At 70.0% G+C, this 55,046-nt stretch carries 52 protein-coding genes (1 of these 52 running past the window's edge); 26 read left to right on the top strand and 26 right to left on the bottom strand.

Going from position 1 to position 55,046, the window contains the following annotated elements; translation table 11 throughout:
* Positions 1-256, top strand: the final stretch of a protein-coding gene (locus ACFOES_RS10610; RefSeq protein WP_377833248.1) for a LysR substrate-binding domain-containing protein. Its footprint begins 656 nt before the window's first position; only the last 256 of its 912 coding nucleotides appear in the window; its start codon lies beyond the left edge, outside the window; its stop codon occupies positions 254-256.
* 35 nt (positions 257-291) lie between these two features.
* Here ACFOES_RS10610 and ACFOES_RS10605 read toward each other — a convergent pair whose 3' ends face one another.
* From ACFOES_RS10605 to ACFOES_RS10585, 5 genes are all read right to left on the bottom strand, one after another.
* The gene (locus ACFOES_RS10605) at positions 292-1,365 is read right to left on the bottom strand and encodes an ornithine cyclodeaminase (protein ID WP_377833247.1); all 1,074 of its coding nucleotides are present in this window, start codon (positions 1,363-1,365) and stop codon (positions 292-294) included.
* A 96-nt stretch (positions 1,366-1,461) separates the two neighbouring features.
* On the bottom strand, positions 1,462-2,259 hold the full coding sequence (locus ACFOES_RS10600) for an N-formylglutamate amidohydrolase (protein ID WP_377833246.1): 798 nt from the start codon (positions 2,257-2,259) through the stop codon (positions 1,462-1,464).
* Positions 2,259-3,575, bottom strand: a complete 1,317-nt coding sequence (locus tag ACFOES_RS10595) for a glutamine synthetase (protein ID WP_377833245.1) — start codon at positions 3,573-3,575, stop codon at positions 2,259-2,261. Before ACFOES_RS10595 ends, ACFOES_RS10600 begins: the two co-directional genes overlap by 1 nt.
* A complete protein-coding gene (locus ACFOES_RS10590; protein ID WP_377833244.1) occupies positions 3,568-4,227 on the bottom strand; it encodes an isochorismatase family cysteine hydrolase in 660 nt (219 codons plus the stop codon). Before ACFOES_RS10590 ends, ACFOES_RS10595 begins: the two co-directional genes overlap by 8 nt.
* A gap of 25 nt (positions 4,228-4,252) precedes the next feature.
* Entirely contained in the window at positions 4,253-5,164 is a 912-nt protein-coding gene (locus tag ACFOES_RS10585) for a MurR/RpiR family transcriptional regulator (RefSeq protein WP_377833243.1), read from the bottom strand.
* 215 nt (positions 5,165-5,379) lie between these two features.
* Between ACFOES_RS10585 and ACFOES_RS10580 the strand changes: the two genes are divergently transcribed.
* The 4 genes from ACFOES_RS10580 to ACFOES_RS10565 all read left to right on the top strand — a co-directional run bounded on the left by ACFOES_RS10580 (position 5,380) and on the right by ACFOES_RS10565 (position 10,105).
* Entirely contained in the window at positions 5,380-7,173 is a 1,794-nt protein-coding gene (locus ACFOES_RS10580; RefSeq protein ID WP_377833242.1) for a branched-chain amino acid ABC transporter ATP-binding protein/permease, read from the top strand.
* 68 nt (positions 7,174-7,241) lie between these two features.
* Positions 7,242-8,402 (top strand): ABC transporter substrate-binding protein, encoded by a 1,161-nt coding sequence (locus ACFOES_RS10575; RefSeq protein WP_377833241.1) that lies wholly within the window; start codon positions 7,242-7,244, stop codon positions 8,400-8,402.
* 57 nt (positions 8,403-8,459) lie between these two features.
* Positions 8,460-9,182 carry an ABC transporter ATP-binding protein gene (locus ACFOES_RS10570; protein WP_377833240.1) on the top strand — a complete coding sequence of 241 codons (723 nt, stop codon included), beginning with the start codon at positions 8,460-8,462 and terminating at the stop codon, positions 9,180-9,182.
* A gap of 35 nt (positions 9,183-9,217) precedes the next feature.
* A complete protein-coding gene (locus tag ACFOES_RS10565; RefSeq protein ID WP_377833239.1) occupies positions 9,218-10,105 on the top strand; it encodes a branched-chain amino acid ABC transporter permease in 888 nt (295 codons plus the stop codon).
* 183 nt (positions 10,106-10,288) lie between these two features.
* On the opposite strand, the gene ACFOES_RS10560 is transcribed toward ACFOES_RS10565, so the two are convergent.
* Both ACFOES_RS10560 and ACFOES_RS10555 read right to left on the bottom strand, forming a co-directional pair.
* Entirely contained in the window at positions 10,289-10,414 is a 126-nt protein-coding gene (locus tag ACFOES_RS10560; protein WP_377833238.1) for a hypothetical protein, read from the bottom strand.
* A 34-nt stretch (positions 10,415-10,448) separates the two neighbouring features.
* A complete protein-coding gene (locus ACFOES_RS10555) occupies positions 10,449-11,345 on the bottom strand; it encodes a LysR family transcriptional regulator (protein ID WP_377833237.1) in 897 nt (298 codons plus the stop codon).
* Between the two features lie 103 nt (positions 11,346-11,448).
* Between ACFOES_RS10555 and ACFOES_RS10550 the strand changes: the two genes are divergently transcribed.
* The 6 genes from ACFOES_RS10550 (at position 11,449) to ACFOES_RS10525 (ending at position 15,281) form a co-directional block, all read left to right on the top strand.
* Complete coding sequence (locus tag ACFOES_RS10550) at positions 11,449-12,003, top strand: carboxymuconolactone decarboxylase family protein (protein WP_377833236.1); 555 nt, start codon at positions 11,449-11,451, stop codon at positions 12,001-12,003.
* A gap of 73 nt (positions 12,004-12,076) precedes the next feature.
* Positions 12,077-12,448, top strand: coding sequence for a DUF1348 family protein (locus tag ACFOES_RS10545; protein WP_377833235.1), 372 nt, complete (start codon positions 12,077-12,079; stop codon positions 12,446-12,448).
* A gap of 18 nt (positions 12,449-12,466) precedes the next feature.
* Positions 12,467-13,369 carry a pyridoxamine 5'-phosphate oxidase family protein gene (locus ACFOES_RS10540; RefSeq protein WP_377833234.1) on the top strand — a complete coding sequence of 301 codons (903 nt, stop codon included), beginning with the start codon at positions 12,467-12,469 and terminating at the stop codon, positions 13,367-13,369.
* A 255-nt stretch (positions 13,370-13,624) separates the two neighbouring features.
* Positions 13,625-14,002 carry a COG4315 family predicted lipoprotein gene (locus ACFOES_RS10535; protein ID WP_377833233.1) on the top strand — a complete coding sequence of 126 codons (378 nt, stop codon included), beginning with the start codon at positions 13,625-13,627 and terminating at the stop codon, positions 14,000-14,002.
* Between the two features lie 17 nt (positions 14,003-14,019).
* On the top strand, positions 14,020-14,523 hold the full coding sequence (locus tag ACFOES_RS10530; RefSeq protein WP_377833232.1) for a sigma-70 family RNA polymerase sigma factor: 504 nt from the start codon (positions 14,020-14,022) through the stop codon (positions 14,521-14,523).
* Positions 14,520-15,281, top strand: a complete 762-nt coding sequence (locus tag ACFOES_RS10525; protein WP_377833231.1) for an anti-sigma factor family protein — start codon at positions 14,520-14,522, stop codon at positions 15,279-15,281. Before ACFOES_RS10530 ends, ACFOES_RS10525 begins: the two co-directional genes overlap by 4 nt.
* A gap of 356 nt (positions 15,282-15,637) precedes the next feature.
* On the opposite strand, the gene ACFOES_RS10520 is transcribed toward ACFOES_RS10525, so the two are convergent.
* From ACFOES_RS10520 to ACFOES_RS10485, 8 genes are all read right to left on the bottom strand, one after another.
* Positions 15,638-18,712 (bottom strand): molybdopterin dinucleotide binding domain-containing protein, encoded by a 3,075-nt coding sequence (locus tag ACFOES_RS10520; protein ID WP_377833230.1) that lies wholly within the window; start codon positions 18,710-18,712, stop codon positions 15,638-15,640.
* 11 nt (positions 18,713-18,723) lie between these two features.
* Positions 18,724-19,863, bottom strand: a complete 1,140-nt coding sequence (nrfD, locus tag ACFOES_RS10515) for an NrfD/PsrC family molybdoenzyme membrane anchor subunit (protein WP_377833229.1) — start codon at positions 19,861-19,863, stop codon at positions 18,724-18,726.
* Positions 19,863-20,648 carry a sulfate reduction electron transfer complex DsrMKJOP subunit DsrO gene (gene dsrO, locus ACFOES_RS10510; RefSeq protein ID WP_377833228.1) on the bottom strand — a complete coding sequence of 262 codons (786 nt, stop codon included), beginning with the start codon at positions 20,646-20,648 and terminating at the stop codon, positions 19,863-19,865. The genes nrfD and dsrO overlap by 1 nt, the downstream gene beginning before the upstream one ends.
* A 107-nt stretch (positions 20,649-20,755) precedes the next feature.
* Positions 20,756-21,376: a response regulator transcription factor gene (locus tag ACFOES_RS10505; RefSeq protein ID WP_377833227.1), complete on the bottom strand. Its 621-nt coding sequence runs from the start codon at positions 21,374-21,376 to the stop codon at positions 20,756-20,758.
* Positions 21,373-23,139, bottom strand: coding sequence for a sensor histidine kinase (locus tag ACFOES_RS10500; protein WP_377833226.1), 1,767 nt, complete (start codon positions 23,137-23,139; stop codon positions 21,373-21,375). Before ACFOES_RS10500 ends, ACFOES_RS10505 begins: the two co-directional genes overlap by 4 nt.
* 307 nt (positions 23,140-23,446) lie before the next feature.
* On the bottom strand, positions 23,447-25,861 hold the full coding sequence (locus ACFOES_RS10495) for a xanthine dehydrogenase family protein molybdopterin-binding subunit (protein ID WP_377833225.1): 2,415 nt from the start codon (positions 25,859-25,861) through the stop codon (positions 23,447-23,449).
* Positions 25,854-26,909 (bottom strand): FAD binding domain-containing protein, encoded by a 1,056-nt coding sequence (locus ACFOES_RS10490; protein ID WP_377833224.1) that lies wholly within the window; start codon positions 26,907-26,909, stop codon positions 25,854-25,856. The genes ACFOES_RS10495 and ACFOES_RS10490 overlap by 8 nt, the downstream gene beginning before the upstream one ends.
* On the bottom strand, positions 26,906-27,400 hold the full coding sequence (locus ACFOES_RS10485; protein WP_377833222.1) for a (2Fe-2S)-binding protein: 495 nt from the start codon (positions 27,398-27,400) through the stop codon (positions 26,906-26,908). The genes ACFOES_RS10490 and ACFOES_RS10485 overlap by 4 nt, the downstream gene beginning before the upstream one ends.
* 191 nt (positions 27,401-27,591) lie before the next feature.
* On the opposite strand from ACFOES_RS10485, the gene ACFOES_RS10480 reads away from it, so the two are divergent.
* A complete protein-coding gene (locus ACFOES_RS10480) occupies positions 27,592-28,182 on the top strand; it encodes a TetR/AcrR family transcriptional regulator (RefSeq protein WP_377833221.1) in 591 nt (196 codons plus the stop codon).
* A 98-nt stretch (positions 28,183-28,280) separates the two neighbouring features.
* Here the strand turns inward: ACFOES_RS10480 and ACFOES_RS10475 are convergent, their stop codons facing one another.
* The 4 genes from ACFOES_RS10475 to ACFOES_RS10460 form a co-directional block, all read right to left on the bottom strand.
* The gene (locus tag ACFOES_RS10475; RefSeq protein ID WP_377833220.1) at positions 28,281-29,279 is read right to left on the bottom strand and encodes an Ldh family oxidoreductase; all 999 of its coding nucleotides are present in this window, start codon (positions 29,277-29,279) and stop codon (positions 28,281-28,283) included.
* 58 nt (positions 29,280-29,337) lie between these two features.
* Positions 29,338-30,051 (bottom strand): DUF3726 domain-containing protein, encoded by a 714-nt coding sequence (locus ACFOES_RS10470; protein ID WP_377833219.1) that lies wholly within the window; start codon positions 30,049-30,051, stop codon positions 29,338-29,340.
* The gene (locus ACFOES_RS10465) at positions 30,048-31,724 is read right to left on the bottom strand and encodes a hypothetical protein (protein ID WP_377833218.1); all 1,677 of its coding nucleotides are present in this window, start codon (positions 31,722-31,724) and stop codon (positions 30,048-30,050) included. The genes ACFOES_RS10470 and ACFOES_RS10465 overlap by 4 nt, the downstream gene beginning before the upstream one ends.
* Positions 31,725-31,794: 70 nt before the next feature.
* Positions 31,795-32,787: a membrane dipeptidase gene (locus tag ACFOES_RS10460; protein ID WP_377833217.1), complete on the bottom strand. Its 993-nt coding sequence runs from the start codon at positions 32,785-32,787 to the stop codon at positions 31,795-31,797.
* Positions 32,788-32,969: 182 nt separating this feature from the next.
* Between ACFOES_RS10460 and ACFOES_RS10455 the strand changes: the two genes are divergently transcribed.
* Complete coding sequence (locus tag ACFOES_RS10455) at positions 32,970-33,836, top strand: LysR family transcriptional regulator (RefSeq protein WP_377833216.1); 867 nt, start codon at positions 32,970-32,972, stop codon at positions 33,834-33,836.
* 63 nt (positions 33,837-33,899) lie between these two features.
* Here ACFOES_RS10455 and ACFOES_RS10450 read toward each other — a convergent pair whose 3' ends face one another.
* The gene (locus tag ACFOES_RS10450; protein ID WP_377833215.1) at positions 33,900-34,313 is read right to left on the bottom strand and encodes a MarR family winged helix-turn-helix transcriptional regulator; all 414 of its coding nucleotides are present in this window, start codon (positions 34,311-34,313) and stop codon (positions 33,900-33,902) included.
* A gap of 173 nt (positions 34,314-34,486) precedes the next feature.
* Here ACFOES_RS10450 and ACFOES_RS10445 point away from each other — a divergent pair, with 173 nt between their 5' ends.
* Positions 34,487-36,415: an FAD-dependent monooxygenase gene (locus ACFOES_RS10445; protein WP_377833214.1), complete on the top strand. Its 1,929-nt coding sequence runs from the start codon at positions 34,487-34,489 to the stop codon at positions 36,413-36,415.
* 270 nt (positions 36,416-36,685) lie between these two features.
* Here the strand turns inward: ACFOES_RS10445 and ACFOES_RS10440 are convergent, their stop codons facing one another.
* Entirely contained in the window at positions 36,686-37,147 is a 462-nt protein-coding gene (locus ACFOES_RS10440; protein ID WP_377833213.1) for a MarR family winged helix-turn-helix transcriptional regulator, read from the bottom strand.
* 14 nt (positions 37,148-37,161) lie between these two features.
* A complete protein-coding gene (locus ACFOES_RS10435; RefSeq protein WP_377833212.1) occupies positions 37,162-37,920 on the bottom strand; it encodes an SDR family NAD(P)-dependent oxidoreductase in 759 nt (252 codons plus the stop codon).
* Positions 37,921-38,148: 228 nt separating this feature from the next.
* Here ACFOES_RS10435 and ACFOES_RS10430 point away from each other — a divergent pair, with 228 nt between their 5' ends.
* The 7 genes from ACFOES_RS10430 (at position 38,149) to ACFOES_RS10400 (ending at position 45,987) form a co-directional block, all read left to right on the top strand.
* Positions 38,149-39,423, top strand: a complete 1,275-nt coding sequence (locus tag ACFOES_RS10430; RefSeq protein ID WP_377833211.1) for an ABC transporter substrate-binding protein — start codon at positions 38,149-38,151, stop codon at positions 39,421-39,423.
* 72 nt (positions 39,424-39,495) lie between these two features.
* Positions 39,496-40,209: an ABC transporter ATP-binding protein gene (locus ACFOES_RS10425; RefSeq protein ID WP_377833210.1), complete on the top strand. Its 714-nt coding sequence runs from the start codon at positions 39,496-39,498 to the stop codon at positions 40,207-40,209.
* On the top strand, positions 40,209-40,913 hold the full coding sequence (locus tag ACFOES_RS10420) for an ABC transporter ATP-binding protein (RefSeq protein WP_377833209.1): 705 nt from the start codon (positions 40,209-40,211) through the stop codon (positions 40,911-40,913). The genes ACFOES_RS10425 and ACFOES_RS10420 overlap by 1 nt, the downstream gene beginning before the upstream one ends.
* Positions 40,914-40,917: 4 nt before the next feature.
* Positions 40,918-41,781, top strand: coding sequence for a branched-chain amino acid ABC transporter permease (locus ACFOES_RS10415; RefSeq protein ID WP_377833208.1), 864 nt, complete (start codon positions 40,918-40,920; stop codon positions 41,779-41,781).
* 7 nt (positions 41,782-41,788) lie between these two features.
* Entirely contained in the window at positions 41,789-42,805 is a 1,017-nt protein-coding gene (locus tag ACFOES_RS10410) for a branched-chain amino acid ABC transporter permease (RefSeq protein ID WP_377833207.1), read from the top strand.
* The gene (locus ACFOES_RS10405; RefSeq protein WP_377833206.1) at positions 42,802-44,508 is read left to right on the top strand and encodes a thiamine pyrophosphate-requiring protein; all 1,707 of its coding nucleotides are present in this window, start codon (positions 42,802-42,804) and stop codon (positions 44,506-44,508) included. The genes ACFOES_RS10410 and ACFOES_RS10405 overlap by 4 nt, the downstream gene beginning before the upstream one ends.
* A gap of 30 nt (positions 44,509-44,538) precedes the next feature.
* Positions 44,539-45,987 (top strand): aldehyde dehydrogenase, encoded by a 1,449-nt coding sequence (locus ACFOES_RS10400; RefSeq protein ID WP_377833205.1) that lies wholly within the window; start codon positions 44,539-44,541, stop codon positions 45,985-45,987.
* A gap of 111 nt (positions 45,988-46,098) precedes the next feature.
* Here the strand turns inward: ACFOES_RS10400 and ACFOES_RS10395 are convergent, their stop codons facing one another.
* The 4 genes from ACFOES_RS10395 to ACFOES_RS10380 all read right to left on the bottom strand — a co-directional run bounded on the left by ACFOES_RS10395 (position 46,099) and on the right by ACFOES_RS10380 (position 49,615).
* Positions 46,099-47,160 carry a 4-oxalomesaconate tautomerase gene (locus ACFOES_RS10395; RefSeq protein ID WP_377833204.1) on the bottom strand — a complete coding sequence of 354 codons (1,062 nt, stop codon included), beginning with the start codon at positions 47,158-47,160 and terminating at the stop codon, positions 46,099-46,101.
* Positions 47,161-47,222: 62 nt separating this feature from the next.
* Positions 47,223-47,894, bottom strand: coding sequence for a 4-carboxy-4-hydroxy-2-oxoadipate aldolase/oxaloacetate decarboxylase (locus ACFOES_RS10390; RefSeq protein ID WP_377833203.1), 672 nt, complete (start codon positions 47,892-47,894; stop codon positions 47,223-47,225).
* Position 47,895: 1 nt separating this feature from the next.
* On the bottom strand, positions 47,896-48,864 hold the full coding sequence (locus ACFOES_RS10385; RefSeq protein ID WP_377833202.1) for a VOC family protein: 969 nt from the start codon (positions 48,862-48,864) through the stop codon (positions 47,896-47,898).
* A gap of 10 nt (positions 48,865-48,874) precedes the next feature.
* Positions 48,875-49,615, bottom strand: coding sequence for a PIG-L deacetylase family protein (locus ACFOES_RS10380; protein WP_377833201.1), 741 nt, complete (start codon positions 49,613-49,615; stop codon positions 48,875-48,877).
* 164 nt (positions 49,616-49,779) lie between these two features.
* On the opposite strand from ACFOES_RS10380, the gene ACFOES_RS10375 reads away from it, so the two are divergent.
* The 5 genes from ACFOES_RS10375 (at position 49,780) to ACFOES_RS10355 (ending at position 54,766) form a co-directional block, all read left to right on the top strand.
* A complete protein-coding gene (locus ACFOES_RS10375; RefSeq protein ID WP_377833200.1) occupies positions 49,780-50,661 on the top strand; it encodes an NAD(P)-dependent oxidoreductase in 882 nt (293 codons plus the stop codon).
* Positions 50,658-51,842, top strand: a complete 1,185-nt coding sequence (locus tag ACFOES_RS10370) for a LysR family transcriptional regulator (protein ID WP_377833199.1) — start codon at positions 50,658-50,660, stop codon at positions 51,840-51,842. The genes ACFOES_RS10375 and ACFOES_RS10370 overlap by 4 nt, the downstream gene beginning before the upstream one ends.
* A 116-nt stretch (positions 51,843-51,958) precedes the next feature.
* Positions 51,959-52,945, top strand: a complete 987-nt coding sequence (locus tag ACFOES_RS10365) for a TRAP transporter substrate-binding protein (RefSeq protein WP_377833198.1) — start codon at positions 51,959-51,961, stop codon at positions 52,943-52,945.
* A 23-nt stretch (positions 52,946-52,968) separates the two neighbouring features.
* Entirely contained in the window at positions 52,969-53,463 is a 495-nt protein-coding gene (locus ACFOES_RS10360) for a TRAP transporter small permease (protein WP_377833197.1), read from the top strand.
* A gap of 7 nt (positions 53,464-53,470) precedes the next feature.
* Positions 53,471-54,766, top strand: coding sequence for a TRAP transporter large permease (locus tag ACFOES_RS10355; protein WP_377833554.1), 1,296 nt, complete (start codon positions 53,471-53,473; stop codon positions 54,764-54,766).
* Positions 54,767-55,046 lie beyond the last annotated feature (280 nt).

Genomic DNA, 55,046 nt, shown 5'->3' with positions numbered 1-55,046 from the left:
GCTGTTCGATCAGTTCGCGACCATGGCCGAGGCCGCGGCGCAGGGGTTCGGCATCGCCCTGTTGCCGGAATTCCTGGCCGAGATCGAATTTTCTCGCGGCCGGCTGGTCGCGGCCTGGCCCGACTATCTCGAACTCGACGGCGCCTATTACCTTGCCACCCCCGCGTCGCGACCGGCCAGCCGGTCGCTCGAGCTGTTCATGCGCTGGATCGCCGGGATCGTCACCGGAACGGCGGAAACGGGCGCCGGGGCCTGACCCCGGCGCCCGTTCCCGGTGCAGCCTGCCCCGCGTCACGATGCCGGGCGCAGGGAGGCGGCGTTGTCCTGGACGCCGTCGCCCTCGCCCAGCAGGCCGAAGAGGTCGCGCGGGTCCTCGGGATCGACGAGGAAGTCGAGCTCTTCGAAATGCGGCGCATGGGCGAGCTGATCGCGCACGTAGCGCAGGGCCGCGAAATCCTCGACCGCGAAGCCGACGGAATCGAACAGCGTCACCTGCCGGGCATCGGTCCGGCCGGGCGCCTCGCCGCGCACCACCTGCCAGAGCTGGGTCACCGGGTGGTCTTCGGGCAGCTGCTGGATTTCGCCCTCGATCCAGGTCTGGGGCGGGTATTCGACGAAGATGCTGGAGCGCAGCAGGATATCGCGCTGCAGCTCGGTCTTGCCCGGGGAATCGCCGCCGACCGCGTTGATGTGCACGCCCTCGCCGATCATGTTGTCCGACAGGATGGTGGCGTTGCGGATATCGGCGGTGATCGTGGTGATGATCTCGGCGCCCTGGACCGCCTCCTCGGCGCTGCTGCACAGGGTGATGTCGAAGCCCCGCGGCGTCAGGTTGCGCGCGACCTTCTCCATCGCGCCGCGGTCGATGTCGTAAAGCCGTAGCCGGTCGATCCCGAGCAGCGCCTTGAAGGCCACCGCCTGGAAGTCGCATTGCGCGCCCGAGCCGATCAACGCCATGGTCCGCGCCCCCTTGGGCGCCAGCAGCCGGGCGGCGAAGGCCGAGTTCGCGGCCGTGCGCAGGGCCGTCAGCAGGGTCATTTCGGTCAGCAGGATCGGATAGCCGCTGGCGACGTCCGACAGGACACCGAAGGCGGTCACGGTCTGGCGCCCGACCTTGGTGTTCGACGGGTAGCCGCTGACGTATTTGCAGCCGTAGAGCTCGCCGTTGCTGGTCGGCATCAGCTCGATCACGCCTTCGGGGCTATGGGCGGGCACGCGCGGACGCTTGTCGAAGCCCTCCCAGTTGCGGAAGTCCTCTTCGATATAGCCGGCGAGTTCCTCCAGGAACCGTTCCAGGCCGATGTCGCGGACCAGGCGCTTCATGTTCGCCACGCTGACGAAGGGGATGGTGTTGAGGGCCGTCATGATGATCTCCGTATCTGGGGATGCAGGTGACCGTTCGCCCCGGGGCGTTCGGTCGGATGAGAGAGGATGCGAGAAGGAGCGGTGCCGCCGCCGGGATCAGGGCAGGACGCCGTGACCGGGCAGCAGCGGGCGCAGGCAATGGGCCAGCCGGTGGGTCCAGAGCGCGACGCCGGCGTGATCGGCGATCAGGTCGTTGCGCACCTCGATCAGCACCGCGGGCAGACCCCGGGCCTCGCCATGGAAGGGCACGGTGTAGTCGTCATGGTCGATCCGGTAGGGCTCGTTGTCGCCGATCGTCAACTCGGGGCCCTGCGCGCGCAGGCCGGCCATCAGCCCGGCGGCGAAGTCCCGGGCGCCGGCATAGAGAACGCCGACATCCCAGGGGCGGGCGACCTCGTGATAGACCGGGTTGAAGCTGTGGACGCCGACGACGAGGGGGCGCAGGCCCTGCGCCTGCATCCGGTCGAGCCGCCGCGATACCGCCGCGTGGAAGGGCGAGAACAGCGTCTCGATCCGTTGCCGCCGGGCGCGCGGGGCAAGGCCGATATTGCCCGGCACCGCGGTCGCTTCGCTGCGTTCGGGCACCTGCCCGGGATTGCCGGTCTCGCGGTTGCAGTCGACGACGAGGCGGGAGTAGTTGGTGTGGAACAGCGATGCATCGAGCGCGTCCGACAGCCCCAGGGCCAGGGCCATCGCGCCGATGTCCCAGCCGATATGGCGGCGGCGCTCGGCCTCGGACAGGCCGAGATCGCCAAGCTTGCGCGGGATCCGCAGCGCCGCGTGTTCGCACAGCAGCACCAGCGGCGCGGTGCCGTCGGGATTGACGGCGCCGTAGGCCGGGGGCTCGTCGATCGCCAGCAGCGGCGGCAACGGTGACAATTCGCCGGGCGTCATCAGTAAATCTCCGCATATCGGGCGCAGAGCGCCGCCTCGTCGAGATCGGCGGTCAGCGCCTGTTCCTTGCGGCGCAGGCCGAGGTAGCAGGCGAGCAGATCGGGCGCGAGCGCGGCGCAGAGCACCGGGTCGGACACGATCGCCGCCAGCCCCTCGGCCGGGGTCGCGGGGAGCCGGGCGATGCCGGCGGCCGCGCGCGCCGCGGGGCTCATGGCGCCGGGGTCGCCGCGGGTGATCGGCGCCGGCTCGAAGCCCCGGCGCAGCCCCTCCATCCCGGCGCGGACCAGCAGCGCCAGCGCGAGATGCGGGCTGGCGGTGGCGTCGGCGGCCCGGAATTCGAGGTTGAAGGCGCGCGACGGGTCGTAGCCCGGCTTCTGCGAGGTCGGGCAGATGCGCAGCGTCGCCTCGCGGTCATGCTCGCCCAGCGTCGTCCAGGACGCGGCCCAGTGGTGGGGCTGCAGGCGCAGGCTGGAAACCGCGCTGGGCGCCGCGAAGGCGGCCAGCGCCGGCATATGGGCGACGATTCCGGCGGCGAAGCGTGCCGCGCGTTCGGACATTCGCCCGGGCCGGTCGGGATCGTAGGTCGCCGGGGTGCCGTCGCTCTCGGTCAGGCTGAAATGGATATGGACGCCATTGCCGATCGCCTCGGGCGCAGTCTTGGGCGCGAAGCTCGCGCGCCAGCCCAACGAGGCGGCCAGCTCGCGGGTGATCTCGCGCACGGACACGGCACGGTCGGCCGCGGCCAGCGCCGGGGCCGGGGCACAGACGATCTCGTACTGGTCCGTGCCGTATTCGGGCAGGAAGGTTTCCGGCGCGCAGCCGGCGGCCTCGAGCAGCCCGACCAGCCGGGGCCCGAACGCGTCGGCGCGGCGCGCCGCCGCCAGCGAGAACGGGGCCGCCGCGATCCAGCCAGCGCCGAAGATCTGGAATTCGTGCTCGAAGGCGGCGGTGAGGCGCAGGCCAAACTCCTCCTCGAGATCGGCCAGCGCCGATTTCAGCAGCGAACGCACGCAGCAATCCCACGGCGTGCCGTCCAGCGCGGTGATATCGGAGTGGTAGAAATGCAGCGGCGTGCGGCCCCCGATCTCGACCCGTATCCGGGCCTCGGGATCGGGCGCGAGGCGCAGGTCGCCGGAGGAGCCGAAGGGCGTGTCCTCGGCGATCTCTCCCTGCGGGGTGAGCGCGAGGTTCGCGGGCACCCAGCCGAGGCCGCGCGCCAGCGCCTTGTCGAGATCCTGCGCCGCCACCGCGCGGCCCCGGGTGATGGCGCAGAGATCGGTGGTCACGAAGCTTGCCAGTTCCATCGCGTCAGACATCTGCGGCAACTCCCTTCAGCGCCGCGATCCGGGCCAGCACGGTTTCGGTGTCGGTGATCCAGCAATAGCCGCCGAAAGCGTTCAGTGCCGCCCGGTGGCGGTCCTCGCTGTAGGTCGCGCAGGCGTCGTGGACGAGGGTCACCATGTAGCCGCGGTCGGCGGCGTCGCGCACGGCCATGTCGACGCATTGATCGGTGACGATCCCGGCGATCACCAGGAACCGGGTGCCGAGGTTGCGCAGCACGTAGTCGGCATTGGTCGAGTTGAAGAGACCCGACGACGTCTTCGGCAGCACGATCTCGTTGGTGCGCGGCGCCAGCGGCGCGATGATGGCGCCCTCGGGCGCCCCTTTCGGCACATGCATGTCCGACAGCTTGTGGTCGAGCGAACGGTCGCGGCCATCCTCGGTCAGGCTCTCGATGATCGTGTGCAGCACGTTTTCGCCGGCATCGCGGAAGGCCGCGAGCAGCCGGACCTGGTTGGGCACGACGGTTTCGGCAAGACGGCGCATGAAGGGGGCGTCGGCGGGCAAGGGATGTTTCGGGTCCATCATCGGCTCGGCCCAGATCCGCTGCATGTCGACAAACAGCAACGCGGTCTCGCCGGTGCGATAGGCGGCGTCACGGCCGGGGCGGGGGGTGTCATGACTCATCGGAGGTTCTTGTCCTTGTTGGATGTCACTGGTCCCCGTCGCCGCCGTCCGGCTTGGCGGAAGCGGGGCCGGAAGCGGGATCGGGGGCGAACTCGGTGATGCCGGCCTGGCGCCGCAACGCCTCGATCCGCTCGAACCGCGCGCGCGAGCGCTGGGCCAGCCTGGCGGTGAGCACGCCGACCAGCGCCTCGGTCTGCGCCAGGGCCGGAACCATGGTGTCGAAGGGCGTCGGGCTTTCGACCGGCACCGTGAGGATGGTCTTGGCCAGTTCGGCGATCGGCGATTGCCAGCGGTCGGTGAACAGCAGGATCCGCGCGCCCTGCTCGGCGGCGGCCCGGGCCAGGCTGATCGTGTCCATCTGGTAGCGCCGGTAGTCGTAGACAGCGAGCACGTCGCGGCGGCGGATGTCGGCGATCCTGTCGACCCGGTCGGCGGTCGCGCCCGTGATCAGGCGGCAGCCCGGGCGCAAGAGGTTCAGATGCGCCCAGAGAGAGCCGGCGAGATAGCCCGAGAAGCGGCCGCCGAGGCAGAAGACCGAGGCATTCTCGTCGGTCAGCAGCCGCACCGCCTCGTCGACGTCGCTGGCGGTCGAGGCCAGCCCGGTCTGCTCGACCGCGACCGAGGTCGCGTGCAGCACCTCCTGATAGATCCCCTCCGGGGCGTCCATGCCCTTGCCGGCATCGAGCATCTCGAGCGGCGAATTCATCCGCTCCTCGACCTCGGCCAGCAGGGCGCGCTGGAACTCGGGATAGCTGGGGAAGCCCAGCCGGTTGACGAATCGCACCACCGATGGCGGCGACACCCCGGCGGCGGCGGAGAATGCGACCACCGTGTTCAGTCCCGCCGCCGGGTAATTCGCCAGCAGCACGCGCGCCAGCTTGCGGTCGGCGGGCGTGAATTCGATGCCCTTATCCGTCAGCAAACTCCGAATCGACATGGCTCCCTCCGTTTCTTTCCTGCCAGGCCCGAGCCGATCCGGCCGGCACAGGGCTGTGACCAACGATTGTGCATTTCATTACATTTGTCAACATAAGCATAAAATTTGAAAAATTCTTGACATTGCGCTTGGCCGCCGTTTTGCTTGAGGCATCACGAACAGGGCCTGCTGTCGGGCCGCCAAAGAGGACAGGGTGGATGATGGAAGCGCGCGGAATGAAGCTGAGTGGAGCGGTGCTTCTGGCGTTGCCGCTGGTGGCGCTGGGGCTCGTCGCGCAATGGCTGCTGCCGGGCGCGACCGCGCGGCTTGCGACATTGCTGATGATCTACGTGATCGCGGTGGTCGGAACCGGGGTCTACACCGGCAACTCGGGGATCATGTCCTTCGGCCATTGCGGGTTCATGGCGCTCGGCGCCTACGCGTCCGGGCTGGTGACGATCAATCCGCGGATCCTGCATGTGGCGCTGCCGCATCTGCCGCCGATGCTTCACGGGCTGGCCGGTCACAGCCTGTGGCTCGGCCTCGTCGCGGCGCTTCTCGTGGTGGCGGTGACGGCGCTTGTCTTCGGCCTGCCGATGGCGCGGCTCGGGGGCGAGGCGGCGACGATCGTGACGCTGGGCTTTCTCGTGATCGTCTATGTCGTGCTGGTCGCCTCGGGCAACATCACGCGGGGCAGCCAGACCTTCTTCGGCATTCCCAGCGGGCTTGATCCGCTGACGGTGATGCCGATCGCGGCGCTGAGCGTGGTGCTGGCGCGGCTCTACAAGGAATCGCACTCCGGGCTCGCGCTGCGGGCGGCGCGTGAGGACGACATCGCCGCCACCTCGATCGGGGTGAATATCCCGCGTGAACGCTTCGCCGCCTGGCTCCTCAGCGCCTTGCTGTGCGGCGTGGCGGGGGCGCTGCTGGCGCATTTCCTCGGGGCTTTCTCGCCCAAGGACTTCTACTTCAACCTGACCTTCCTGCTGATGGCGATGCTGATCCTCGGCGGCATCTCGACCGTGACCGGCGCCCTGGGCGGCACCGTGGTGATGTTCGTGGTCCTCCAGCTGCTGCGCCAGATCGAGGGTGGGGCGACCATCGCGGGCGTCCACCTGCCGCCGATGTTCGGGCTGACCTCGATCGGCGGGGCGCTGGTGATCCTGTTGTCGATGTACAAGCTGCGTGACGGTCTGTTCGGCCTGCGCGAGCTGGACGAGCGGTTCGCGGATCGCCTGGCGGCGCCGGGGCAGGCCCGGACCGCGGCCGGGCGGCCCGGCACCGGGGTCGAACGCCTCGTCGGCAAGCTCGAGGTCGACGGCGTCGGGCGCCGCTTCGGCGGGCTGATCGCGCTCGAGGATGTCTCCTTCACGGTCGAGCCGGGCCAGGTGGTCGGGCTGATCGGCCCCAACGGCGCCGGCAAGTCGACGCTGATCAACGCGATTTCCGGCGTCGTGCCCGCCAGTTCGGGCACGGTCCGGCTGGGCGGGCACGACGTCGCGCAGATGCCGGTGCACAAGGTGCCGCTGGCCGGGCTCGGGCGCACCTTCCAGAACATCCGCCTGTTCCGGAACCTGACGGTGCTGGAAAACGTGCGGGCCGCGGCCGAGGCCGCGGGCGCGCGCGGGGAGGCTGCGGTGACCGAGGCCCGGGCCGCGCTGGCGGCTGTCGGGCTGGCCGAGATGTCCGGGCGCCTGGCCGCGACGCTGCCCTACGGCGCCCAGCGGCGGCTCGAGATCGCCCGGGCGCTGGCGTTGCGGCCCTCGTTCCTGCTGCTCGACGAGCCCGCCGCCGGCATGAACCCGACCGAGACCAACGAACTGATCGCGGTGCTGCGCCAGATCCGCGAAGACCACAGCATCGGCCTGATGGTGGTCGAGCACGACCTCAAGCTGATCATGCGGCTCTGCGACCGGATCGTGGTGCTCAACAAGGGCCGCAAGATCGCCGAGGGAACCCCGGACGAGGTCCGCGCCGACCCCCATGTCGTCGAGGCCTATATCGGCAGCCGCGCCGCAGAGGCGGTGTGAGCGCCCAAGATACAACCACCGGCCGCGGCAAGGGAAATCGCGGCCGCCATGTCCAAAGGGAGATTGACATGACCAGACAGGCACTCCGCATCGCCGTGACGGCGACGGCCCTGGCCGCGGCGGCGACCTTGCCGGCCCAGGCCAAGGACCTGACCATCGGCCTCGCCACGGCCCAGACCGGGGCGCTGGCGCCCTACGACCAGCCTTCGCTGGCGGGCTTCCGCATGGGGGTGGACGAGATCAACGCCGCCGGCGGCATCGACGGCAAGTGGAAGATCAAGCTGATCACCAAGGACACCCGCTCGGACACCGCCGAGACCGCGCTTGCCGCGCAGGACCTGGCCGGGGCGGGGATCCAGGTGATGATCACCCCCTGCGACGCCGACCCCTCGATCGCCGCCGGCCTGATCGCCCAGCAGGCGAAGATCCCGACCTTCTCGTTCTGCGCCAGCACCCCGACGCTTCCGCTCGATGTCGGCGACTACATGTTCGGCGCCTATCCGGCCGATAACGAGCAGGGCACGATGCTGGCCGAATACGCGATCAAGCAGGGCTACAAGACCGCCTATCTTCTGGTCTCGCCCGACAGCGCCTATACGCTGAAGCTGCCCGAGTATTTCGGCAAGGTCTTCAAGGCCGAGGGCGGCAAGGTGGTCGGCCAGGCCTCCTACAGCCTGGGCCAGCAGGATTTCAGCGCGGTGGTGACCAAGATCAGCGCCATGGACCCCCGGCCCGACGTGCTGATGACCTCGGCCTACGAACCGGCGTTCCCGGCCTTCATCCGCCAGCTGCGCGGCGCCGGCGTCAAGATCCCGGTGCTCGGCTCGGACGGGATCGACACGCCGACCACGCTCGGCCTCGGCAAGCTGGTCGACGGGGTGGTCTACTCGACCGCCGGCTTCGCCAAGCCCGGCAGCAAGCTTGCCGCCTTCAACGCCCGCTACGAGAAGCTGACCGGTAAGAAGCCCGACACGCTCTATATCGCCAACGGCTATGACCTGGCCCATGTGATCGCGGCAGCGGTGAAGAAGGCCGGCAGCCTGGACCCGGCGACGATCCGCGACGCCATCGCCGGCCTCAAGGATGTGCAGGGCGTGACCGGGGCGATCACCTATGCCGGCACCGACCGCATGCCGCTGCGCAGCGTCTCCCTGGTGCGCATCGTCAGCGATAAGCGCGAGCTGGTCAGCCAGGGCATCCCGCCCGTCAGCAAGGTGCCCGCGCCCTGAGCGCGCCCGATGCCGCCCGCCCGGGAGCGTGGTCTCCCGCCAGATCTGGAGAGGACAATGACCGGTTCTGAAACCCTGCTCGAGACCCTCGACCTGCATGTCACCTATGGCCCGGTGGAGGCGGTGAAGGGACTCTCGCTGTCGGTGCGGCGCGGCGAGATCGTGACCCTTCTCGGCGCCAATGGCGCCGGCAAGAGCTCGACCCTCAACGCGCTGGTCGGGCTGGCCCCGCGCCAGGCGAAGGCGATCCGCTTCGAGGGGGCCGAAATCGGACGCATGGCCACCGAGGCGATCGTTCGTCGCGGCATGACCCTGGTGCCCGAGGGGCGCCGGGTCTTCGCCGAGCTCACGGTGGCCGAGAACCTGCTGCTCGGTGGCGCCCGGCATCAACGCCGCGGGCCGCTCGACGCGGTCGAGGCCGACATGCTGGCGCGCTTCCCGATCCTCGGCCAGCGGCTGCACCAGAAGGCGGGATCGCTGTCGGGCGGGGAGCAGCAGATGCTGGCCATCGCCCGGGCGCTGATGTCCTCGCCCGACCTTCTGCTGCTCGACGAGCCCTCGCTCGGGCTTGCACCTCAGATCGTCGACGGCATCTTCGACCTGATCGCCGGCCTGCGCGACCGGGGCCTGACGATCCTGCTGGTCGAGCAGAACGCGGCACGGGCGCTCGAGATCGCGGACCGCGGCTATGTGCTGGTCAACGGCCGCGTCGAGATCTCGGGCAGCGCCGCCGAACTGGCGGCCTCGTCGAGCGTCCGCGACGCCTATCTCGGCGCCTGAGCGGCGCCGGGACCTGCAAGCAAAGGATCCAGGATATGGACATCTTCATTCAGCAGTTCGTCAACGCCCTCAGCCTCGGCGGCACCTATGCGCTGCTGGCCCTCGGCCTTGCCGTGGTGTTCTCGATCTCCGGGCTGATCAACTTCGCCCATGGCGAGCTGATGACCGCCGCGGGATATGCGCTCTACTTCGCGCTGCTCGCCGGGCTGTCCTTTCCGCTGGCCTGCGCCGTCGCGGTGGTCGCCGCGGTGGTTCTGGCCGCCGCGATGGAGGCGGTCGCCTTCCGCCCGGTGCGCGGTGCCTCGGGCACGACACTGCTGCTGACCAGCTTCGCGATCAGCGCGATCCTGCGGATCCTGTTCCAGGACCTGATCTCGGCGCGGCCGCTGCCGATCAACTTTCCGGCTGCGCTGTCGGGGCAGATCGCGATCGGGGCGCTGCACCTGGGGGTGATCCAGGCGATCTCGATCGCGGTCACGGCACTGATGCTGGTGGCGCTGAACCTGTTCCTCGCCCGCACCGTCGCCGGGCGCGCGATGCGCGCCGCGGCCCAGGATTTCGCGGTCGTCCAGCTGATGGGGATCCGGGCCAACACCGTGGTCGCGACCTCCTTCGCGCTGTCGGGGCTGCTGGCCGGCGTGGCCGGGCTGCTATGGGTGGCGCAGCGCGGCAGCGTCGATCCGCTGATGGGGTTCCTGCCGGTGCTCAAGGCCTTCATCGCGGCGGTGATCGGCGGCCTCGGCAGCCTGTCCGGAGCGGTCGCCGGCGGCTTCCTGCTGGGCTTCGTCGAGGTCTTCCTGCAGGCCTACCTGCCCGACGCGTTGCTGCCCTATCGCGATGCCTTCTCGATCCTGCTGGTGATCCTCGTCATGCTGTTCCGCCCCGACGGGCTGATGACGCGCAGGAAGATGATCAAGGTCTGAGCCTGTGCGGCCGCAAGCGGCTGCCTCTCGGGCGGAGCGTTCTCGTGCTCGATCCGCTCGACGGCGCCGGCCCTTCGCCGGTGTCCGGTCGCAGGGGGCGAAGGTGCCATCCATCCGCTGCAACGGTTCGGATGGCCGCCTCCGGGGCCGCGCGTCATGCTCCTGAAGGGCGGCAACGGCCGGTCACGTCGTGTCGCGGCCCGACGAGAAGGGGGCGGTCTTCAGCCGCTTGCGGCTCGAATGGCTGCCAAGCGGGACGAGGCGCGCCCTCGCGGCGCCGCCACCACCGGCAGCAATCGAGGCCGGCATCTTGCCGGCACCGTCGCCATCTGCGCGGCCAGGATCAGGCCAGTTCGGCCGCCAGCCTCGGCGCCGCGAAGTCGAGGAAGGCGCGAAGCTTCTGCGGCAGCAAGGGGCGCGGCTCGTAGAGAAGATGGACCGGCCAGGGCGCGGGCTCGTGATCCTGCAGCAGCGGCACGAGCCGCCCGGCCCTGATCGCGGCGGCGGCCTGGTAGGACAGAACGCGGGTAAAGCCGAGCCCGTCGACGGCGGCGTCGACTGCCGCTTCGGCGGTGTTCACGACCAGCCGCGAATGCACCGGCACGGTCCTTTCCTGCCGGCCGGAACCAAACCGCCAGTCCCGCGGCGACATCAGGTTCTGGAAGGTGATGGCATCGAGCGCCGACAGCTCGCCCGGGGCCGCCGGCGTTCCGCGCTCCGCAAGGTAGGAGGGGCTGGCGCAGACGATCCGGCGCACCTCGCCGACCTTGCGGGCAATGAACACGCTGTCGGCAAGCGGCCCGATGCGCACCGCCAGATCGAGATGCTCTTCATGCAGGTTGACCGGGCGGTCCGTCAGCTCCAGCTGCACGTCGACATCCGGGAAGGCCCGCAGGAAGGCGTTGACCGCGGGCAGCACATGCAAGCGGCCGAAGACGATCGGGGCGGTCATGGTCAACACCCCGCGCGGCGCGGAGAACTCGCCGGAGGCGATGCGTTCGGCCTCCGACACGTCCTCCAGGATCCTGCGGCAGGCGGCGACATAGGTCCGGCCCGTGTCGGTCAGCGTCAGGCCGCGGGGCGAGCGCAGCAGCAGTTCGGCGCCCAGCTTGCCCTCCAGTTCGGAAACCCGGCGGCTGACGGTGGCGATCGGCATCCGCAAGGCCCGCGCGCCGGCGGTCAGGCTGCCCTCTTCCACCACCCGCAGGAGGATGGCCATGGTCTCGAGACGATCGGTCATGCGATTTCCAATTTATGGAAACATCCATCTCGATATTACTGTCTGCCATCAATCAATGAAAGCACCTAACTCCGGCTGACACAGCAAGCAAAGGAGCTTTCACATGCCCCGCATCCCCTATCCGGCCGACATTGCCACCGCGCCCGAAGCCTCGCAGCCGCTGCTGCAGGCGGTCGAGAAACAGCTCGGATCGGTCCCGAACCTGTTCCGCCTCGCCGGCGTCAGCCCGGCCGCGCTGGAAGGCTATCTCGGCCTGTTCGGCGCCCTCGGCAAAGGCCGGCTGCCGGCCGCCACCCGCGAACGGGTCGCGCTTGCCGTGGCGCAGGCGAACGGCTGCAGCTACTGCCTTTCCGCCCACAGCTACCTCGGCAAGACCCTGGCCAATCTCGACGAGACCGAGATCGCGGCCAACCGCCTGGGCCGTTCGAACGATGCCAGGGCGGATGCCGCCTTGCGCTTCGCCGTCGAGGTGCTGAACGCGCGCGGTCGCGTCGCCGACGACAACCTGCGCGCGATCCGCGATGCCGGCTACGACGACGGCCAGATCATCGAGATCGTGCAGCATGTCGCGCTGAACATCTGGACCAACTACCTGAACGAGCTGGCCGGCACCGAGATCGACTTTCCGGCGGTCGATGCCGGCGATCTCGCCGCCTGACCAACCGCGCGGCGGCCGGGGATTTTCCCGGCCGCCGCGCCTTTTCCATGCCCGAGACGGAAAGGATACGCCGATGCGCCGCCCCCCGCTTCCCCCGTTCACCGAAGACAGCGCCCGGCAAAAGGCCCGCCTGGCCGAGGATGGCTGGAACTCCCGCGATCCGGCCGGGGTGGCGCTGGCTCCTATGCCGGACAGCCGCTGGCGCGACCGCGTCGAGTTCCCGGTGGGCCGGGCCGAGATCGAGCCGGTGCTGCAAGGCCGTGGCTTCCTGGCCGCTGCGGCCGTCACCATCGCCGACATCGCGGGTTACAGCTATATCGCCCATGCCCCCGAGGGCGAGGGCAGCCTCGAAGCCTACCCGGCGATAGGCGCCTGGCTGGCCCGGATCGGGGCGCAGCCGGGCTGTGTCGGCATGGCCCCTTCGCCGCTCCCCGAAGACAGCTGAAGCGGAAGGGCGGATGTCATGACCCGGAGCGACGAGATCTTTCACGACGGCGAACGCGCGGTGCAGGACCGCGCCGGGGTTCCGCAAGACTGGCGCGACCGGGCGGCGCGCGCCATCCGCCCGGCCATGCCCGCGCAGCACCAGAGGTTCGTCGAGAACCTGCCGCTGCTGTTTCTCGGCCTGCAGGACGGGCAGGGCCGGCCATGGGCCAGCGTCAGCCCCCTTGCCGCCGGCGCGAGGGCGACAGCCGCCCAGCTGTCGCTCGACGGTCTCCCGGTTCTTGCCGACAGGCTCGGACTCGACCTGCGGCCGGGCGCCAGGGCGGCGGTGCTCGGGCTCGACTTCGCGACCCGACGGCGGAATCGCGTGAACGGCACCATCGCCGCCGCGACCGGGGAGGCCCTGACCATCGCCGTCGAACAGAGCTACGGCAACTGCCCGAAATACATCCGCCGCCGCGATATCCGGCTGCCTGCCGGGGCGCTGCCGGCTGCCGCTGCCACCCGCATTGCAGCCGACGATGCGGCCGCGCGCCGGATCATCCTGTCCGCGGACACGTTCTTCATCGCAACCTGCGCCCGGGGCGGGGCGGATGTTTCCCATCGCGGCGGGCCGCCCGGGGTCCTGCGGCCGAATGCGGACGGCGCGCTCTGCTTTCCGGACTATGCCGGCAACCGCTACTTCAACACGCTCGGCAATATCACGGCCAGCGGTCGCGCCGGGCTGTTGATTCCGGATTTCGCCAGTGGCGCCGCGATCCTGTTGACGGGCCGGGCCCGGATCAACTGGTCTGCGGCCCGAACCGCAGAGGTGGACGGCGCCGAGCGTATCGTCGAGATACGGCCGGATGAGATCTGGCACGCCAGAGGGGTCTTTCCAGGCGGCGCCTTCACCGGTGCAGCCGTACGCGGCAAGTCATGACCTGCCGCGGCGCGCCGCGCCGGCATCGCAGAGCGTCCCGGCGCGGCCAGCGGCAAGCCCGGGCGTCCCGCCCGCGAACAAGGGCGGCGTTGCATCTCTCGCCCCGGTTCCTGCGATGCGCAGCAGCCTTCGAAGAGGCGCGCACCCGATGGGGCAGCTTTTTCTCCCGCCGCGGGATTAATTGCCTGCGCCGCGCGTCATTGATGTCGGGTCTGGTCGAAACCGGCCCGCGACAGCAACCAAGGAGCCCGCATCATGACCTTCCGCCGCCTGATCCTTCCGCTCGCCGTGGCGATCGCCCTTCCTGCCGCTCTGTCCGCCGCGCCGGCGATGGACGGCAAGAGCCAAAAGGGCACGATCCTCACCGACAGTCACGGCATGTCCCTCTACACATTCGTCAAGGACAAGGAGGCGCGCTCGGCCTGCAACGGCGACTGCGCCGTCAAATGGCCTCCGCTCGCCGCCAAGGCGGGCGACAGGCCCGAGGGCCATTTCGGCATCATCGCTCGCGACGATGGCTCGCTGCAATGGACCTACAAGGGCAAGCCGCTCTACACTTGGTTCAAGGACAAGACGTCCGGCGATGTCACGGGCGACGGCGTCAAGGGCGTCTGGCACCTCGCCCGGCCCTGAACGGGAGCCGAGACGACATGAAAATCCTGGACGAGATCGAGGCCGCGATCCCCGCCCTGCGCCGCTATGCCGGGGCGCTGGTCCGGGATCGCGACGCGGCCGATGACCTTGTCCAGGACTGCCTGGAGCGCGCGGTGGCGCGGCGCGGCGACTGGCGCGGCCAGGGGCCGGTCCGTGCCTGGCTGTTCCGCATCCTCCTCAACCGTCACCGCGACCTTCGGCGGGCCGCCCCCCGGCCGGGCCATCTGGTTCCGGTCGAGGGGCTGTTTCCGGAGCCCTCCGCCCCGCCGCCGCAGGACGGGCATCTTGCCCTGACCGAGGTGCGTGCGGCGATGGAGCGCCTGCCCGAGGAACAGCGTCAGGCGCTCTTGCTGGTGGTGCTGGAAGGCCTCAGTTTCGAGGCGGCGGCGGAGGCGCTGGAGATCCCCAAGGGCACGCTGATGTCGCGGCTGGCGCGGGCGCGGGCCAACCTGCGCGCCCTGACCGGCCGCGAGGCCAAGACGAAAGGCAGGAGCCGATGACCCCGTTGAGCGATGAAGAACTGCTGGCCTATCACGCGGGTGCCCTGTCCGAAGCCGAACAGGCACAGGTCGCGGCGCGGCTGGCCGAGGACCCGGCGGCGCAGGTCAGGCTGGCCGACTGGGCCGAACAGGACGCGGCGCTGGCTGCCGCCTACGGCCCGGTGGCCGAAGAGCCGGTGCCCGCGCGCCTGAGCGCCGTGATTGCCGGCGCCCGGAGGCCCGGGCGCGGGGCAGGGGGCGCCTATCTTCGCATCGCCGCCGCCGTCGCGCTGCTGGCGATCGGCGCCGGCGGCGGCTGGCTGGCGCGCGGCCCCGGCGCGCCGCTGCCCGGGCACAGCCTCGCCCAGGCCGCGGCCGACGCCTACCGCACCTATGCCGTCGAGGTCGTCCACCCGGTCGAGGTGCGGGCCAGCGATGCCGACCACCTGACCGGCTGGATCTCGAAACGCCTCGGCCATCCGATCCACGCCCCGGCCTTCGACAAGCTCGGCTACCGGCTGATGGGCGGGCGGGTGCTGCCCGGCGACACCGGCGCGGCGGCGCTGTTCATGTATGAAAACGACGCCGGGCGGCGTGTCACCCTCTATGTCGCGCCGCAGGGGACCAAGGGCGACGACACCGCCTTCCGCTTCTTCAGCAAGGGACAGGATCAGGGGTTCTGGTGGACCGACGGCCCCTTCGGCTACGCCCTGGTCGGCGACATCCGCCGCGAGGATCTGCGCCGCATCGCCACCGCTGCCTATGACCAGTTGACCTGATCTCGCGGCATCGAAACATCGCGACGCCGCACCGCGGATGAAGGCCCGCTATCGCGAAGTCGCAGCGCGGCGCCCCTCACCCGGCTGATCGGCGCCGTGCCGGTCAAGCGGCAGGGCGCATGGCAGAGCGCGCGCCGCCACGCGATGGCCGAGACCTTCGCCCGGATCGCACGCGGGAGAGGGCCCCACTCCCGGCGCAAGCACGCAAACCGCCTGCTGGTGAGCTGCGGCCCTCCGGGACATCACGCCGGCTTGACGGAGGTGACCGCCGGCACCGGAGATCGTGGCTCTCCGGCGCCTTCCGGCGGCACGGCGCCCGGGCATGGCGGCAACCGCCGCCCGACGGGCGCCGATGTCTAGCCGATCCGCTCGATACGCGCCGGCAGCCCCTGGCGCACTGCGGTGCCCGAGACGGGATCGACCCAGACCCCGGCCTTGCCGCGTGTCGGGTCGATCATGCCGAGGTCGTTCAACAGCACGCCGCTGGCCAGGCGCGGGTCGGCGGGCCAGGTCTGGCCGTCGATGGTGATGGCGCGCGCGCCGAAGCCGCGGTGACCGAAGCCGTGCTCGATCGCCACCGTGTCCGGTGCCACGCCATCGCGCACCACGGCGACGCTTTCCAGCGTGCCGCCCGGGGTGGTCAGGCGCACCCGGTCGCCGTTTTTGATGCCGTGTTTCGCGGCCAGCTCCAGCCCGACATTCACGGGATTGATGGCGGCGATGCGCAGGAGCGCCTTGGCGCCGACCGAATAGGAATTCTGCAGCGGCGACTTGAAGCTGGTGATCTTCACCGGCCAGTCGGCCTCGGGGTAATGGTCGCTGACCCTGGTGCCATCCGCGAACTCCGCCGCCCGCCAGGCCGGGCAGCCGGGCAGGTGGCGTCCGGTGGTGGCGTGGCGGAAACTGCCGAGCCCCTCGTTCCAGACCAGCATCGGCTGGCTGAACTGATGCGTCGCCTCGTCGCCCGAATAGGCGCGCTCGATATTCTCGTAGCGCCCGCCCTTGGCATAGATCGTCGCCGCCTTGCGCCATTCCCCGGGTTTCAGCACCGCCTTCAGGTCGTCGGCGATCCGCGCCACGTTCGAGAGCGCGATGTCCTCGTCCGTCGCGTCCGACACCGGCGTGCCCAGCATGGCCACGTTGGCCGCGCCGCGGATATAGAAATCCTCGGCCCGGTTGAGCGGGTGGAGCTTGCCGTCGGCATCCGGGATCGCCCTGTCGCCGAACCCCGGCAGGCCCATCTTCTTGGCGGTGGCGATCAGGAAGGTCTCCATGCCGACGCGCTCGCTCTCGGCGTTCTTCTCCATCTTCGGCTCGATCACCGGCCAGCGCGCGGTGGTCGCCTTGGTCCAGACCCCGCCCCAGGGCTTGGCGAAGCCCCAGGTCTCGTACATCACCGAATCCGGCACGATGTAGTCGGCGATCTGCGAGCTCTCGTTGATGAAGGGGTCGATCGAGATGATCAGCGGCACCACCTTCGGGTCCTTGATCTTGTCGACCAGATGGGCGACGCCCGGCACGCCGTAGATCGGGTTGGTGTTGCGGAAGATCAGCGCCTCGGCCCGGTAGGGATAGCCGTTGACCAGCGACGACATCCATTCGGTCGCGAGCCCCGGCGCGTTCGGATACCACGGGCCATCGGCCGGGAAGGGCTTGCCGGCGGCCTTCTTGGTCTTGAACTCGGTGGTCTTCTCGTAGGGCACGTTGCGTCCGAAGGGCAGGCCCTTGGCCTTCACCATGCCCGGGAACTTGGCCAGATCGTAGGCCGGGCCCTTGTTGTCGGGGAACCAGCCCCCGGCGATCATCGTGCCGCCCTTCCAGTTCAGGTTGCCGATCAGCGTGTTCAGCATCACCAGCGCATAGGCATTGTAGAAGCCCGAGCCGCCCATCATGCCGCCATGGCTGTTGACCGCGGCCTTGCGGCCGTGGCTGGTGAACTCCTTCGCCAACCCGATCAGGGTCTCTTCGGGGATGCCGCAGACGGCCGCATAGTCCGCGATCGTCTGGCGCATCGCCTCTTCGCGCAGCAGGGTGAGCGCAGTCTTCACCGCGACCGGCCCCTGCGCCGTCTCGGCGATGCCGTCGAAGAAGAGCGGCGCGGGCGTGGCCGCCGCCGGCACCGGGCCGGCATCGGAGGCGACCATGTAGGGGTCGGCATCCGAATGGGCCTCGCCCGCGCTCTCCAGCCCGATGTCCGAGCCGCGCAGGCAATGGCCGTAGCGCGGGTGATCGGGCTCGACGATCACCAGGTGGGTGGCGTTCGACCAGTTCGCCTCGCCCGCCGCCTTGGCTGCAGCCGCGCTCGGCTGCGCCAGGTAAGCGTGGTCGATGCGGTCGTTCTCGAACATCCAGCGCATCATCGCCATCGCCATCGCGCCATCGGTGGCGGGCTTGATCGGCAGCCATTTCGAGCGTTCGCCCGAGGGTCCGTTCTGCGCATTGTTGAGGATCGGGTCGACCACGACATAGCTCAGCTTCTCGTCGCTCCGGGCCTTGGCGATGAGCGTGCCGACCCGCTTGAACGGGTTGCCCGCATTCCCGGGCGCGGTGCCGGCGAAGATGATGAACTCGGCGTTCAGGAAATCCGGCTTGGCATGGGGCATCTTCTTGAAATCGCCGAACATCGCGCCCGATCCCGAGCGGTAGGCGCCGCCGCAATAGCTGCCGTGGCGGGTGAAGTTGTTCGAGCCGTAGCTCTGCTTGAGCCAGCGCAGCGCGAAATTGTCGCGGCCGTCGTCGACGCAGTTCATCCACACCAGCCGGTTGGCGCGGGGCCCGAATTCGGGCGCGCCGGGAACGGCCGGGGTCTCGAGGTCGCGGATCTCGCGCAGGCCGGCGACGCGGCCCTCGCCGAAGAGGTCACCGCCCTCGACCACCTCCTCGACCAATTGCTCGAACGAGATCGTCTGCCACTTGCCCGAGCCGCGCGGCCCGACCCGTTTCAGCGGGCGCAGTACCCGGCGCGGGTTGTCGACCTGCTGCAGCACCGCGTTGCCGCGGCCGCAGGCGGTCGAACGGTTCGTCAGCCCGTTGCCCTTGCCTCCCTGCGCCATGGCCGCGAAGCTTTCGGCGACCGAGCTTTCATAGGGGATGAAGGGATCGGTCGACATCGGCGAATAGGGGTTGCCGGTGACGCGCAGCACGCGGTTCGCCTTCTTGTCGACACGCACGCGGACGCCGCACATCGTGGTGCAGCCGATGCACATCGTGTAGCTCATCGCCTGGTCGGGGTTCGGCGTCACATCGCCGGTCAGCGGATCGACGTTGTATTCGGCGGGCAGGGAATTGCCGGTGACATGGGCGTTGCGCGGCACCTCGCCGGACCATTTGCCCTTGGCGATCTTCTTCACGGTGCCGGCGTAGCCCACGCCGAAGGTGGCCAATGCTCCGGTCGCGACGGCGCCCTTGAGGATGTTGCGGCGGGTGGACATGGGAATTCTCCTCAGATGGCGCGCGAGGGCGTTGCGGGCGGCGTTGCGGGCGGCGTGGTGGGGGCGGCGCGGCGGGGACCGCCAGGCGGGCCGGCCTCGCTCCAGGGCATGAAGGTGGTGTAGGCGATGATCAGGAAGAGCCAGAGGCCGAAGGTGCCGATCACCCCCATCAGCCCGGCGATCCCCGTCGGCACCAGCGCGTCATAGAGGCCCGAGCCGATCTTGGGCACCGCCTGCCCGCCCATGAACACGGTCCAGCGGAACATCCACGCGGCATGGATCGCGATGAGCCCGGTCAGCCATCCCGTGCCCACCGGCACCAGCAGCGCGAGGAGGAAGGGTATGGCGATGGCAAGCCCGCCCCAGATCGCGATGTGGTGCCAGACCGGGAAGCCCGCGACCGAGGCCAGCGCCCGGGCATGGACCGGCGACAGGCCCGAGAGCGCGAGGCCGAACCAGACGATCCCGAGCAGGCCGACGACGCCAAGGGCCGCGGCGAGTTCGAGGTTGAGCCGCAGCTCGAGCTTCTCCTGGCGCGCCAGCACGCGTTCGAGAACCAGCATCACCCCCAGCGCGCCGACAAAGCCGGTGGCGGCGAATTGCAGCGGCAGCAGGGGGGTGTTCCACAGCGGCCGGGCGCGGACGATCATCACCTCCATACCCGTGTAGGTGAGGATCCCCAGCGCCGCGAGGCCAGCGATCAGCCCGAGCGGGCGGGCGAATCCGTTCGCCCCGCCGCCGAGCGAAAGCCAGCGGAAGAGCCAGGCGAAGCGCCAGTTCTCCTGTCCCATGGCGTGCAGCGCGGGCCGGTGCAGCGCCCAGGCGAAGGCGATCGTCGCGCCGACATAGAGCGGCACGATCCACGCCCCCCAGGCCATCCAGGACGTGTGGTGGGTATAGGCGTAGAACTCCCAGAAACGGAACGGCTGGTGCAGGTCGGCCAGCAGCGCGATCGGCGCGGTGATGCCGGTGGTCACCGCCACCATCAGCGCGAGGCGCGCCCGCGGCAATCCGCCCTCGTGGCCCAGCAGGAAGGCGGGCAGCGACATCAGCAGCGCCGTGGTCGAGATCGCGATCAGGAAGAAATATTGCACCGCCCAGGGCAGCCAGGCTGCTTCGTGCACGGCTCCGACGAGTTCGTGGATCTGCATCACAGCCCCTCCTCGTGATGGGTTTCGGTGGTCAGTGGCGGGTGATAGGCGGCCTCGCCGGCGACACGGCCGGAAAGCGCCTCGTCAAGCCCGATGTAATAGACGTTCGGATTGGTGTGCATCTCGGGGCGCAACACCGAGACCTCGTTCTCCCGCAGCAGGCGCGCGACCTCGCTTTGCGGGTCGTTCAGGTCACCGAAGTTGCGCGCGCCGCCGACGCAGGTCTCGACACAGGCGGGCAACAGGCCCTCCTGCGTGCGGTGGTAGCAGAAGGTGCATTTGTCGGCGGTCTGGGTCTCGTGGTTGATGAAGCGCGCGTCATAGGGGCAGGCCTGCACGCAATAGGCACAGCCGACACAGCGGCTGGCATCGACCAGGACCTCGCCGTTCTCGGCCTTGAAGGTGGCCTCGACCGGGCAGACCGGCACGCAGGGCGGGTTGTCGCAATGGTTGCAGAGGCGCGGCAGCATCACCATCGCCGGGTCGCGCCGGTCCTTGAGCACCTCGTAGACGCTCACATGGGTGCGGAAGGCATCCTCCGGCACGTCGTTTTCCATGATGCATGCGACGGTGCAGGCCTGGCAGCCGATGCATTTGCGCAGATCGACCACCATGCCCCAATGCACGGTATGGCCGTCCTTCGTCTTGACGGCGCTGCGGGGGCCCCCGGTGGCGATGCCGGGTGCGGCAGCCTCGGCGGCCTCTGCCGTTCCGGCGATCGAGGCCGCGGCGCCGATGGTCACCCGGCCGATCGCGCCAAGAAAGCCACGGCGGTTCGTGTCCATGGGCTGTTCCTTTCCTTGTCGGTCAGCCCGAGGGATACGCCTGTCGCCGCGTCGGCGGAATCGGAGGAAACCCGGGGGAACTAGGGGTTTGCCCTAGGGGCGGGCCGCTAGGCCTCCGCCCATCCCCCTTCGATCAGCATCCGCACCAGATCGGCCGCGCCGGTCGCGCCCATCTTGTCCATCACATTGTGGCGGTGGATCTCGACCGTCTTGAGGCTGATGCCCAGCTCGGCCGCGATCTGCTTGTTCTGCCGGCCGGCCAGCACCGCCCGCGCCACCTCGGCCTCGCGCGGGGTGAGGGAGGCAAGCCGCGCCGCCAGCGCGTTGCGCCCCGCCGCCGCGGCCTGGCGCTGGTCGTATAGTTCGAGCGCGGAGCGGATGCGCTCGACCAGCGCCATGCCGTTCACCGGCTTCTCGAAGAAGTCGAGCGCACCGGCCTGGATCGCCCGCACCGCCATCGGCACGTCGCCGTGGCCGGTGATCATGATGACCGGCAGCGGGCAGCCGCGGCGCGTCAGCTCGTCGAGCAGTTCCAGCCCGGTCATCCCCGGCATCCGCATATCGGCGAGGATGCAGCCGCGCTGGTTGTCGTCGAGCTTGGCCAGCAGATCGGCGGCCGAGCCATGGGGCGCGACCTCGAGCCCGAGCGAACCGAGCATGAAGCCCAGCCCCTCGCGCGCCGCGCGGTCGTCGTCGACCACATGGATCACCGCCTCGTCGCCGCTCATGCGCCCTCCCTCACCGGTAGCCAGACCTTGACCAGCAACCCCGCCCCGTCAGCCGGGGTCTCGGCCCGCAACCAGCCCTCATGCGCCTCGACGATCGAGCGCGAGAGCGACAGGCCGAGGCCGATCCCCTCGGGTTTCGTCGTATAGAAGGCTTCGGCGAAATGCGCCATGCCCTCGGGGGCGAGGCCGGGGCCGTGATCGCGCACCGAAAGGCAGAGGCCGGGGCCGTGCGCCGGGTCGGTCTCGGCGGCGGCGCGGATCTCGATGCGCCGATCCTCGGGCGCGGTCTGCGCCATCGCGTCGACCGCGTTCTGCACCAGGTTCAGCACCACCTGCTGGAGCTGCACCCGGTCGGCAAAGACCTGCGGCAGGTCCTCGGCCAGCTGCATCTCGACCGCGACCCCGGCGCGGTGGGTGGTCACCTCGAAAAGCGCCGCCGTCTCTTCCATCAGGGCCGCCATGTCGACTGCCGCCCGCTGGCTCTCGCGCTTGCGGACGAAGGCGCGGATGCGCTTGATGACGGTCGCGGCGCGCTCGGCCTGCTGCGCGATCTCCTCCGAGGCACGCTCCATGTCGGCGGGCGTGCAGTTGCCCGCGCGCAGGCGCAGCAGGCTGCCCTGGGCATAGCCGGCAATGGCGGCGAGCGGCTGGTTCAGCTCATGCGCGATCGACGAGGCCATCTCGCCCAGGATCGAGAGCCGCGCGACATGCTCCAATTCGCGCCGGTGCAGCCGGTCGGCCTCTTCGGCGCGCAAGCGGTCGGCCATTTCGCGCTTGAGCCCGGCATTGGCGGCGTTCAACGCCTGGGTCCGGCGCCGCACCAATGTCTCGATCCGCACCGAATAGAGCGCCCAGAACACCAGCGCGATCGCCAGCGCGACCAGCCAGTCGCGGTAATCGTGGACGAATTCCGAGATCGAGACCGGACCGGTGCGGGCATAGGGGCCGATCCTGAGCTCGCGCATCACCTCGTGCACGGGCTGGTAGTCCAGCGGCACGGTCCAGAAATTGCCGGTCTGCATTCCGAGAAGCGCGATCGCCACTTTCTTGGCCAGCGCGGGCGAGGTTCCCCGCGCCTTGGCGAAGGGCCAGCCGGGGTAGACCGGGCTCGAGACGGCGCAGCCGCGCGCCTTCTCGGGGCGCAGGGCGAAAGCGTGGAGCGTGGCGAAGCGCGCCGGCTCCGACGCCTTCAGCCCTTCCAGCATGCAGGCGCGCAGCACCGCCGCATCGGCGCGCCCGTCCAGCACCGCCTCGGCGGCACGGTGCATCGGCGTGCCGGTGATGACCAGCCGGACCCGATCCTTGAGCCCGGGATCGGCCCGGTTCATCTCGGCCCAGATGGCCTGAAAGCCACCGAAGGCCTCGGGCGAGACCACGGCAAGGCGCTTGCCGGCAAGGTCGCCGAGCGTCTTCATCCCGCCCGTGGTGACGAGGGTCGAGGCCACGGGCGTATCCTCATCGGCGGTGGCGATGCGGCTGATGTGGTTGCGGAATTCGAGGACCGCGTAATCGCCGGGATTGGTGATGACGAAATCGAGCCGGTCCGCCGTCAGCTCACGCTCCAGCCCGGCGAGATCGAGCGGCACGAGGGTGAAACGATATGCCGGCAAGGCAGCGTCGAGCGCGGCCGCGGTCGCCTGCCAGTGAGCGAGCGAATGCTCCTCGCCGGCATAGTCGAGCACCCCGATCCGCAACGGCTCGGCCGCCATGACCGAGGGCACGAGGGCCAGCCCCAGCGCCGCGGCCGCGGCAAGTGTTCGCAAAGACCGGAAGGCTATGGGCATTTCCCCCCCTGTGGGGCGTTCGGGATCGAAGGCACGTCGTCTGCGGCGGGCCCGGGCATGGCTGTTGTCGGGCAGGAGCAAATCGCCGCCGGGCCCGGACCCTCAGGACTATCGCGCCGATCCCGGCGATGCACCAGACCCACGCTTCGTCATGCCGCAGGGCCGCCGTCGTTTCCGTCGAGACCGGCGTGGCGCGAACCGGCCTCGGGGAAGTTCCGCCGCAGCGACGGAAACGGAACCGGGCGCCGGTTCCGGCCGAGCGGCGTGGCGCCGCTGCGTGCGGGGCTCAGGAAAGCCCCGCCAGTTCCTCGAGCCGCACCGGGTAGCGCCGCACCCGGACGCCCGTCGCGTGCCAGATCGCGTTGGCGATGGCGCCGGCGGTGCCGGAGATGCCGATCTCGCCCACGCCCTTGACCCCGAGCGGGTTCACGTGAGGGTCGTCCTCGTGGATCAGCAGCACCCTGGCCGACGGGATGTCGGCATTGACCGGTACGTGGTACTCGCCGAAATCCGCGTTCAGGATGCGGCCGCTGCGCGGATCGGTCTCGGCCCCTTCGTGCAGCGCGAAGGAGGCCCCCCAGATCATGCCGCCGAGCAACTGGCTCTCGGCCATGCGCGGGTTGATGATCCGTCCGGCCGCGAAGGCGCCGACGAGGCGCGAGACCCGGATCTGGCCCAGTTCGGGGTCGACCTTGACCTCGGCGAAGACGGCGCCGTGCGATTGCATCGCGTGGGCCTGTGCCGCCGCCGGGTCGCGGCCGCCCTTGCCCTGGCCCGAGAGCGCCTCCCGTCCGGCGCGGGCGAGGATCTCGGCATAGCTTTCGCTGCGGCTGTCGTCGCCGGCGGCATAGAGCCGGCCTCCCCGGGCGACCACCCCTTCGTTGCCGGTGCCGTGCAGCGGCGAGTTCGGGTCGGCGGCGGCGATCTCGGCCAGTTGCCGGATGGTGTCGCCGCCCGCGTTCTCGATCGCCAGCCCCGCCGTCGCTGTATGCCCCGAGCCACCGGCGACGCCGGCGTCGGGCAGGTCCGAGGCGCCGCCGCGCAGCACGACCTGCGCGACGTCGAGCCCCAAGGCGTCGGCCGCGATCTGGGCGAAGGCGGTCCAGGCGCCCTGGCCCATGTCGATCAGGCTGGTCTCGACCAGCGCGGTGCCGTCGGCGCGCAGCGTGGCCCGGGCCTCGGCGGCGAACATCGGGCAGGGGAAGGTCGCGGTACCCATGCCCCAACCGACCAGCATGCCGGCATCGTCGCGCATCTGGCGGGCGGTGCGCGGCCGGCCGGCCCAGCCGAAGGCCCGCGCCCCCTCGGCATAGCATTCGCGCAGCGCCTTCGAGGAATAGGGCAGGCCGGACATCGGGTCGGTCTCGGCATAATTCGCCAGCCGGAAGTCGAGCGGGTCCATGTCGGCGGCCTCGGCGGCGATGTCCATCGCCACCTCGAGCGCGGCCGAGCCCGAGGCCTCGCCCGGGGCCCGCATCGCGCCGGGCATGCCGACATCGTTGCGCACGCCGTCATGCGTGGTCGAGATCGCCGGGCTGGCATAGGTCATCCGCGACGGCGCCGAGGCGCCCTCGATGAACTCGTCGAAGCTGGCGGTGACGGCGCGGGTGTGATGCGACAGCGCCGTCAGCTTGCCGGTGCCGTCGAGGCCGAGCTTGAGCCATTGCCGGGTCTGGCCGCGATGGCCGACCGGGCCGAACATCTGGCGCCGGGTCAGGGCCAGCTTCACCGGCCGTCCGAGCGTCCGTGCCGCCAGCGCCGTCAGGATCTGTGGGCCGTTGATCACCGCCTTGGAACCGAAGCCGCCGCCGAGGAAGGGGCAGCGGATCAGCACATTCTCCGCCGGGATGCCGAACCAGTTGGCGAAACCGGCGCTGGCCAGCACCGGCGCCTGGTTGGGCATGTCGAGCGTCAGCCGGTCGCCGTCCCACTGGGCGACGAGGGCATGGGGCTCCATCGCGTTGTGATATTGCGCCGGGGTGTCGCAGACGGTCTCGACCCGCTGCGCGGCGGCGGACAGCCCGGCCGCGACATCGCCCTTCTCGATCTTCGGCGGCATGCCGAAACCGACGCCGCCGATCTCGTAGGGCTCCAGCTCGATGCCCGTGCGCGGCGGCTCGGCCTCGTAGCGCGGGGCCAGCAGACGGGCGCCCTCGCTTGCCGCCTCGAGCGTCTCGGCGACGACCAGCGCGATCGGCTGGCCGGCATAGCGCACGCTATCGTCCTGCAGCACCTCGACGCGGATCGAGAACATGCTGGGCTTGTCGTCCGGATCCTGCGCCAGCGGCGGCCGGTTGGCCGGGGTCAGCACCTCGACGCGGATCGAGAACATGCTGGGCTTGTCGTCCGGATCCTGCGCCAGCGGCGGCCGGTTGGCCGGGGTCAGCACCTCGACGCGGATCGAGAACATGCTGGGCTTGTCGTCCGGATCCTGCGCCAGCGGCGGCCGGTTGGCCGGGGTCAGCACCTCGACGACGCCGGGATGGGCCTTGGCCGCGGCGACGTCGAGCCGGGTGACGCGGCCGCGGGCGATGGTGGCCGGGACGTAGACGGCGTGCAGCAGGCCCTCGGGATGGTTGTCGGCGGCATAGGTGGCGCGGCCGGTGACCTTGAGGAGGCCGTCCTGCCGGGTCAGCGGCTGGCCGGCATTCGAGCCCATGCGCTGGGGCAGGGCGGCGGGAAGCGGGGTGACGTCAGGCATGGGCGTGGTCTCCCAGGTGGGCATGGACAGAGCCGGGCAGGGCGGGCACGCGGTCGGGCGCGCCGTGGGCGGCATGGCTCAGGGCGCGGCTCACGAGCCGCTGGGCAAGGCCGATCTTGAAGCCGTTGCCGCCGACGGGCCGGGCGCCTTCCAGCGCCGCCTCGGCGGCCTTGCTGAAGGCATCGGCCCCGGGGCGGGCGCCGCGCAGGGCCGCTTCCGCCGCCTCGGCGCGCCATGGCTTGGCGGCGACGCCGCCGAGGGCGAGCCGGGCCTCGGCGATCACCCCGTCCTCGATCCGCAGCATAGCGGCGGCCGAGACCAGCGCGAAGGCATAGGAGGTGCGGTCGCGCAGCTTGAGGTAACGGGCGTGGTGGCGGAACCCGGCGGCCGTGGCCGGCAGATGCAGGGCGGTGACGATCTCGCCTTGCCGCAACGCCGTGCGGATCTCGGGCCTGTCGCCGGGCAGGGCGTGGAAATCCGCGAGCGGCACGCGGCGGCTCCCGTCTTCGCCCGCGATCTCGACCGTGGCGTCGAGCGCGGCGAGGGGAACGCAGAAATCCGACGGGTGGGTGGCGAGGCAGTGCTCGGACGCCCCCAGCACCGCGAAGCCGCGCCCGTGCAGCCCCTGCGCGGCGCAGCCGCTGCCGGCCTCGCGCCGGTTGCAGGAACTTGTCGGGTCGGCGAAGAACGGGCAGCGGGTTTCCTGCATCAGGTTGCCACCCGCCGTCGCCGCGTTGCGCAGCTGGCCGGAGGCGCCGGAGAGCAGCGCCTCGGCCATCGCCGGGAAGGTCCGGGCGACGTCGAGATCGTGGGCCAGATCGGCATTGCGGACCAGCGCGCCGATGCGCAGCCCGCCATCGTCCTGCCATTCGATCCGGTCGATCCCCGGCAGGCGCGAGATGTCGACGATCCGGTCGGGCGTGGCCGCGCCGGTCTTCATCAGGTCGAGCAGGTTGGTGCCGCCGGCAAGATAGGCGCTGCCGGGCCTCGCGCCCTCGGCCAGCGCCTCCTCCAGGCTCGCGGGGCGGAGATAGTCGAAGCGTTTCATGCCTGTTTCCTTTCGCCCTCGGCCGCGTCCTCGCTCGCTGCCAGCACCGCCCGGGTGATGCCGGCATAGGCGGCGCAGCGGCACAGGTTGCCGCTCATGCCCTCGCGGATGCGCTCGGGATCGGTGCCGGCCTGGCCCTCGGCGATCAGGCCGACGGCGCTCATGATCTGGCCCGGGGTGCAGTAGCCGCATTGCATCCCGTCATGGGCGATGAAGGCGGCCTGGACCGGGTGCAGCGCGTCGCCCTGCGACAGGCCCTCGATCGTGGTGATCTCGGCGCCGTCATGGCTCAGCGCCAGGGCGAGGCAGGAATTGATCCGGCGGCCGTCGACGAGGATGGTGCAGGCGCCGCACTGGCCGCGGTCGCAGCCCTTCTTGGTGCCGGTCAGATGCAGCCGCTCGCGCAGCAGGTCGAGCAGGGTGACGCGCGGATCGTCGAGCGTGACCTCCTGCACCGTGCCATTTATGGTGAGGGTGATTATATCGGACATGTCTGGCTCCGATCGCTGGGAGATGTCGGAAAGGTCCCGGCGGGCCGTGCCGTCGCGGAAAGGGGCGGCCGGGTCGTCGCAGGGAAAGGGTCGCTGGTATTGGGGTTGTCGCGTGGCTCTGTTATACGGAGGATGCCTCCGCTTTGCAAGAGGGGGCGTTTCGCGCCCGTTTCGCGCTGTCTGGAAAGGATGTGACGGAGAAGATGGGGCAGGAGAGTGCCAAGGCAAGCCGCAAGCCGCGGGCCGATTCGCTGCGCAACCGCGAGAAGCTGCTGGCGGCGGCGGCCGAGATCTTCCGCGACGGCGGTCCCGAGGCCAGCCTCGACGCGGTGGCGCGGCGCGCCGGCGTCGGCATCGGTACGCTCTATCGCCATTTCCCGACCCGCGATGCGCTGTTCGAGGCGGTCTATCGCCGCGATGTCGATCAGCTGGCCGATCTGGCCGAAGAGCTGGCGGCGGCGGAGGACCCGGTCGCGGCGCTGCGCGACTGGCTGCACCGGGGCGTCGACGTGGTGGCGACCAAGAAGGGGATGCTGGCGACGCTGGCGCTGGCGACCGAGGGCAAGCAGGAGCTTTTCGCCTATACGACGGGGCGGATGTACGCGGCGGCGGGGATGCTGCTCGACCGGGCCGTGGCGGCGGGCGCGCTGCGCAGCGACGTCGCGGCCGAGGACGTGTTGCGCGCGCTGGTCGGCCTGTGCTCGATGCGCGACCAGCCCGACTGGCGCCAATCGGTGACGCGGCTGCTGGACATCTTCGTCGACGGGTTGAAGCGGCGCTGAAGCCTGTGCTCCAGCCCGGCCGCGTCAGCCGTGCGAGACCGCGCGCCGCCACACTCGGGCAACCTCCGCGACCAAGTTAACCGACTGAAAAGCAACAGCTAGGCCCGCTCCGGCCCGGCGCCGCCCTCGGCAAGTTCCCGGACAAGGGCCCAGAGCGTCGGCGCGACCGTGACGGAGGCCGGCGTTTCGCGCCGGCTGCCGGGGATGCGGACGGCGGGATCGTCGGCGATGGCATCGGCGACGCGGCGGATGCGGTCGGCCAGGGCGGCGGCCTGGCCGGCAGGGTCGATGAGGATGTAGAACTGGCCGAGATCGTGCGGCGGCCCGGTCTCTGCCTTCAGGCCGCGGACGTCGAGCGAATTCACCGACCCGGTCATGCCGGCGGCGAGGAACTCCGCCAGCAGACCCAGCGCCCAGCCCTTGTAGCCCGCCGCGCTCACCAGCGATCCCGCCAGCGCCTCGGCCGGGTCGGTCGTCGCCTTGCCGTCCCGATCGACGGCCCAGCCCAGCGGGATCGCCTCGCCCGCCGCCTTGGCCATGGTGATCTTGCCAAGCGCCACGGCCGCCGTGGAGAAATCGGCATGCAGCGCGGGGCCGTCCGGTCCGGGCAGGGTGAAGGCGATCGGGTTGGTGCCGATCACCCGCGTCTTGCCGCCCGGTCCGGCGACGATGGCCGAGGCATTGGTGACGCCGATGCCGATGAGGCCGGCCGCGGCGATCTGCTCGGTGAAGAAGCCGAGCGAGGTGCAGGTATGGGAATGGCAGATGGCGAGGCGGGCGATGCCGCAATGCCGTGCCGCCGCGACCGCCTCGGGCAGCCCGCGCGAGAAGGCGGGCTGCGCGAAGCCGAAGCGCGCGTCGACGTTCACTTCGCCGGGTCGGGGCCGGGCGACCTGCGGCTCGACCCGGCCATCGACCCGGCCCGAGACGAGCTGGCGGCAGTAGCTTTCGAGGTAGTAGAGGCCGCAGATCACGTTGCCGGTCTCTTCGGCACGGGCGACGGCGCGGGCGACTTCTCCGGCCTGCCAGACGCCGGCGCCATGCGCGGTCAGGGCCCGGGCGGTCATCGTCTCGATCTCGGCGATCTCTATCTGCATCGTGCTGCTCCCCTTTGTCTGCACGTCCCGCTCGGGTGCCTGATTGCCTGCCTGGCCTTCAGTCGTTGTCGCTCGTTCCACCGCCGGCATCGGCGCGTGAACGGTCGGAGGGCGGGACGGTGGTTCGCATCGCCAGGGCGTCGAGCCGGGCCAGCGTCTCGCGGCCGCAGCCCGGCGTCCCCTGCGCCGCGGGCCGACCGGGCGGGGCGGTGCCGGGCGACAGCACCAGCGTGCCCTCGGCCAGCGCCGCCAAGTGCTCGATGTCGCCCGAGATCGCGCCGTCCCCGTCGAGGGTCAGCGACCCGGTGCCCCAGTCCACGCCGACCGGCCGAGCCGTCCGCGCCGCGCTTGCGGCCAGGAAGGGCAGCACGACGAGCGGTCGGCAGACCGGGCCGACGGTCAGCCCGCCGTCCAGGCGGCCCTCGGGCAGCTCGCAATGGTCGAGCAGGGCCGCGCCCAGGGCGACGGGGCAGAGCGGGCCGGGACCCGCCGGGCGCCACCGTCCCGGCGTCACAACCGGGCACAGCGCCCGCCATGGTTTTCCGCTCCCGGCCGCGAGAACCGCCAGCAGGGCCGCGGCGCCGTCGAGACCGTGGGCCGACAGCCAGCCGGCGGCAAAGCCCGCCTCCTCGGCATGGCCCCAGCTCATCCCGGCGCCGCGCGCGGCCTTGAGGCACAGTGCCTCGAGCTCGTTGCGCGACAGGCGCACCCGGCCGGGCGGGTCGGACAGCGACGACCCCGACCGGAGCGGATCGTCGGGCTCGGCCCTCATGTCTGCGCCTCCAGCGGCCGGTCGAGCGGATAGGGCGCGCCCTGGAACAGGCTGATGCGCACCCACTTGTCTGAGCGCGGGTCGAAATGGCTGGCCCCGAAGAAGGCCAGCTTGCAGCGCATCAGGTCGATGGGCAGCATCTCGGCCCCGATCAGGTTGTCGCGGACTTCGGCATAGGGGTGGCGGTCCGCGATCTGGGCGCGGCGGAGCATGAAGCGATGCGCGGGCCGGGCCAGCAGGAAGGCGGCGACGGTGGCGTCGTCCGGCCAGTCCCGCAGATCGGTGTGCAGCGCCTGTGCCAGCCGCGCGGTGCAGAGCGGCTGTTCCCGGTCCGCGCCGGCGTCGGTGGCGCGCGCGCCGAGCCGGGGTTCCAGCTTCTCCTCGGACACGTACCAGAACCGGGCCCGGTTCTCGGGCCGGTCGAAGTCGATCGCCAGCGCCCAGTCGTAACGCGCTTTCAGGATCGCCCGCAGGCAGCCGACGGACATGGCGCCGTCGAGGGGGAAGGCGGCGGCCTCGTCCGCACTCATCGTCGCGGCGAGGTCGTCGACCAGGGCGCCATGCGGCTCGATCACCAGCGCCAGCAGCAGCGCCTGCCCTTCCGGGCTCAGCGCCGCCTCGCCCCAGCGCCAGAGCGCGTCCCACGGCCGCTCTGCCGGGCCGGGGAAGGTTTCCAGCCGGGCGCCGATGCGGTCGAGGTCGGCCCGCAGCTCGGCCAGCCTGCCGATCTGCAGCGGATGCTCCGAGTGCCAGCCGGCGACGGTGGCGCGGGCCGCGGCAAAGGCGGCGGTCAGCCGGTCGACGGCCTCGGGCGTCGCGCCGGGCAGGGCGCGGACACGGGCCAGTGCCGTCTCCCGCGCTTCCATCCAGTTGTTCAGCAGCACCGGGTGGCGCACGAGGAACGGCGCCATGCCGAGGCCGGTGGAGTTGCCCACGCCGAGGTCCCGCTTGAGCCCGGGGGCCAGCCGCACCGCTGCGCCGCCGCCCCGGGCCGCCGCGAGATGCTCGACCATGTCGACGGTGAACTGCCGCGTCAGCCAGACCGACAGCATCTCGGCCTGGAATGGCGCGGCCAGCTCGGGCCGCCCGGCGATGTCGCGCCGGTCGGCGGCGCCGAACTTGCCCGAGCCGTAGACCGCCGTCGTCCGCATCAGGTAGCCGACGGCCTCGATCTCGGCGCGATCCGGCTGGCGGCCGGCGGCGAGGTTGTCGACGACATGGGACCAGAGCCGGACCGAGCGGTTGGCGCGGCTGAGCGACAGTTCCCGGGCGCTGACCCGACCGGCTTCCTGCAGCGGCACGTTGGCCTGCAGGCGGTCGAGATCGGCGGCGGAGGGCGTGCCGTCGAACAGCGCGAAAGTCGCGTCCCAGGCGGTGGCGATGACCCGGTCCGAGCGCCTCTCGTCCGGCAGGTCGTGGGCAAAGGCGACCAGGCTGTAGCTCCGTTCCGGCCCGATGGCGCGGTAGACGGCGCGGCCGACGCCCTGCGCGTCGACCTCCCAGAGCGGCCGGTCGAAGCGCCAGTCCCCGGCCGTCATCCGCCGCAGCATCACGCGCAGGAACGACAGCCGCGTCGGGTGGGCCGCCCCCATCCGCGCCAGCCGCATGACATTCTCGGGCGGGCGGGGGGCGACCGGTCGGGCCCCGGGGGCCGTGTGCTCTGCGCTCTGCATCCTGCGATCCGCCCTCTTGCGTGGGGAAAGTAAGCGCCGGGCGGAAGTCTAGCCCGCCCGGCGCGCCCTGTCAGGTCCGGCCGGGCGCGGCCGCGCCGAAGCCGGTCTCGAAAAAGCGCAGCCAGTTGCCGCCCATCACGGCCGCGACCTCGGCCGCGTCCATGCCGGTGGCGCGCAACCCCTCGGCGATGCGGCCGAAATCGCGGTTGTCGGCGAACCAGTCCGGCATCGGTGGAAAGCCGGGGGCGTCGGCGCTGCCCTCGCCGTAATCCGGCGCCTTGGTCCAGCGCCCGACGCGCATCCATTCGACGACGCTGTCGGGCTGGTCCTGGCACAGGTCGGTGCCGATGCCGACCCGCTCGATCCCCATCAGATCGGCGGTGCGCGCGATCATCTCGCAATAGCCCTGCAGGCGGCAGGCGCTGCCGCCCTTCAGGTGATGCGGGTAGACCGAGAAGCCCAGCATGCCGCCGCTCCCGGCCAGCGCGCGCAGCACGGTGTCGGACTTGTTGCGCCGCGCGGGGTGCCAGCGGGCCGGGTTGGCATGGGTGATCGCGATCGGGCGGCTGGACTGCTCGATTGCCTCCAGCGTCGAGCGTTCGCCCGAATGGCTCATGTCCACCACCAGCCCGACGCGGTTCATCTCGGCCACCACCGCGCGGCCCATGCGGGTCAGGCCGGTATCGTCGTCCTCGTAACAGCCCGAGGCCAGCAGCGACTGGTTGTTGTAGCTCAGCTGCATGAAGCGCAGGCCCAGCGTGTGCAGCACCTCGACCAGCCCGATATCGTCCTCGATGCAGGACGGGTTCTGCGCGCCGAAGAAGATCGCGGTGCGGCCGGTTTCGCGCGCCCGGGTCACGTCGGCGGCGCTGCGGCCCGGGAAGATCAGTTCGGGGAAGCGTTCGAACCAGCGGTTCCAGCGTTCGATCACCTGAACCGTCTCGCGGAAGGTCTCGTGATAGGTGACGGTGACATGGACCGCGTCCACCCCGCCGGCGCGCATCTGGCGGAAAATCCTTTCCGACCAGTTGGCATATTGCAGCCCGTCGATCAGCGGAGTCATGCCCGCGCTCCCGCCGTGGCCTGGCCGGTCCTGCCGGGACCCGCGCCCTTCCGCCACCGCCCGGCAATACCGGCGCCACTTCGCTGTGCCATCGCAGCCTCCCTCAGGGATGCCCGATCCTAGACAGGGGCAGAAATTTCAATCAATTTGGAAATGTTGAAGAGAAATTCAGGTTTCCTGAAATGGCGATCAAGCTGGAAATGCTGCGTGTCTTTCGCGTCGTCGCGGACCGGGGCGCCTTGGCCGAGGCGGCGGCGATCCTGGGGCGCACGCCCTCCGCCGTCTCGATGACGCTGGCGCAGCTCGAGGCCGATATCGGCGCGCCGCTGTTCGAGACCGAGCGCAAGAACCGGCTGACGAAGCTCGGCGAGCTCGTCCTCGCCGAGGCGGTCCGGGCGACGGATGTCTTCGACAGCAGCACCGAGACGATCCGGCGCCTGACGGCCTCGGTCGCGGGGACGGTGCGGGTCGCCGCGGTGCCGTCGGTCGCCGCCACCCTACTGCCGGGCGCGATTGTGCAGTTCCGCCAGTCCCATCCCGAGGTCCGGCTCGAGATCAGCGACGTCGACAGCGCCTCGGTCCGGCGGCGGGTGCGGCTGGACGAGGCCGATATCGGCATCCTGACGGCGGCCGCGGACGACCCGGGCGACGGGGTCGCGGTGGCGCAGGACGCGCTGGGTATCGTGTATCGCGAAGGGGGGCGGATCGACCGGGCGCTGGCTGAGGGGGAGGCTCGTCCCGGCTGGTCCCTGCTGGGGCTGGAACCGCTGATCGCCAACCCGCTCTGTGCCCTGGTCGCCGATCGCCACGTCGCCGAGAGGCGCGACGCCTGCACCCTGCAGGCGCGCAACACGACGGCCCTGCTTTCCTTCGTCCGGGAAGGGCTCGGCGCGACGATCCTGCCCGAGGGCGTGGCCTCGATCCTCGGCGGGGGGCTCGGCTTCGTGCGTCCCGCCGACCCGACGGTCCGGCGCGCGTTGCGCATGATCTGCAATCCCGGGCGAAAGCTCGGCCCCGCCGCGCAGGATTTCTGGAACGCGCTTGCATAGGGCGGCGCCCGGCCTGCCCGCCACGCCCCTGAGCTGCCTAGCCATGCGGCGGACGTTTGTGCCCTATTCCGCGATCTCTCCGACCGCCTTCCTCGCCAGGCTCAGGAAGGTGGTGCGCTCGTCGGGGGCGAGGGCCGACAGGATTTCGTCCTGAAGCCGCGTGACCACGGGCAGGAGTTCTGCAAAGACCCGCTCGCCCCGGGCGGTCAGGCGGACCGAGCGCGCCCGGCGGTCGTGCCTGGCGATGCTACGCTCGATCAGCCCCTTCTGCTCGAGCCGGTCGATCACCCCGCCGATCGTCGCCCGGTCATAGGCGATCAGCGCCGCCACCCCGGCCTGGTCGATGCCGGGATGGGTGGCGATGGCGTCCATGGCGGCGAATTGGACCTGCGTGAGGTCGAAGCCAGCCTCCTGCACGCGCGTTGCAAAGACCTGTGTCGAGATCTGGTTCAGGCGCCGGATCAGATGTCCGGCCATGCCATGGGCTTTCACTTCAACCTCCGGCGGGTCGCGGAAATGCGATAACTGTAATGGTTATCAGTTAGTTATGCAATATAATATGAATACTTATTTTCTTGTGGGAGCATGATAAGTATAGATATCATTCGGGCGCGGTGCCGATGCCACCCGCTTTGCGAGGAGGAAATGCGATGCAATTCTATCTCGACGGTTTTCGCGGCGGCGATCCCGATCTCAGGCCGGCCGCGCCCTGCCGGCGCGATCGCGGTCCGCACGCGCCTCTGCCCGAGCAGGTGGATGTGCTCATCGCCGGCTGCGGCCCGGCCGGCCTTTGCCTGGCCGCGCAGCTTTCGCAATTCCCCGAGATCGAGACCATGATCGTCGAGCCCAAGCCGGGCCCGATGGAGAAGGGCCAGGCCGATGGCGTCAACACCCGCACGATGGAGATGTTTCAGGCCTTCGGTTTCGCCGAGATGGTGAAGCGCGAGAGTTACTGGGTCAACCAGACCGCCTTCTGGATGCCCGATCCCGACAATCCCGACCACATCCGGCGGGTCGGCCGCGTGCAGGACGTGCCCGATGACAGCTCGGAAATGCCGCATACCCTGCTCAACCAGGCCCGGGTGCACGAGCTCTTCCTCGGGGTGATGCGCAACGCGCCCGCGCGGCTCGAACCCGACTATGGCTGGGCGCTGCAGGACCTGAGCATCGACACCGCGACCGCGGATCACCCGGTCACGGTGACGCTGGTCAATACCGGCGTGAATGCCGGCGCGACGCGGACCCTGCGCGCGAATTACGTCGTCGGTGCGGACGGGGCGCGCTCGGTCGTGCGCAAGGCGATCGGCGGGGAATTGCAGGGCGATGCCGGGCATCAGGCCTGGGGCGTGATGGATATCCTTGCCAATACCGATTTCCCCGATGTGCGCCAGAAATGCCTCGTCGCCTCGGCGCGCGAGGGGAACATCCTGATCCTGCCGCGCGAGGGCGGCTACCTGTTCCGGATGTATGTGGAGCTCGACAAGCTCAATCCCGACGAGCGGGTGTCGAGCCGCAACCTTGGCCGGGAAGACATCATCGCGGCGGCGAACCGGATCATGCGGCCCTACGCGGTCGACGTGAAAGAGGTGGTCTGGTGGTCGATCTACGAGATCGGTCACCGGCTCTCGAACCGGTTCGACGACGTGCCGGCAGAGGAGGCCACGGCCCGCACGCCGCGGGTTTTCACCGTCGGCGATGCCTGCCACACCCACAGCCCGAAGGCGGGGCAGGGGATGAACGTCTCGATGGGGGATGCGTTCAACCTCGGCTGGAAGCTCGCCCATGTGCTGCGCGGCCGCGCCGCGCCAAGCCTGCTGCACAGCTACTCGGCAGAGCGCCGGGCCGAGGCCAAGCGGCTGATCGACACCGATCAGGCATGGGCCCGGATCATGTCGGCGCCGCCCGGGAAAAGCGAACTCGACGGCGCCGGCATGCCGCGGATCCAGAAGCAGTTCATCGAGAACCTCGAGTTCACGCAGGGTCTCGCGGTGCAATACCAGCCTTCCGCCCTGACCGGGGCGCCGACCCATCAGGCGCTGGCCAGCGGGCAGGAGATCGGGCGGCGGTTCCATTCGGCCCCGGTGGTGCGCGTTGCCGATGCGATGCGGATGCAGCTTGGCCATGTCGCCGAAGCCGATGGCCGCTGGCGGCTCTATCTTTTCGCCGGCAGCGGGGACGGCGGCGCGCCCGGCTCGGCACTGCACAGGCTCGCGACCTGGCTCGAGACCGATCCGCAGTCCCCCGTCCTGAGGTTCACGCGGCCCGACGAGGATATCGACGCGGTGATCGACATCCGGGCCGTTTTCCAGCAGAGCTTCGACGCGCTTGCCTGCGAAGGGATGCCGCCGCTGCTCAGGCCAGTGAAAGGCCGGTTGGGATTGCACGATCACGAGAAGGTCTTCTGCGTCGATCACAAGGGGCGGGGCGACATTTTCGACCTGCGCGGGATCGACCGGGAACAGGGCTGCATGATCGTGGTGCGCCCCGATCAATACATCGCCCAGATCCTGCCGCTCGACGGCCGCGCGGAACTGAGCGGATTCTTCGACGGCATCCTGCTGGCGCCGGACCTGGACTGACATTCCCGGCCTCGCGTCGCCAGCAAGAGGTTCACGTCAGCGCATGGTCGCCGGCCTCGCGAACCGCGCGCGGCCCGGCCGCGGCACGCCCGTTGGCAACCGATGCAAGCCCCGCCGGGCGGAAGGACCCGGTTTGCAACCGGTTTGGCTGTTGTTGCCGGGAGACCATGTTGCCGACAGTCGCGGAAATCCGGCGCGGGGCTCCCCAGCCGCTGGCGAGTGGCCGCTTGGCTCAGGTATCTCGGCCATCCGCGAGGCGCGGCGGCTGGATCATATCTCCTTGGCGACCCGATGCAGCAAATCGAGAAACAGCGCCTTGTGCTCGCCGACGATGGCGTCGAGGCGGCAATCGTGTTCCCGGGCGTGCCTCATCAGTTCGCACAGCGTCTCTTCGCCTGCTGCCGTCAGGCGAAGGGTGTTGCGGCGCCGGTCCTCCTTGGCGGGCTTGCGCTCGATCAGGCCGTGGCGTTGCAGGTCCTGGATCAGCGGTGTCACCGTCGACTTGTCGCGGGCGATGGCGCGGGCCAGGTCCATCTGGGTCAGGCCGGGGTTGCAGTGGATCACCTTCAGCGCGGCGAAACGGCCGGGTTTCAGGCCCCCGGCGCCGACATTGCGGGCGAAGGCGCGGAAGGCCGCTTCCTGGGCATTGCACAGGTTGAAGCCGATGAGGCCGTCGAGCGGCCCGAGATCGATCTCGCGCTCTGTCCTGCCGTTGTCGCCGGTCCTTGCCATCCGCTCCTCGCTAGTCAGGTGCTCATGCCGCCATCGACCATGAGCATCGCCCCGGTCGTGTAGCTGCTCTGGTCGGAGGCAAGATAAAGGACAGATCGCGCGACCTCATCGGGGCGGCCGTGGCGGTGCAACGGGATCAGCTCGTCGAAGAACGCGGTGGCGTCGCGGCCAAGCTCGACGCTCAGCCCGGCCTCGACATTGGCCTGGAAGCCGTTGTCGATCGGGCCGGGATGGATCGTGTTGACCCGGATGCCGCGCGGCGCCAGTTCCTTGGCGAGGCAGCGCATCAGCCCGATCTGGGCGTGCTTGGCAGTGATGTAGCCGTAGACGCCGGCATCGCCGCGGGTGGCCGCGACCGAAGAGGTGATGACGATGCTGCCGCCCCTGGCCATATGCGGCGCGGCGTGCTTGCAGGCGAGGTAGGCGCCGCGGACATGCACGCCGAGCACGGCGTCGAAGTCTTCGTCGGGATACTCCGCGATCGGCGCGACCGTGCCGAAATTGCCGGCATTGCTGAACAGCACGTCGAGGCCGCCGAACCGCTCCAGCGTCGCCGCGACATAGGCGGCGGTCTGGCCGGCATCCGAGACATCGGCGACGCAGGTGGCGACCTCGGCATTCAGCTCCGCCGCGACGGCGTCGAGCGCCGCCCGGTCGCGGTCGACCAGCATCAGCCGGGCACCTTCGGTAGCGAAGAGCCGGGCCGTGGCCGCGCCGAGAGAGCCGGCCCCGCCGGTGATGATGCAGGTCTTGCCGTCCAACGCTCCGGCCATCCGTCTCCTCCCTCAGCCTGTGCGGCGTTTTTCGGCCTCTGCGAGCCTCGCCGCCCTCTGTCCCGGCCCGGAGGCTAGCGCATCGCGGGGGCGGTGCCCAGCAAAAATAGTTTGACGACAAACTAATTTTGCGCCAGCCTTTCTGCCAGCCCCGCGTCAAGACGGGGATCAGGGAGTGAAAAGACGCGATGACGCGGCCGCCCGTCAGATGGCGGCAGAGGAGGAGACATGGCTTCGAATTCCGGATTTGAACGGCGCAGCGTCCTCAAGGGGATGGCGGCCATCGGCGCGGCGAGCCTGGGGGGGATGGCCCCGGCGCTGGCGGCGACGGACACGATCAAGATCGGCCTGGTGATGCCCAAGACCGGGCCGCTGGCCTTCTTCACCGAGCACATTCCCTTCGTGCTCGACCAGGTCAAGGCGACCTATGGCGGCCAGGTGAAATCGGGCGGCAAGTCCTATGCCTACGAGATCATCGTGCGCGACAGCCAGTCGAACCCGAACCGGGCGGCCGAGGTGACGCAGGACCTGATCCTGAACGAGGGCGTCAGCCTGATCGCCACCTTCGCCACCCCCGAGACGGTCAACCCGGTCTCGGACCAGTGCGAGCTCAACGGCATCCCCTGCGTCTCGAACGACGCCCCGCTCGAGCCCTATTTCTTCGGCCGCCACGGCGACCCGAAGAAGGGCTTCGACTACACCTATCACTTCTTCTTCTCGGGCGACGAGCTGGTGAAGGCGCTGCTGCCCTACTGGAAGAAACTGGACACCAATGGCCTTGTCGGCGGGCTGTGGCCCAATGACGGCGACGGGCTGGCGCAGTCCAAGGGTTTCCCGCCGATCATCGAGGGCGCGGGCTTCAAGGTCACCGATCCGGGCCGTTTCGACATGCCGGCCAGCAACTACAACAGCCAGATCGGCGCCTTCAAGTCGGCCGGTTGCGAGATCGTCACCGGCGTCGTGCCGCCGCCCGAATTCACCACCTTCTGGAACGGCTGCGCCCAGCAGGGCTATCAGCCCAAGTCGGTCTACATGGGCAAGGCGCTGGAATTCCCGATGGCGATCGCGCCGCTGGGCGAGCGTGCCAACGGGTTGACGACCGAGGTCTGGTGGTCGTCGAATTCGCCCTTCTCGTCCTCGATGACCGGGCAGAGCTCGATGCAACTGGCGCAGGCCTACGAGAAGGCGAGCGGCCGGCAATGGTCGCAGCCGCTCGGCTTCCGCCATTCGCTGTTCGAGGTCGTCTTCGACGTGCTCAAGCGGGCCGAGGACCCGATGGACACGGAGTCGGTGAAAACGGCGCTGGCGGCGACCGATCTCGACACCATCGTCGGCCACGTCAACTTCGGCACCGGGCCGCTGCCGAATTGCAGCCTGACGCCGCTGGTGATCGGGCAATGGTCGAAGGGGACGAAATATCCCTATGACATCGTGATCGTCGACAATACCAACTTCCCGTCGATCCCGACCGGGGGCGATCCCTTCGCCATCCCCTACAGCTAGACCATGCCTCGACGAGCCGCCCGCGGCCTTCGGGCTGCGGGCGGCTCTGTCTTCCCTGCCTACGGTTCGTTCATGCTTCAGCTCTCCGGCCTGTCGCTTCATTTCGGCGCCCTGCATGTGCTCGACGGTCTCGATCTGGCGGTCGAGGAGGGCGAGGTGCTGGGCGTGCTCGGCCCCAACGGCGCCGGCAAGACGACGCTGTTCAACGTCATCACCGGGGTCTACCGGCCGACCGCCGGCGAGGTGGTGTTCGGCGGCCGCCGGATCGACAAGCTGCGGCCCTGGCATCGCTGCCGGGCCGGGATCGGCCGCACCTTCCAGGTGCCCAAGCCCTTCACCGACATCACCGTGTTCGAGAACGTCCTGACCGCCGCCGTCCATGGCGGCGGCCAGTCGATGCGCGCCGCGGCCGGGCGGGCGGCGGAGGTGCTGGACCTCACCGGTCTGGCCCATTGCGCGCGGCAGAAGGCCGGGGCGCTGTCCTTGCTCGATCTCAAGCGGCTGGAACTGGCCAAGGCGGTGGCCTGCGGCCCGCGGCTGCTGCTGCTGGACGAGATCGCCGGCGGCCTGACCGACCACGAATGCGGCACGTTGCTCGAGATCCTGCACGGGCTGCGCGACCGCGGCATGACCATCGTCTGGATCGAGCATGTCATCCACGCGCTGAAAAGCGCCGCCACCCGCCTGACCGTGCTGCATGGCGGCGGCTTCATCGCCGACGGGGCGCCGGACGCGGTGCTGGCCGACCCGAAGGTGCAGGAGATTTACCTGGGGGCGGTGGACTGATGGCTGAACCGATGCTGCGCATCCAGGACCTTTCGGTCTTCTACGGCCCGTTCCGGGCGCTGGAGGGCATCGACCTCGAGGTCGGCGCGGGCGAGATCGTCTCGATCATCGGCGCCAACGGGGCCGGGAAATCCTCGCTGATGAAGGCCATCGTCGGCCAGGCCGACCGGATCGAGGGCGCGATCCGCTTCGAGGGCGACGACATCACCGCCCGCTCGACCGCCGAGACCACCAGGGCCGGCATCGCGCTGGTGCCCGAGGGCCGGCGGCTGTTCCCGTCGCTGACGGTCGAGGAAAACCTGATGATCGGCCGCGAGGTCGGCCGCGAGGGCGAGATCGGCTTCGATCAGGTCTACGGGTATTTCCCGATCCTGCGCGAGCGCCGCGGCCAGATGGTGCGCAGCCTGTCGGGCGGGCAGCAGCAGATGGTGGCGCTGGGCCGGGCCCTGCTGGCCAATCCCAAGCTGCTGCTCTGCGACGAGATCAGCCTCGGCCTCGCCCCGGTCATCATCAACGGGCTCTACGAGATCATCCCCGAGATCCGCGACCGCGGCATCGGCATCGTCATCGTCGAGCAGGACATCACCCGGTCGCTGGCCGTGGCCGACCGGTTCTACTGCCTGCTGGAAGGCAAAGTGAACCTGTCGGGCCGGCCGGCCGAGACCAGCCGCGACGAGGTCGCGCGCCACTATTTCGGGATGTGACGGCATGGACGGATTGATCAACCAGATCGTGCAGGGCGTGCTCGTCGGCGGGCTCTACGCGATGTATGCGATGGGGTTGTCGCTGTCGGTCGGCATCATGCGCTTCGTCAATATCGCCCATGGCGACCTGATCGTGCTGGCCTCGTTCCTGATCCTCACCTTCACCACCGCGCTCGGCCTCGACCCGCTGCTGGCGACGCTCTTGGCGATGCCGGTCGCCTTCGCCGCCGGCTACCTGTTGCAGCGGCTGTTGTTGCAGCGGGTGCTGGGGCAGGGCGTGTTGCCGATCATCCTGGTCACCTTCGGGCTGTCGATCATCGCCCAGAACGGGCTGCTGGGGGTCTTCGGCGCCGATACCCGCAAGGTCTCGGGCGGCGCCTTCGAGACGGCGACGCTGAAGATCGGCGCCGGGATCAATGTCGGCCTGCTGCCGCTGACGATCTTTGCCGCCGCCGTGGCGATGGTGATCGCGCTCGACTGGCTGCTCTACCGCACCCGGCTCGGCGCCCGCATTCGTGCCGTCTCGGACGACCCGGCGACGGCCGATCTCGTCGGCCTGCCCTCGGCCCGGATCTATGCCATCGCGATGGGCATCGTCGGCGTCACCATCGCGATCTCGGCCGGTTTCATGTCGATCTGGACCAATTTCGATCCCACCGCCGGCCCCAGCCGCCTGCTGATCGCCTTCGAGGCGGTGGTGCTGGGCGGCCTGGGCAGCCTGTGGGGCACGCTGATCGGCGGCATCATCATCGGCGTCGCCCAGGCGCTGGGGGCGCAGGCCGATGTCGGCTGGCAGCTGCTGGCCGGCCATATCACCTTCCTCGTCATCTTCCTTGCCCGGCCCCAGGGCCTGTTCCCGAAATACTGAGCCCGCCATGACCGCCTCGAACCGCCTCTGGATCGTCTACCTTGCCCGCCTGGCGCTGCTGGCCGCGGCGGCGGCGCTGGCCGTCGCGCCGAGCCTGTTCGCCGTGCGCGATATCGCGGTGCTGACCGAGTTCCTGTCGCTGCTGACCATCGCGATCATGTGGAACCTGCTGGCGGGCTATGCCGATATCGTCTCGGTCGGCCAGCACGCCTTCGTCGGCGTCGGCGCCTATGCGCTGTTCGGCTTCGCGGTGATCGCCGGGGTGAACCCCTACCTGTCGATCCTGCTCTCCTCCGGCGTCGCGCTGATCGTGGCGCTGCCGGTGATGGTGATCATCTTCCGCCTGCGCACCGCCTACCTGGCGGTCGGCAGCTGGGTGGTGGCCGAGACCCTGATGCTGGGCGCCGGCAAGCTTTCCGCCTTCGGCGGCGGCTCGGGCGTCAGCCTGCCGGTCTCGGTGGTGCGCAGCTTCGGCCACCGCGTCGCCGACCGCTACGCCACGATCTACTGGCTCGCCTTCGCGCTGGCGCTGGCGGCGCTGGTCGCCACCTGGCTGCTGATGCGGTCGCGGATCGGGCTGGGGCTGACGGCGATGCGCGACGACGAGGAGGGCGCCGGCGTCGTCGGCGTCAACCTGATCGGGTTGCGGGTGCTGTGCTTCCTGTGGACGGCGCCGTTCCTCGGCCTCGCCGGGGCGGTCATCACCCTGCAGAAACTGCGCATCGCGCCGCCGGCCTCGTTCTCGATCACCGACTGGACGGTCTATGTCATCTTCATCGTCGTCATTGGCGGCATCGGCAGTTTCGAGGGCCCGATCATCGGCACGGTGGTGTTCTTCCTGATCCGCGAATACCTGTCCGAGATCGGGGTGTGGCATTTCATCCTCCTCGGCGCGCTGTCGATCGCCGTGGTGCTGGTCGAGCCGCGCGGGCTGTGGGGGCTGATCCGGCGCTGGCTGCCGGCCGACGTGATCCCGGTGTCGCGACCGGTGCGAATGAAGACAAGCAAGGAGACGGCACGGTGAGCAAGGCGCAAACGGTCACGGCGGGCGGGGCGATCTTCCCGCGGCTCAAGGCGCTGGGCGTCGATTACGTCTTCGCCAATTCCGGCACCGACTTCCCGCCGATCATCGAGGGGCTGGCCGAGGCCGCCGCCAAGGGCATTTCCCTGCCCAGGGCGCTGGTGATCCCGCACGAGCACGCGGCGATGGGCATGGCGCATGGCTATTACCTGATGACCGGCAAGCCGCAGGCGGTGATGCTGCACACCAATGTCGGTCTCGCCAACGGCGCCATCGGCGCGCTCAACGCGGCCTGCGAGCATGTGCCCGTCCTGCTGATGTCGGGCCGAACCCCGGCGACCGAGCAGGACCGCTTCGGCGCCCGCACCGTGCCGATCGGCTGGGGCCAGGAGATGCGCGACCAGACGGCGCTGGTGCGCGAGGCGGCGAAGTGGGATTACGAGCTGAAATTCCCCGAGCAGATCTCGGGCCTGCTCGACCGCGCCCATGCCATCGCGATGTCGACGCCGCGCGGCCCGACCTACCTGTCGCTGCCGCGCGAGGTGCTGTGCGAGCCGGTCGCCGCTGAGGGGCTGGAGGCGTCGCCGACGATGCGGCCGGTCTCGGTCGCGCCCGATCCCGGCGCGGTGGCGCAGGCGGCGGAATGGCTGGCAAGGGCCGAGCGGCCGCTGGTCATCGCCCAGCGCGGGGCCGGCGATGCCGAGAGCTTCGCGCTGTTCTCGCAATGGGCCGAGGACTGGGCGATCCCGGTCTGCTCGTGGTGGGCGACCCATCTGGCGATCCCGACCGACCATCCCTGCCATGTCGGCGCCGATCCCGGCCCGTGGCTGGCCGAGGCCGACGTGGTCGTGGTGCTGGACTGCCTGGCGCCGTGGTGGCCCGACCGCCACCCGCTGGCCGAGGGCGCCAAGGTGATCCATATCGGCCCCGACCCGATCTTCTCGCGCTATCCGGTGCGCAACTTCCGCTCCGACCTCGCCATCGCCGGCGAGAGCGCGGCGACGATCCCGGCTCTGGTGGCGGCGATGGACGGCTGGGACCGCGACGCCGCGGCGCTGACCGGCCGCCGGGTGCGGATCGCGGCGAAGGCCGAGAAGACCCGCGCCGCGCTGGCGCAGGCCGCCGCGGCCGACACCGCCGCCGGCATCACCAAGGCCTGGGTCAGCCGCTGCCTCAGCGAGGCGCTGGCCGACAAGACCTCGAGCGTGTTCTCGGAACTCGGCACCATCCTCGGCGTGCTCGAGCGGCGCGAGCCGAAATCGTGGTTCCAGGAGCCGCATTCGGGCGGGCTGGGCTGGTCCTTCCCCTGCGCGCTGGGGGCGCAGCTGGCCGATCCCGACCGGCTCTGCGTCGCGACGCTGGGCGACGGCAGCTACATGTTCGCCAACCCGACGGTCTGCCACCAGATTGCCGAGGCGCTGGAGCTGCCGGTGCTGGTCGTCATCCTCAACAACGCCGAATGGGGCGCGGTGCGCGGCGCGGTCTCGGGGCTCTACCCCGACGGCCATGCCAGCCGCGCCAACCACATGCCGCTGACCGGGCTGCGGCCCTCGCCCGATTTCACCCTGACGGCGCAGGCCAGCGGCGCCTGGGCGCGGCGGGTCGACAAGGCGGGCGATCTGCCCGGCGCCCTGGCGGGCGCGATCGAGGTGATCGAGACCGAGCGGCGATGCGCCCTGCTCGACATCCGCTGCCTGCCGGATTGAACACGACTTATCAGCAAGGGAGAGGCTGAGGTGAAAGACATCGGATTCCTGCTCGACGGCGAAGACATGGCGGCCGCGGACGGCGCCAGCTTCGAACGGATCGACCCGGTGACCGGAGCGGTCGCCACCCGCGCGGCGGCGGGCAAGGCGGAGGACGTCGAGGCCGTGGTCGCCTCGGCCGCCGCCGCCTTTGAAAGCTGGTCGCAGACCGGCCCGGGCGAACGCCGGGCGCTGCTGCTCAAGGCGGCCGACGCGCTCGAGGCGCGGGCCGGGGCCTTCACCGAGGCGATGATCGCGGAAACCGGGGCGACGGCGCCCTGGGCCGGGTTCAACGTCATGCTGGCCGCCGGCATGATCCGCGAAGCGGCGGCGATGACGACGCAGGTCGGCGGCGAGATCATCCCCTCGAACAAGCCCGGCACCCTGGCGATGGGCGTGGCGAAACCCAAGGGGGTCTGCCTCGGCATCGCGCCGTGGAACGCGCCGGTGATCCTGGGCACGCGGGCGGTGGCGATGCCGATCGCCTGCGGCAACACCGTGGTGCTGAAGGCGTCCGAGATGTGCCCGGCCACCCACCGCCTGATCGGCGAGGCCTTCGCCGAGGCCGGGGTGCCGGCCGGGGTGCTCAACGTGATGACCAACGCGCCCGAGGACGCGCCGGCGGTGGTCGAGGCGCTGATTGCCCATCCCGCCGTCAAGCATGTCAACTTCACCGGCTCCTCGGCGGTCGGGCGGATCATCGGCCGGCTGGCGGGCGAGAACCTCAAGCCGTCGCTCCTGGAGCTCGGCGGCAAGGCGCCGCTGATCGTGCTCGACGACGCCGATCTCGACGGGGCGGTGAACGCGGCGATCTTCGGTGCCTTCATGAACCAGGGCCAGATCTGCATGTCGACCGAACGGATCATCGTCGACGCCAAGGTCGCCGACGCCTTCGTGCTGAAGCTGGCGGCGCGGGCCAAGGCGCTGCCGGCGGGCGACCCGCGCGGCCAGGTCGTGCTCGGCTCGCTGGTCAGCGAGGGCGCGGCCGAGAAGATGGAGGCGCTGATCGCCGATGCCACCGAGAAGGGGGCGATGGTGGTCGCCGGCGGCGGGCGCGAGGGCGCCATCGTCGAGGCGACGCTGATCGACGGGGTGTCGAAGGACATGCGGATCTATGCCGAGGAGAGCTTCGGCCCGGTCAAGTCGATCATCCGCGTGAGGGGCGACGACGAGGCTATCGCGGTGGCGAACGATACCGAATACGGCCTGTCGGGCGCGATCTTCAGCCGCGACATCCAGCGGGCGATGGCGCTGGCCAACCGGCTCGAAACCGGCATCTGCCACATCAACGGTCCGACCGTCGCCGACGAGCCGCAGATGCCCTTCGGCGGCGTCAAGGCGTCGGGCTATGGCCGTTTCGGGGGGCGCGCGGCGATTGCCGAGTTCACCGACCTGCGCTGGATCACCGTCGAGGACCCTCAGCAGCATTACCCCTTCTGAGCAACACCTCTTCCGAGCGACGCGGGGCTATTCGCTTCGGGCGGCGTGCTCCCTTGGCAATGACGGCCGTTGGGGCCTTCGCCATGCACCGCGTCGCGTCTCGGGCGCCAGTCAGCGACGGGGAAAGACCCGCCCGTCCATGAGCTTGCGCGCGGTGCGCAGGGTTCCTGCGCCGATCACCGCGCCCGCCGCGTCGCGCTCAAGAAGGACCTCCGCCGCGCCCGAAGGATGCTCGATCCGGAAACGGCCATCCGCCGGCAGCACGGCCCGCGCCGCCGCCGGGGACCCCTGAAGCGTGCAAGCCGTGGCGACCGAGACCGCCGCGAAGACGCCGATCGAGGCATGGACGCGGTGGGGAATGAAGCTGCGGGTGGCGATCGCGCCGCCCGCCCGCGGGGCCGAGACCAGGGTCATCTTCGGCACCGATTTGTCGGCCACGTCGCCAAGGGTCATCATCGGCCCGGCCTGCAGCCGGATCGCCTCGATCCGCGCCTTCAGTTCCGCGTCGGCTTCCAGTTCCTCCCGGTTTTCCGCACCGGTCAGCCCGAAGGCCCCGGCATCCATCACCACGCAGGGCATGCCGTTGTCGATCAGCGTGCAGGCGATGCCGTCGATCTCGTCGACCCCGCGCCCGGTGGGCAGCAGCGCGCCGCACATCGCGCCGGCGAGGCTCTGGAACATCAGCGCCACCGGCGCCGCCGTCCCCGGCACGCCGTCGATCGCGGCTGTGCCGTCATAGCGCACATCGCCGCCCGGGGTCCGGACCCGGGCCACCGCGATCTCGCCGGTATTCAGCATGTGGATGCGCACCGGCGTCTCGCCATCCCGCGCCGCCACCAGCCCGCGCTCGATGGCCGCCGGGCCGACGCCGGCCAGGATATTGCCGCAGGCCTGCGCGTCCGAGACCAGCGGCTGGTCGACGAAGACCTGCAGGAAGAGGTAATCGACATCGGCATCGGCCCGCGAGGACGGCGACAGGATCGCCACCTTCGAGGTCAGCGGATCGGCGCCGCCGATGCCGTCGATCTGGCGCGGATCGGGGCTGCCCATGATCCGCAGCAGAAGGTCGTCGCGCGCCTGCGGATCGGCCGGCAGATCGGCGGCGAGGAAATACGCCCCCTTCGACGTCCCGCCCCGCATCCAAAGACAGGCAATCCCATCCTCCTCGCGCATTCCTTTCCCTTTCATCTTCACGGAAATATCCTGGGGGTCCGGGGGTGAAACCCCCGGCCGCGTCAGACGTATTTCAGACCCTTGGCCTGCAGTCGCGGCCGCATGTCGTAAAGGTCGAGCCCCAGCTCGCCCGCCGCCAGCCGCTTGCGCTTCCTTTCCTCGCTGGCGAGCCGCGTCTTCGCCGCCGCCAGCACCTCCTCGGCCTCGGCGCAGCGGACGACGCAGACGCCGTCGTCATCGGCCACCACGACATCGCCGGCCTCGATCGCCTGGCCGGCGCAGATCACCGGCACGTTGACCGAGCCGAGCGTCTCCTTGACCGTGCCCTGGGCCGAGATTGCTTTCGACCAGACCGGGAAGCCCATCGCGGTCAGGTCGCGGATGTCGCGCACCCCGGCGTCGATCACCAGCCCCTTGCAGCCGCGGGCCCGGGCCGAGGTCGCCAGCAGGTCGCCGAAATAGCCGTTGTCGCAGGGCGAGGTCGGGGCGAGGACGAGGATGTCGCCCTCTCGGAGCTGCTCGATGGCGACATGCAGCATCCAGTTGTCGCCGGGCGGGGCCGAGATGGTGACGGCCGGGCCGGCGATGGCGGCGCCGGCATAGATCGGGCGCAGGTAGGAGGCGAGGCAGCCGCGGCGGCCCTGCGCCTCGTGCACGGTGGCGACCCCGGCCTCGGCCAGTCCGGCAATAACCGCCGGATCGGCGCGGGGGATGTTCTGGACGACGACGGGCATCTCAGGGCTCCTTCTTCACGGGGGGCGTTCCATGGGTGTGGAAGGTCTCGATCGTCTTCAGGCCCCAGGCCTGGCCCTTCCCGCGGTCGGCCTCGGTCCAGCAGACCGGCTGCCAGTCGGGGGCGAGGATCAGCCGGGCGCCGGCATTGGCCAGTTCGACCCGGTTGCCGGCCGGCTCCCAGACATAGAGGAAGAAGGTGCCCTGGATCGCGTGCTTGTGCGGGCCGGTCTCGATATGGACGCCGTTCTGCAGGAAGATGTCGGCGGCGCGCAGGATGTCCTCGCGCTGGTCGGTGGCATAGGTGACGTGGTGCAGCCGGGCCTGCCCGCCGCCGTGCTCCTCGGTGCAGGCGAGGTCGTAGGTCTTGTTGTTGACCGTGAACCAGCAACCGCCGAGCCGGCCGTTGTCGAGCTGGATGTATTCCGTCACCCGGCTGCCGAGGCAGGTCTCCATGAAACGGCGGAACGCGGTGACGTCCTCGGCCAGCAGGTTGAGATGGTCGAGCCGGCGCGGCGCGGCCCCGGTGAAGGCGCTGGCGGTGTTCTTCAGCGCCGCCTTCTCGGCCTCGACCTGCGGCTCATACCAGTTGGTGTCGTAGTAGATCTCGAAGACATGGCCGAACGGGTCCTCGAAGCGGAAGGCGCGGCCGTGGCTGAGGTCGCCGTCATGCCAGCCGATCACCTCGTAGCCCGAGGCCTCGATCGCCTTCACCCGACGCGCCAGCGCCTCGGGCGAGGCGGCGCGATAGCCGATATGGCCGACACCGGTGCTGTCCGCCCGCGTCAGCTTCAGCGTCGCGTATTCGTAATCGTCCCAGGCCCGCAGATAGGCGCTGGTGGCGTCCTCTCCCGAAAGTTTCAGCCCGTAGACCCGGGTGAAGAAATCGAGGCTGTCGTCATAGCGGTCGGTGAACATCTCGACATGGCCGAGATGGGCGATGTCGAAGGACGGATTGCTGGGCTCGGACATCTGCTTCTCCTCAAAGCTCGTCGACGGTGCGCGGGAAGATCGACTGGAAGCCCTCGGCATATTTGCAGTCGCGCCCGCCCGACTGGCCCCCCGAATTGCGCTTGAAATGGTTGGCGCGCTGCTGGGCGACACGGGTGTAGTAGTCCCACAGGTGGACCTGGCCGTTCATGCATTCCATCGCCGCGCGCTTCCTGTCCCAGACCGGCGTGATGTCGAGGAAGGTGTCGGGCTTCCAGCCCATCTGCTCGGTCTGGTGCGGCTCGAACAGGTAGAGCTGCGGCGCGCCCAGCACCTGCTCGCCCGGGTTGTGGCCCCAGGCCTGGGCGATCATCCGGGTCTCGAGCGCGACCTGCGTCGCATACATGTGGTCGGTGTTGTAGGGATCGTATTGGCTGTGGCTGAGCATGAAACGCGGCTGGACCCGGCGGATCAGGTCGACCAGCTTCATCTTGTCGTCGCGGCCCAGTTCCAGCGGGTAGTCGCCCAGGTCGAAACTGACCAGGTCATGCGCCCCCAATGCCTGCGCCGCGGCTTCGGCCTCGCCGCGGCGGATCGCCTTGACCTCGTCGAGGCTCTTGCCCTCCTTCCACAGCCGCGCGCTCTCGCCGCGCTCGCCGAAGGACAGGCAGGCGACGGTCACCTGGTAGCCCATTTCGGCGTGAAGCGCGATCGCGCCGCCGCAGCGCCAGACGAAATCGGCGGCATGGGCGGAAATCACCAGCGCTGTCCTGGGAGCGGTTTTCGCGGACATTCGGACCTCCTTGCTCGTGTTGGCCCGAACTAGGCACCCCGAGCCCCCCGGGAAGCAATTCAGAAAGCCGGCCTGGGTCATAAGTTCCAGCTATAGGGGGATTGGAAATCCGGCCCGCCCGGGCGACAGTGGCCGGCATCATCCGGGGGCCGGGAGGACAGATCATGACAGGCGCATCGACCGGGCGGCCCACCGCCTTCATCGGCTTCGGCGAGGCGGCCGCGGCCTTCGCGCAGGGCTGGGGCGCCGAGACCTGCAAGGGGGTCGCGGCCTATGACCGGAAGCTGGACGATCCGGCACAGGCCCCGGCGTTGCGGGCCCGGGCGGAGGGGTTCGGCGTTGCCTGCGGCGACCACGCCGGGGTGCTGGGCGGGGCCGGGGCGGTGTTCAGCCTGGTGACGGCGGACGAGGCCGGCAAGGCGGCCGAGGCGGCGGCGCCGGTGATCGCGCCGGGGGCACTGTGGCTCGATGGCAATTCGGTCGCGCCCGAGACCAAGGCGCGGGCGGCTGATGTGCTGGCCGCCGCCGGGGTCGACTATGTCGACATGGCGATCATGGCGCCGGTGCATCCGAAGCTGCACAAGGTGCCGCTTCTGGTCTCGGGCCCGGGGGCGGCGCGGGCGCTGCCGCTGCTGGACAGCCTCGGCATGGAGGCGCGGCTGATCGACGACCGGGTCGGCAGCGCCTCTTCCATCAAGATGATCCGCTCGGTGATGATCAAGGGAATGGAGGCGCTGTTTGCCGAGTGCCTGCTATCGGCGCGCAGGGCGGGGGTGGAGGACGAGGTGCTGGCCTCGCTGCAAGGCTCGAACCCCGAGATCGACTGGCCGGCGCGCGGTGCCTACAACCTCGAACGGATGATGGTGCACGGGCCCCGACGCGCCGCCGAGATGCGCGAGGTGGCGAAGACCGTCGCGGCCCTCGGTCTCACGCCCGGGCTGTCCGCCGCCACGGCCGACTGGCAGGCGCGGGTCGGGGCGCTGGGCCTCGATGCGGGCGAGGGCGACCTGATCGCCCGGCTCGACGCGGTGCTGGCCGCGCTATGATCGCCGAGAACCTGCGCCATCTGCGGGTCTTCCTTGCCGTGGCCGAGTGCGGCTCGGTCACCCAGGCGGCGGCGCGCTGCTACGTCTCGCAGCCGGCGGTGACGCAGGCGATCAACAAGCTCGAAACCCTCTCCGACAGGCCGCTGTTCCAGCGCAGTCCGCAGGGGTTCTTTCCGACCGAAGCCGGCGAGATCCTGCGCCGCCGGGCGGTGCGGGCCTTCGCCTTGATCGACCCGGCGCTGGCCGAGATCGCGCCGCGCCTGCCGCGCATCGCGACAAGGCCACAGCTGAAGGCGCTTGTCGCCACCAACGAGACCCGGAACTTCACCCTTGCCGCACGCGTGCTGGGGGTCTCGCAGCCCACCGTCCATCGCGCCATCGCCCAACTCGAGCGCGAGGCGGCACAGCCGCTGTTTCGACGCAGCCCGCAAGGCGTGATGCCGACGCGGGCCAGCACCGCGCTGGCCCGCGCCGCGCGGCTGGCCTTTGCCGAGCTCGCCCAGGCCGAGGCGGAACTCGGGGACCTGGCGGGGCGCGAGGTCGGCCGCATCGTCATCGGCGCGACGCCGCTGGCGCGCTCGCATATCCTGCCGCGGGCGTTCGCCGCGTTCCGGGCCAACCGGCCTCGGCTGGGGATCAAGGTCCTCGACGGGCCCTATTCAGAGCTGCTGGCCGGGCTGCGGCGCGGCGAGGTCGACTTCCTGGTCGGCGCGCTGCGCGATCCCGTGCCGGTCGAGGACGTGGTGCAGGAGCCGCTCTTCGAGGACAGGCTGGTGGTTCTCGCGGGGGCGGAGCATCCCCTGCTGGCGGCGCCTCCGGACGTGGCGCAGCTTGCCGCCTGGCCCTGGCTGGTCCCGCGCGAGAACACCCCGACCCGCGTCCAGTTCGACGCCATGTTCGACGCGGCCGGCATCGCCCGGCCCGAGAGCCTGATCGAGACCGGCTCGGTCGTGCTGATGCGCGAGATGGTGCAGGACGGCCGCCATCTCGCCTGTGTCTCGCGGCTGCAGGCGATGGGCGAGGTCTCGCGCGGCATGGTTCGGGCGCTGTCGATCGAGGTGCCCGGGCGCTCCCGCCCCATCGGCCTGACCTTCCGGACCGACTGGCAGCCCACGCCGGCACAATCGCAACTGATCGCGGCGATGCGCGCCGTAGAGGGGGCCAAGGCTTCTCCACCATAGCCCGGGCTTATGAAGCCCGCGCGCCTTTCTATTGGCGCCGTGCGGCGGATTGCTGAAATCTCGCCCCACATCCGGCCCGGGCCCTGCCCGCCGCCGATCAGGGAGAGGAGCCAACAATGTTCGCACGCAAGATCACCGCCACGGCGGTGCTCGGCGCCGCCGTGGCAACTGCCGGTATCGCCAGCGCCGGGGAGTTGAGCTTTGCCAACTTCATGCCGTCCAACCACCCCTATGTCGCCAGCACCTTCCAGCCCTTCGCCGACGAGGTCGCACAGCTGACGGATGGCAAGGTGACGGTGAAGCTTTACAGCGGCGGCGAACTGGGCGCCGGGCCGGTCCAGCAATACAACCGGGTCGTCGACGGGGTCGCCGACCTTGCCGTCAGCCTGCCGGGCTACACCGCGTCGCAATTCCCGCTGACGCTGCTGTCGGAACTGCCGGGGGTGCTGAAGGAAAAGACCGGGACCGAGGACATCTACAGGAACCTCGCCCTGTTCGGTCGCGACTACCGCCGCGTCCATCTGGTGGCGCTGTGGTCGAATGCCGAGAACGTGCTGTTCACCCGCGACAAGGCGGTGCACAGCCCGGCCGACCTCAAGGGCATGAAGATCCGCGTGCCCTCGCGCGCGACGGGGCTGCTGGTCGAGGCCTGGGGCGGCTCGCCGGTCTCGATGCCGGTGACGCAGATCTACAACGCGATGCAGACCGGCGTCATCGACGGCGCGATGATCGACGGCACCGGCGTCAACGCGTTCAAGCTCAACGAGGTGTCGAAATACATCACCACGGGGATGAAGACGACGATCTCGCCCTTCTTCATCATCATGAACCGGGACGCCTATGACGGGCTGACGCCGGCCGAGCGGGAGGCGATCGACAAGGCCGGGCACCAGGCCGCGCTGAACGGGCTGGCGAGCCAGCTCAAGGTCGCCGAGGCGGGCTTCGTGTCCTTCGCCGCCACGCCGGGCAAGGAGGTGATTCGCCTGACGCCCGATCAGGCCGCGGCCTTCGACAAGCTGTCGGCACCGGTCACCGAAGAGGTCGTCCGGAAGGCGGGCGGCGACGCGCAGAAGATCGTCGACGCGCTCAAGGCCGGCCAGTAACGGCCGCAGGGGAGGACAGGGCGATGGAAGGGCCTTTCTGGCTGACTGCGATCGAGCGGGCGAACCGGCTCCTGGCCGGTCTTGCCGCGGCGATCCTGCTGGGGCTGGTGGCGATCGTCTTCGCCGGCGTCGTGTCGCGCTACCTCTTCGCCCGGCCCATCCTCGGCCTCAACGAGGTCGTGCAGCTGACCGCGGTCGCCCTGGTGATGCTGGGGCTGCCGCATTGCACCGCCGCGCGCGGGCATGTCACGGTCGACGTGCTGGACAATGCGATCGGCCGGCTCGGCCGGCTGGCGGGCGATATCCTGTCGCGCATCGTCAGCCTCCTGGTGCTGTCGGCGCTGGTGCGCCGCGCCGTGGCCAAGGCACTGGACGCGCATGAGTTCGGCGACGTGACCAACATGCTGTCGCTGCCGCTGTGGCCGTTCTACGCCGCCATCGCCGCCGGCATGGGGCTGAGCGCGCTGGTGCTGGCCGCCCAGATGATCGCCATCGTCAAGCAGGGGCGCGCGCTGTGAGCCCGGAATCGATCGGCGTCTCGGCATCGCGGCGCTGTTCGCGCTGATGATCCTGCGCACCCCCGTGGCCTTCGCCATGCTGGCGGTGGGCTATGGCGGCATGTATCTGCTGCAGGGCAGCCGGGCGGCCAGCGCGGTGATGGTGACGCAAAGCTACCAGGCGGTGTCGAACTACGACCTGATCGTGGTGCCGATGTTCGTGCTGCTGGGCAATGTCGCGTCGGAGGCCGGGTTCTCGCGCGCGCTCTACGACGCCGCCTTCGCCTGGGTCGGGCGCTTCCGCGGCGGGCTGGCCTCCTCCTCGGTGCTCGGCTGCGCGGTGTTCTCGGCGGTCTCCGGCTCGTCGGTCGCCACCGCCGTGACCATCGGCAAGGTCGCCATCCCCGAGATGAAGCGGTTCGGCTACGGCGACGGCCTCTCGACCGGGGCGATCGCGGCGGGCGGCACGCTGGGCTTCCTGATCCCGCCTTCGACCGGCTTCGTCCTCTACGCGATCCTGACCCAGCAATCGGTCGGGCGGCTGTTCATGGCCGGCATCCTGCCGGGCCTGCTGCTGATGGGCCTGTTCATGGCGGCCGTTGCCGTCATCGCCACCCTCAACCCCGAGGCCGGGCCGCGCGGCCAGCACGTGGCCCTGCGTGAGCGCCTGATTCTGTTCGGCCGCGCGGCGCCGCTTCTGGCGATCATCGGGCTCTCGATCGGCGGCATCTATGTCGGGGCCTTCACCCCGGTGGAGGCCTCGGCGATCGGTGCCGGGCTGATCCTCCTGCTCGCCGTCGGGCTTCGCCGGCTCGATTTCCGGGGCTTCGCCGCCGCGCTTGTCGAGACGGTGCGCACCTCGGCCATGCTCTACATGGTGGTGATCGGGGCGGATGTGCTGAACCCGTTCCTCGCCGTGACCCATATCCCGGATGCGCTGGGGCAGGCGCTGACGGCGGCCGGCCTCGGCTCCTACGGCACGCTGGCACTGATCGTCCTGGGCTATGTCGTGCTGGGAATGTTCCTCGACTCGCTGTCGATGCTGGTGGTGACGATCCCGATCGTCTTTCCGATCATCCAGACGCTCGGCTTCGACCCGATCTGGTTCGGTGTCGTCGCGGTGATCGTGGTCGAGATGGGGCTGATCACCCCGCCGGTCGGCCTGAACGTCTTCGTGGTCAGAGGCGTGGCGCCAGAGGTGCCGATGATGACGATCTTCCGTGGCGTGACGCCCTTCCTGATCGCGATGATCCTCGGCCTGCTGCTGATCATCGCCTTCCCGGGCATCGCCACCGTGATCCCGAACTCGATGTTCGGGCGCTGAGATCGCTGACCCGCCCAGGGGGCTCGATCACGGAAGTTCGATAGCTTCGCGAAACCGGTTGACGGCATCGTTATCGGGGCAAATCCGGTGATCGAGCTCGCGCCGATGCCCGCGCATGCCGTCTGTCAAACCCGTTGACCTGCCACGGGATTTTTCTTCCACCACCCGTTGGAACCGCCCCAGCTCGCCCGGCCGTGGCTTGCGCATTCGGCGGGATGTCTCGGCTGACCAAGGTGGACCACGTGACCTGCCACGGGTCTTTCATCCAGCCGTGACCGGA

This window comes from Acidimangrovimonas pyrenivorans (genome assembly GCF_042643245.1).
In the GTDB taxonomy this organism is placed as follows: Bacteria; Pseudomonadota; Alphaproteobacteria; order Rhodobacterales; family Rhodobacteraceae; genus Acidimangrovimonas; species Acidimangrovimonas pyrenivorans.
This window is presented reverse-complemented; position numbering and strand designations above follow the sequence as displayed.

Coding starts and splice junctions, on each gene's coding strand:
- ACFOES_RS10605 (WP_377833247.1), bottom strand. CDS start 1,365: ATGACGGCCCTCAACACCATCCCCTTCGTCAGCGTGGCGAACATGAAG.
- ACFOES_RS10600 (WP_377833246.1), bottom strand. CDS start 2,259: ATGACGCCCGGCGAATTGTCACCGTTGCCGCCGCTGCTGGCGATCGAC.
- ACFOES_RS10595 (WP_377833245.1), bottom strand. CDS start 3,575: ATGTCTGACGCGATGGAACTGGCAAGCTTCGTGACCACCGATCTCTGC.
- ACFOES_RS10590 (WP_377833244.1), bottom strand. CDS start 4,227: ATGAGTCATGACACCCCCCGCCCCGGCCGTGACGCCGCCTATCGCACC.
- ACFOES_RS10585 (WP_377833243.1), bottom strand. CDS start 5,164: ATGTCGATTCGGAGTTTGCTGACGGATAAGGGCATCGAATTCACGCCC.
- ACFOES_RS10580 (WP_377833242.1), top strand. CDS start 5,380: ATGAAGCTGAGTGGAGCGGTGCTTCTGGCGTTGCCGCTGGTGGCGCTG.
- ACFOES_RS10575 (WP_377833241.1), top strand. CDS start 7,242: ATGACCAGACAGGCACTCCGCATCGCCGTGACGGCGACGGCCCTGGCC.
- ACFOES_RS10570 (WP_377833240.1), top strand. CDS start 8,460: ATGACCGGTTCTGAAACCCTGCTCGAGACCCTCGACCTGCATGTCACC.
- ACFOES_RS10565 (WP_377833239.1), top strand. CDS start 9,218: ATGGACATCTTCATTCAGCAGTTCGTCAACGCCCTCAGCCTCGGCGGC.
- ACFOES_RS10560 (WP_377833238.1), bottom strand. CDS start 10,414: ATGCCGGCCTCGATTGCTGCCGGTGGTGGCGGCGCCGCGAGGGCGCGC.
- ACFOES_RS10555 (WP_377833237.1), bottom strand. CDS start 11,345: ATGACCGATCGTCTCGAGACCATGGCCATCCTCCTGCGGGTGGTGGAA.
- ACFOES_RS10550 (WP_377833236.1), top strand. CDS start 11,449: ATGCCCCGCATCCCCTATCCGGCCGACATTGCCACCGCGCCCGAAGCC.
- ACFOES_RS10545 (WP_377833235.1), top strand. CDS start 12,077: ATGCGCCGCCCCCCGCTTCCCCCGTTCACCGAAGACAGCGCCCGGCAA.
- ACFOES_RS10540 (WP_377833234.1), top strand. CDS start 12,467: ATGACCCGGAGCGACGAGATCTTTCACGACGGCGAACGCGCGGTGCAG.
- ACFOES_RS10535 (WP_377833233.1), top strand. CDS start 13,625: ATGACCTTCCGCCGCCTGATCCTTCCGCTCGCCGTGGCGATCGCCCTT.
- ACFOES_RS10530 (WP_377833232.1), top strand. CDS start 14,020: ATGAAAATCCTGGACGAGATCGAGGCCGCGATCCCCGCCCTGCGCCGC.
- ACFOES_RS10525 (WP_377833231.1), top strand. CDS start 14,520: ATGACCCCGTTGAGCGATGAAGAACTGCTGGCCTATCACGCGGGTGCC.
- ACFOES_RS10520 (WP_377833230.1), bottom strand. CDS start 18,712: ATGTCCACCCGCCGCAACATCCTCAAGGGCGCCGTCGCGACCGGAGCA.
- nrfD (WP_377833229.1), bottom strand. CDS start 19,863: ATGCAGATCCACGAACTCGTCGGAGCCGTGCACGAAGCAGCCTGGCTG.
- dsrO (WP_377833228.1), bottom strand. CDS start 20,648: ATGGACACGAACCGCCGTGGCTTTCTTGGCGCGATCGGCCGGGTGACC.
- ACFOES_RS10505 (WP_377833227.1), bottom strand. CDS start 21,376: ATGAGCGGCGACGAGGCGGTGATCCATGTGGTCGACGACGACCGCGCG.
- ACFOES_RS10495 (WP_377833225.1), bottom strand. CDS start 25,861: ATGCCTGACGTCACCCCGCTTCCCGCCGCCCTGCCCCAGCGCATGGGC.
- ACFOES_RS10490 (WP_377833224.1), bottom strand. CDS start 26,909: ATGAAACGCTTCGACTATCTCCGCCCCGCGAGCCTGGAGGAGGCGCTG.
- ACFOES_RS10485 (WP_377833222.1), bottom strand. CDS start 27,400: ATGTCCGATATAATCACCCTCACCATAAATGGCACGGTGCAGGAGGTC.
- ACFOES_RS10475 (WP_377833220.1), bottom strand. CDS start 29,279: ATGCAGATAGAGATCGCCGAGATCGAGACGATGACCGCCCGGGCCCTG.
- ACFOES_RS10470 (WP_377833219.1), bottom strand. CDS start 30,051: ATGAGGGCCGAGCCCGACGATCCGCTCCGGTCGGGGTCGTCGCTGTCC.
- ACFOES_RS10465 (WP_377833218.1), bottom strand. CDS start 31,724: ATGCAGAGCGCAGAGCACACGGCCCCCGGGGCCCGACCGGTCGCCCCC.
- ACFOES_RS10460 (WP_377833217.1), bottom strand. CDS start 32,787: ATGACTCCGCTGATCGACGGGCTGCAATATGCCAACTGGTCGGAAAGG.
- ACFOES_RS10455 (WP_377833216.1), top strand. CDS start 32,970: ATGGCGATCAAGCTGGAAATGCTGCGTGTCTTTCGCGTCGTCGCGGAC.
- ACFOES_RS10450 (WP_377833215.1), bottom strand. CDS start 34,313: ATGGCCGGACATCTGATCCGGCGCCTGAACCAGATCTCGACACAGGTC.
- ACFOES_RS10445 (WP_377833214.1), top strand. CDS start 34,487: ATGCAATTCTATCTCGACGGTTTTCGCGGCGGCGATCCCGATCTCAGG.
- ACFOES_RS10440 (WP_377833213.1), bottom strand. CDS start 37,147: ATGGCAAGGACCGGCGACAACGGCAGGACAGAGCGCGAGATCGATCTC.
- ACFOES_RS10435 (WP_377833212.1), bottom strand. CDS start 37,920: ATGGCCGGAGCGTTGGACGGCAAGACCTGCATCATCACCGGCGGGGCC.
- ACFOES_RS10430 (WP_377833211.1), top strand. CDS start 38,149: ATGGCTTCGAATTCCGGATTTGAACGGCGCAGCGTCCTCAAGGGGATG.
- ACFOES_RS10425 (WP_377833210.1), top strand. CDS start 39,496: ATGCTTCAGCTCTCCGGCCTGTCGCTTCATTTCGGCGCCCTGCATGTG.
- ACFOES_RS10420 (WP_377833209.1), top strand. CDS start 40,209: ATGGCTGAACCGATGCTGCGCATCCAGGACCTTTCGGTCTTCTACGGC.
- ACFOES_RS10415 (WP_377833208.1), top strand. CDS start 40,918: ATGGACGGATTGATCAACCAGATCGTGCAGGGCGTGCTCGTCGGCGGG.
- ACFOES_RS10410 (WP_377833207.1), top strand. CDS start 41,789: ATGACCGCCTCGAACCGCCTCTGGATCGTCTACCTTGCCCGCCTGGCG.
- ACFOES_RS10395 (WP_377833204.1), bottom strand. CDS start 47,160: ATGCGCGAGGAGGATGGGATTGCCTGTCTTTGGATGCGGGGCGGGACG.
- ACFOES_RS10390 (WP_377833203.1), bottom strand. CDS start 47,894: ATGCCCGTCGTCGTCCAGAACATCCCCCGCGCCGATCCGGCGGTTATT.
- ACFOES_RS10385 (WP_377833202.1), bottom strand. CDS start 48,864: ATGTCCGAGCCCAGCAATCCGTCCTTCGACATCGCCCATCTCGGCCAT.
- ACFOES_RS10380 (WP_377833201.1), bottom strand. CDS start 49,615: ATGTCCGCGAAAACCGCTCCCAGGACAGCGCTGGTGATTTCCGCCCAT.
- ACFOES_RS10375 (WP_377833200.1), top strand. CDS start 49,780: ATGACAGGCGCATCGACCGGGCGGCCCACCGCCTTCATCGGCTTCGGC.
- ACFOES_RS10370 (WP_377833199.1), top strand. CDS start 50,658: ATGATCGCCGAGAACCTGCGCCATCTGCGGGTCTTCCTTGCCGTGGCC.
- ACFOES_RS10365 (WP_377833198.1), top strand. CDS start 51,959: ATGTTCGCACGCAAGATCACCGCCACGGCGGTGCTCGGCGCCGCCGTG.
- ACFOES_RS10360 (WP_377833197.1), top strand. CDS start 52,969: ATGGAAGGGCCTTTCTGGCTGACTGCGATCGAGCGGGCGAACCGGCTC.